Source organism: Lysinibacillus sp. NPDC059133, assembly GCF_042755925.1.
GTDB lineage: Bacteria > Bacillota > Bacilli > Bacillales_A > Planococcaceae > Lysinibacillus.
Genome location: NZ_JBHZDH010000024.1, coordinates 1 through 57,671, shown reverse-complemented (window position 1 = coordinate 57,671; position 57,671 = coordinate 1). Strand labels below are relative to the sequence as shown.

Below are 57,671 nucleotides of genomic sequence, written 5' to 3'. Positions count from 1 at the left end.
TCCTCCTCAACAATTTTCAGACGACGTTTTAAATTATTTGTTTCTTGAAAAATAGAGATGGATAGCTCCTCTACATCTTGTTCGACTTTTTTCGCGTTATTTTTGAAAAAGAACGACGCAATAATTAGAAGAATTCCCACAATCATAAGTATGATGGATAAATCCACTAGTTTCACCTCATTAAGTATGTAATTATAAGGTATTTTACCATATGCAAACTTAATATGAAATGACGGTAGATTTTTTTTCAGTTTATGTTATAATAGGTTAGTCGTATAAATCATGCTCAAAATATAAATTCTTGATATAGAGTGGGAGGGTTAATAATGCGCGTAAACATTACTTTAGCTTGCACAGATTGCGGCGAACGTAACTACATTTCTAAAAAGAACAAGCGTAACAATCCAGAGCGTCTTGAACTTAAAAAATATTGCTCTCGCGAGAAGAAATACACTCTTCACCGTGAAACTAAGTAATCGCTCATTAAGCCAAAACCACTTGTGGTTTTGGCTTTCTACATTTTATCTTCATTCAGCAAATGTTTTCTGTAGCGAAAGCAAAGCGTCAGCTACAGAAGACTGCCACCTCTGAAGGTGGAGAGATGAATGAGGATGAGGTTTCTTTCAATGAGTAACCAAACGCCAACTGAAATAGAGGAACTCAGTCTAAGAACGCCACGTCCTGTGGCAACGACTGAGTGACCAACATCGTTTTGGCCTAAAGCCTCCGGCGGATGTCACGGATTTTGAAAGGAATGAATATAAGGATGTTAGCCTAAAACCTTCGCATCCTGCGAAAACGGCTAACTGACCTGCATCGGTAAAAACGCCACGTCCTGTGGCATTACCGAAATGACCGACATCGTGTCGGCCCTCGTGCAGGCCTGAGCACAATTCAAAATCCGGACGCATTGTTTATCTGCGCGAAAGCGAAGCGTCAGCGGCAATTACGCCAGGCGAAATTGATTAGGGGATAGCTTAACATGGATAAAACAACTTTACGGAACGAGGTAAAGGAAGCGCTTGCCGAAATGAGCGAAGTAGTTTACCACGATCAATCATTTGCTGTATTAAAAAAAGTGCTACAGGAACCATATATAATAGAAGCAACTACAATCGGCGTTACTATTTCCAATAAGCCAGAAATCGACACAATTCAATTAATAGAAGAACTGTGGCAACTTGGTAAAAAAGTGGCTGTACCTAAATGTAATGCAAAAACAAGAGAAATGTCATTTTACGCCATTGAAACGTTTGACCAGCTTGAAACTGTTTATATGCATTTGCGTGAGCCAATTCCAGAAAAGTGTGAGTTTGTTGACGCAAATGAAATGGATGTCATCCTTGTTCCAGGAGTTGTCTTTGATCAGTTCGGCTATCGAATTGGCTACGGCGGTGGTTATTACGATCGCTATGTATTACACTATAAGAAGGGTAAACTCATGTCTCTGTTATTTAACGAGCAGCTATATGAACATGTCCCTAGAGAAGCGCACGATTGCCCAGTAGATATCATTGTGACACCGACAAAACGTCTTGACTGTGTAACACAACGAGGAGCGAACTAAAATGGACAAAATGTTAGATATTTATCAATTACTAAAAACATATGGCACATATATTTACACACGTGATCCGATTGGTGATTTGATGTTAATGGAGGATGAAATTCGCGAGTTGTATAAAGCGAATGTACTAGATATTAAAGATTACCAAATGGCATTGTTACTAATTCGACAAGAAACAACAAAACTTCGCATGAAAGAAAATAGCCAGTAATGTTTTAAAAATAATTCATATGGGGTATTGTAAAAATAATGTAACATGTATGTAATATTATTAAAAGCAGTGGTTTTCCACTGTTTTTATGATTTGTGAAACTTTTTACAAGTAAAAACGTATATATTATTGTCCAGCACGAACAAGGAGAACAATTTTCCGAAAATATATCTATTGATTATCTGTAAAAAAAGGATTAAGATATATTTTGTTTCAGTAACAAATTGTTAAAATTATTATTTTTTTGTAAAAGTAAGGAGGATGTTAGGAATGAAATCAATAAAGTGGCCTAAACATTCATTTATGATACTAGCAATTGTAGCAACTTGGATAAAAACGGTCATTGTTTATCACACTAGCTTTGAGATGAAAATTGAAAATGCAATGCAACAATTTATTTTGTTTATTAATCCTTTAAGCTTCGTGCTATTTGCATATGGTATATCATTATTCTTTAAATCGCCAAAAGTTAAAAGTCGTTATATAATTACGATTAGTGTTGTTTTATCAATTGTCTTATATGGAAATGTGGCGTTCTATCGTTTCTACAACGACTTTATTACGCTACCGGTATTATTCCAAACAAGTAACTTTGGTGATTTAGGAACTTCAGTAGCAGCGATTGTAAGCCCTTGGGATTTATTATATTTTGTCGACGTACTTATTCTAATTTTAGCGAATAAATATTTACCTAAAATGAAAAATGAAGTTAAAGTCAACGTGGAGTTCCGTCGCGCGTACTTCGTATTAGCGATTGCTATGTCGTTCTTAAACTTAGGATTATCTGAAACAGAGCGTCCACAATTGTTAACACGTAGCTTTGACCGTGAATTACTTGTGAAAAACATTGGTACGTATAACTACCATTTGTATGATATTTATATTCAGTCAAAATCTTCTGCTCAACGTGCATTAGCGGATGGCAGTGAATTAGTAGAAGTGAACAACTATATTCGTTCTAATCAAGCAGCAATCAACCCTCAAATGTTTGGTAAATACAAGGATCGTAATTTGATTCTTGTTTCGATGGAGTCTTTACAAAACTTTGTGATTAATAATCAAATGGATGGTCATGAAATTACACCATTCTTAAACTCTTTAACAAAAGATAAAGATACGTATTATTTCAGTAACTTCTATCACCAAACTGGATTAGGGAAAACTTCTGACTCAGAGTTTATTACAGAAAACTCATTGTTCGGCTTAGGTCGAGGTGCGGTATTCTTCACGCACGGTGGAAATACGTATAACTCAATGGCTGAGCGCCTTGGAGATAATGGCTACTTTACAAATGTCATGCACCCGAATAATAAATCATTCTGGAATCGTGACATGATGTATCAATCATTACACATTAATAAATTCTATGACATAGACTCATATAAGATTGGCGAAGGGCAAGCTGTTAACTGGGGTATGAAAGATGTCCCATTCCTAGAGCAATCCGCAGCCTTAATGAAAGATATGCCACAGCCATTCTATTCTCGACTAATTACTTTAACGAACCACTATCCATTCACATTGGACCCAGAAGATGTAATGATTCCTGAATATACGTCAAACTCAGGTACATTAAATCGTTATTTCCAAACAGTTCGTTATATGGATGAAGCTCTTAAAGACTTCTTCCAAGGTTTAAAAGATCAAGGTGTATATGATAACTCTATTATTGTAATGTATGGTGACCATTACGGTATTTCAGAAAACCATAACAAAGCGATGGCTCAATATTTAGGAAAAGAAAGCATTACACCATTTGATAATGCACTGTTACAAGAAGTACCATTATTCATCCATATCCCTGGATCAGGTGACGGTAAAGAAATGACAGAGGTTTCTGGACAAATGGATTTACGTCCAACGATTTTACACCTTCTTGGTGTTGAAACTTCAAAAGATATGCAACTTGGTGCAGACCTATTCTCACCAGAGCATGAAGATTTCATTGTGTTCCGTGACGGTCGTTTTGTAACAGATAAATATGTATATGCTGGTGAAGCTTGCTATGACAAAGCAACTGGTGAAGAAATTGATGGTGAGCCATGTCAGCCATACGCTGATCGGGCTACGAAAGAACTAGAAAATTCTGATACCATCATTAACGGTGATTTACTCCGCTTCTATGACCAAAAGACAGGGAATTTGAAGCAAGGGGCAGTTAAGTAAACAAAAAGAGAGATCTCATGTTTAATGAGATCTCTTTTTTGTTGTACAATCAATTATGCCCCGGCATAATTGTAGCTGTCGCTTTGCTTTCGGTACATAAAACACACTTGAACCTGTCGCTCCGCTTCCGGTACATAAAACACTTGCTGAAAGAAGTTAAACGTTTACTAGCCTGTTTAGCAGAAGTGACGAGCTATTTACCACATATTACAAAAGAGTATAGAAACTTCTTTTAAACTTTAATAAGGGGCGTATAGGAAGTCAAATAAACAGCTTAGAGTAAGTGTTAGACTGCTCGAAAGGTCAAAAAGAACAGTTCAAATAGGAAATAAATATAAAAAAGAGAGAAAAAAGAGCAGTCTCGTGATGGAGACAGCTCTTTTTTGTCTGAATTTTAGTGTAATGTTGGAGGGTATCCGCTATGAATTACAGTCATAATTACGAACCAACCGAATACTACCGCACTTAATAAGTTGAAAACAACGCTTAAAAGGTTCTTTTCTTTAAGTGCTTGGAATGTACCAACTACAGCTAAAATTGCTACTAGACCAAAAATAACCATTAATAAGTTCATTAAAAATTGACACTCCTTTCGACATCAGAAAATGAATGTCGTCAACAATATTCCTCCTTAATTGTAAACGTTCTACCTGTTTTTGTCGAGAACTAAAATAGCTTAAACTATGAACATTTATCGTCAAATGGTGGTAAAGGCTGTATAATTGTAATTGAGGTGATAGCAATGATGAACGTACGAAGTTATTCACTTGGACCTGTCCAAACGAATTGTTATATCGTATCGAATAAAAATAAGGAATGCATAATTTTTGATCCAGGAGAAGAAGCGGATCGAATTATAAAGGCAATACGTAGTAACGGCCTAAAACCATTGGCCATTTTCTTAACACATGCGCATTTCGATCATATCGGTGCCGTAGATGCTGTCCGCGAAGCTTTTAATGTACCATTATGGATTCATGAAAAAGAAGTAAGCTGGTTAGGAGATCCAACAAAAAATGGCTCTAGTAAATATGCAGCATTACCAGATTATATAGTCGGCACACCGGCTGAAGAAAATATAATTAAAAAAGAACAATTATTTGAAATAAGCGATTTTGGTTTTAAAGCTATTTTTACGGCAGGACATTCACCGGGTAGTATTTCATATATATTTGAAAATGATGGCTTCGCTATTGTTGGAGATACACTCTTTGAGCAAGGTGTAGGTCGTACAGATTTACTAGGAGGCTCAACAAAAATATTACTTGCATCTATTCATGATAAGTTATTGTCATTACCTGAAGATACTATTATCTACCCTGGTCATGGTAATTATACAACAGTCGGTGCAGAAATGGAGACAAATCCTTTCTTGAATGGTTTTTAAGGTGCTCTTCATCATAGTGTGTGGGTTGATTTCCGTTCCGGCTGGGCGCTTTGTAGCTGCCGCTTTGCTTTCGCTACAGAAAACATTTGTTGCTGTCGCTTCGCTTTCGCACAGATAAAACATTTGTTGCTGTCGCTTCGCTTTCGCACAGATAAAACATTTGTTGCTGTCGCTTCGCTTTTCGCACAGAGCAAAGCAAGGAGTCGTCCAGCCTCGACTCCAATCAACTTACAGAGCTTCGTGTTGGATTAAAACCTAAATTAACTTCATAAAATACAAAAATCCCCCTTGCAATTTGTTGGATAGATAAAATAAACCAAAATCTAACCATGTAATTGCAAAGGGGGATTTTACTATGCCTTGATAAATGATGTGAATAAATTCACATAAAAAAAGCATGTCTCACATTTGGTGAGACACGCGTTTTTTGTATTAATGACCGACACCAGGTACGTGAATGAATGTTGTATAGTACGTGAAGCCAGCAAAGAATACAGTTAAATATGCTCCGAAAATGTACATGTACATACGTTCTGAAAGGTTCAAGAAGCCTAATAATAAGAATAAACCTGTATTACCTACGAATAATAGCGATACTTCGTTCATACCACCAAGGTAGAACATGACTGCAAAAATACCTGTCCAGAATGCCATAACTTTATACATATTATCCATGAAGATTTCCCCTCCTTTTGCCCACGACACAATAATCTCTTACTCATTATAAATGATATGAAAGGTATCTGTAAACTGGAACTTCCTCTTCTTTGTGACAAACAATTGGATTTTAAAAGTTAGTTATCGATTTCTGTCACGTTTATTTCATATTTACATAAATCGCAATTATGTATCATGCTATCAATTTGTACAAAATCATTGCTCGAAAATAACGCATCTACCTGACCTTTTAAATAAGATTCATGTAAAGAACAAACAATTTCTGAATGAGTAGAAAGCTGCTCCTGGAATGGACAATTAAAAATGGAGAACGTCACTCTTTTAACGTGCTCTGTTTGTTGTACTTGCGGGATATAGCCAATTAATGCTGCATTGTCAGTTAATAGCTGAAGCTTTCGTTCGAATGAAAGGGTATTAATTAATTGTAACTCAGCATTGACATAATTCTTCATTTGCTGATAACCGTCTTGGTAACTTATGTCCTGGCATCTTTCCAGTGCAGATGGTCCGAACTCTTGAATTAATTGGATTGACCATTTTAATAGTCGATCCTCATCACGTCTCGGGAACGTTAATGAAACACCTTTATCTGAGGCCTTATAAATACGACCAGGTCTGCCACCTTTCCCAGTTTTAGCAAAATCAGCTGTGATGATATTGATTTCTGATAGCTTTGTTAAGTGTAGACGTGCAACGTTTGGATGTATGCCGAATTTATCAGCGATGTTTTGAACCGTTACAGTTTTCTTCTCTTGCAGGATGTACTCATAAATAGAGTATCTAGTTTCATCGGCTAATGTACTAGTAATTTTTAATGGATGGATCATTTGCTTCACCTCTATGTAATATTTGAATGTTATTTCTTTTACCAAGTGTTAGGAAAAAAACCATGTTGTTTCTATTATATTGTATTATTGAAAAAGATACAGTTCCTTTAGGCATAAATATTAACTTTTTCATAAGATACTGTTCATTTTTAGTGGAAATTTGCACGTTAATCATATTTTTATAGCAATAAACATGTTTGATAGGAAAATTTATAGCAAATTTTTATTTTAAGAAAAGGGCTTTTCTCGTGACTGCTTCCTTTCTTTACTAGGAAATAACGAATAGAGCAGATATATTCGAATGAACTAGAAGAGGGATTATAATATACAGAATTTTGAAATAAATAAGCAACTTTTACTATTTTTCTAAGTCTTGAATAGGATATTGTAATATATTTGAATTAAGGGGGAGATGAGTATAGATATGAATATTAAAGATGAAAACAATGATTATATTCCAGAAGCTGCAAGATGTACGCTAGCTTTTGTACTCGCTACTTTATTAATTTTGGGGATTTTTGCTTTTAAAGCCGGAAAATATCGGGTTTGGTTTTCAGTGATGGTTGATAATTGAAATAGTTTTTATTTAGAGTCTACAAGGTCCTTTAATTAGGTGCCTTGTATTTTTTTGTGTAAAAATCCGGTAATTCAACATTCTTATACTCTCCATATCCATCATTGTCGATAGAGATAAATCGTCATGTCATTTTATTTGCGGTCACTGTACAGACTAATCGATTAAGTGTATTAATTATTGCAATGAATGAAACGAGCGAGCGGTAAGCAGGTTTTACATGTATTGGAATGTTAATAATCATTTGATTGAGTTATATCTATTGATAAAACTAACAATTGCATTACTACTTTACTCCTTAAACTTAAAAATAGTTAGCTCAACTCCTCTCGTTAAATAAAATAGTTGCAATGTATTTTGCAATGTGTAAAATGTGTATAAAGTATATATATATTGTGTTGTATTGAGAGGTTTAACTTCTTTCAGCGGTTGTCTAAACACACCCGCTGAAATAGAGGAACTAAGTCTAAGAACGTCACGTCCTGTGGCATTACCGAAATGACCGACATCGTGTCGGCCCTCGTGTTGTTGGCACTGCGCTTGCGCACAAAAAACATTTGTTGCTGCCGCTACGTTAGCACTGCGCTTTCGCACAAAAAACATTTGCTGGCCTAAGTACAAAGCCGATTCCGGACGCAATTATGCCGAGGCATAATTGATTATTATTTTCTCAATCAACAAATGAAGAAGAGGGATTAACATGCAAATCATTATTTCGAATAGTTCAAAGGAACCGATCTATGAACAAATTACAAATCAAATTAAGTCATTGATTTTAACAGGTGACCTCTTGGAAGGGACAGCATTACCCTCTATGCGCCAATTAGCAAAGGATTTACAGATTAGTGTGATCACAACTAAGCGTGCTTATGAAGAATTAGAGAAGGTAGGTTTTATTTATTCCATTGTAGGTAAGGGCTCTTTTGTTGCGGAGCAAAATTTAGAGGTAATCAAAGAGAAAAAGCTAAAAGTCATTGAGGAGCAGTTGAGCGCAGTCATCAAAAATAGCAGAGAAATAGGAATGTCACTCAATGAATTACAAGAATTATTGAGCATTTTAAATGAGGAGTGAAGCAATGGAAAATGTTATTGAAATGAATCAATTTCATAAATCACTTTTTTCAAGAGCTTAGACTGCTCCTTTGAAGAAAATTTACGTTTTTAAAAATTATGCTGCTTGAGTTTGTACTTGTAATAAAGCATTTAGACGATCCACTGCTAATTTGCAGGCATTATAAATAAACGTCACCAGGTTGAAATGAAGTTTCGCTTTTCTTCCTGTTTTGTGACGGACGTTGTTTAACTGAAAATACTGCTTTAAGTATGCATTTACACGTTCAACGGCTGTGCGCTCTTTATACAGTTGTTTCCAAAGTTCAGAGTCACGTGCTGGATACGTGAATTTTCGTATATCCGTGTCACATTTGATTTTGAAAACCTCCTGACAGAGGGAATCATTACGTAATGGACAGGTTGCACATTCCTTTGGTCTTGTGAATTTTAGTGTGCGGTACTTTTCATCGAAGCTGTCGTAACGGTAGCTATGTTCACGTACACATGTCGGTCTGAAATTCTCATCAAATTCAAGATATTCGCCTTCATTACGGACATTATAGGGAATGACTGCACGCATTTGATACTTATGTAGCTGACGGTAAATTGGTTCATAATCATACCCTGCATCAAATATAGCGGTCGTGAAATGTTCAGGAAATTGGTTCTCTACTTTCTTTAAAAGAGGAATCGCGGCTTTACTATCTGACAAATTGGCAGATGTCATGAGGCGTCCAACGATATATTGCCCCTTTGTTGTCACGGCGAGATGACCTTTAAAGCCAAACCAAAACGTATTTTTGCCGTCACTGTTCTTTTTGATGCCCCAATTCGGTTCGATGGGCACATCTTGCCACAGTGTCTCTAGTGGTGTATCAAGTTGATGCCTAATTTCCTTTTCATAAGTCGACTGATTGGCTTCGATTTCTGCTTGTTTCGTAAGCCAATCCTCGCGTTCTTCTTTCGATTTTCGTCCGCGTTTTTTGGGCGGTGCAGGCTCTTTTTTCTCAGAAGGCTTCGCTGCATCGCGTGATTCGAAATGTGTGGCATCGATTGCGAGGTGCTCATCACAAAGAAAGCCTTCAATAAAAGCTGTTTCAATCAATGTATCTTGCATGTAATCGAGGACATCTGATTGACTAATCACATCGATCATACGCGAATAAGACGCTTCAGAAGGCACAACATCTGAAACAAGAAAACCACAATCTAAGCGGAATAAAGGATCATTGACCAAGCGTTTGATTAAATCCTTGATCGTTGGAATACGCTCGACAATACGAATAATCAGTGATTGGATCATCGCACCATAGTTTAGTTCACGTGGGGCACCACGTAATGTTCTTTTTAAAAATAACTGAAAAATAGGTTGTACGTCAAAAGTGGCAAAAATCGTATCAAAACGACGGGAACTTTCCATTTCCAACAATTCTTGGATGTCAAATAGGCTCATTTGTTTTACAATAGTCATAGGGCATTCACCTCATTCAGTATGTTAGTTTCGTCGCTACCATTATACCGAATTTGGGGAGGTGCCCGTTTTTTATTGTTTCAGAACCCCTGATGCTAAAGGGATTAGAATTATGAAATTAACTCAAATAAGTAATATAAGCAAAAAATTTAAAGGTTTTTCTATTGAAAATCTTGACTTACAGGTGAAGAAAGGGTACATAACAGGATTTGTCGGGGCAAATGGTGCCGGAAAATCGACAACAATAAAAATGATAATGAATTTATTGAAGCCAGATACTGGGAAAGTTAAAGTTTTTGGGTTGGACTACAAAATACATGAAAAAGTAATTAAAGAGCGTATTGGGTTTGTATATGATGGAAATGTATTTTTTGAAGGGTTGAACTTAAAGTAAGGCTAATTGTTGGTCCAGCCTATAGAAGCTGGGATGATGCACTGTTTTATCAATATGTAGAAAAATTCAATTTACCATTAAATAGGCATCCCCCCTCTTCTTTTTCCGTCAAGTGAATTTCATATAAATACGTAATGAGGTAAGGGTAATTCAATTTGAAAACTAAAAAAAGTTTTTATAAGAAAAAAAAACGATGGATGATTCCAGTTTATATTATTGTCATTCCTATATTGCTTATATTTATAATTGGTCAGTTTACACCTGTACTTAATACCTTTATAATCAAGCAGCTTTTTGAAGCTGATTCTTTTGCATCCCCTAAGGATATTGAAACAATAAAAAGGCAAGTCCATGTTGAAAAAGATATTATTTACGATAAACATGGAGTTGAGAATAGTCTTTTAGATATTTATTATCCGAAAAATATTAAGGGAGAACTCCCTGTTATCATGTGGATACATGGCGGTGCATTTGTATCAGGTAGTAAGGAACAAACGCAAGAATATGGAATGGCATTAGCCAATGAAGGATATGTTGTAGCAAATATAAACTATGCTATTGCACCGGGACAAAAATATCCGGGGCCAATCATACAAACTAACCAAGCTCTTAAATATATACAGGACAATGTTTCGAAATATGGCGGCAATATGAATCATTTATTTATTGGCGGTGATTCAGCAGGGGCTCAAATTGCCAGTCAAACTATTGCGATAATAACTAATGAAGCTCTAGCAAAATCAATGGATATTCAACCTACTGTTGATAAAAAACAGTTAAAAGGTGCTCTTTTATTCTGTGGAGTTTATAACATGGATAAAATAGGTGCTCAGTCATCTCCAATAATAAAAAAAGGTATCCAGTCAGTATTTTGGGCATATACAGGAAAAAAAGATTTCAAGTCCTTCTCTAGACTAGATGAGATGTCTACAGTTAAACATGTAACACCTAATTACCCACCTACCTTTTTGACAGTTGGAGATACAGATCCACTAGCCCCACAATCAACAGAGCTTATAGATGTTCTCAAAATGAATGGTGTAGAAGTAGAAAGTGTTTTATTTGACGGAACAAATACTGACCTAGGTCATGAGTATCAATTTGATTTTACTACTACACACGCTGAACAAACACTAGGGAAAACGATTGCCTTCTTGAAAAAACATAGTGGGAAATAGACCAATAAACATAGTATTTCTATCCCCGAATAAAAGTTCACTTACCAATTATTTCTTATTTTTAATAATTTGAATCAATATCCTAACCTAAAACCGATTTCCATATAGGTAATCGGTTTTTTCTTTTTAGAAAATAACTTTTCCTTAAAACCTTATTTTTTAAATCATCTACTGAACTTTCCCTTAAAATTTTTTAAAAGACCCTTTTATTTATAATTCTCTTCATTTTTGCCAAACTAAATAAAATATGTATTGATATTTAAGGTGGAGAGAAATGAATAGGACAATTAAGGGCTTTTTTATATTAACCGTAACACTCCCTCTTCTATCTGGATGTTGGGATGAGATAGAACCCCAAAGAATGTACTATGTTAATGGGGTCGGGGTGGATTTTAAAGACAATCAATATGAAGTTTATCTACAATTAATTAACTTTAAAGACATAGCAAAATCTGAAACACCTTATGCTCGTGAAGCACCTGCAGAGATTGGATATGCTAAAGGGGAAACTATGGAAGAAGCTATTTATGAATTATATCGCTCCATTGATCAAGAAGTATTTTGGGGACATATGACCTATCTGATATTTACAGAAGAGGCTTTAAAACACGAGGAAGTTATTTCAGTTTTCGATACTTTTTCGCGATTTAGAGAAACAAGATATCAGATAAATGTTCACTTTACTCAAGACTCTCTAGAAGAAATTCTTTTGATAACACCTATTTTAAATAAACCATTAATTGATTCTAAATTAAGTCATCCATTAAACATCCGGAAATTAGAAGTATTTACAGAACCCGTTAGCTTAAGGAATCTTGTTATTGGTTTAAATGAACCTAGTCATGAAGTTAGTTTACCTTTGGTTTCGATTGATGAAAATTGGGAGACAACAAAAGAGCACCCTTCAAAAGAGACTACAATTAAGGGGATAGGAATACTTTCAAAAGATGGATTTAGGGGGGTAATTAAAGGTGATACCGCAAGAGGTGTTAACTGGATGCAGAATAAAAAGAATAGAGGAGACTTAACCTTTAAATTAGACAGTAATAAAAGTTTAACAGTAGATATTGAAAAAAAATATTTTGATGTTAAACCAATTATTAAAGGCAATCAAGTACAGTTTAAGGTTGATATTAAAGTCGATGTTATACTTAATGGTTTCAAAAGTAAGGCAACAGAAAATGAAATACGTAAGGAAGTTATTAAGAAAGTTAAAGAGGAAATAAAGGCAACCTACGAAGCAGGATTGAAGTTAGACGTTGATATTTATCGTTTATCCGAATACCTTTATCGAAACAACGTAAAAGCATGGAAAGCATTGGAGAATAACGGGAAAATCCCCTTGACTAAAGAATCAATTAAAAAAATAAATGTTCAAGTTGATAAAATAAAATCAGGTAGAAAAACATTTGAAACAACAATTAAAGAATAAATACAAAATGACCAGGCTCACAAAAAAATGTGATTACCTAGTCATTTGTATATAAGACTATCACTTATTTATAGTTGATAACCCTTTTTGGTTAAATTTTCGTACTTATCCAATACATCTGAGATAAACGTTCAACTGTTATGGTTAAAAAGTTGCTTATTTCTAATTTAATCCCATCTCCCGTTAGATAGGACAGACCCTCTTCCTCTTCATACGGATGATATGCCAAAATGTTTCCATCAACCTTTTGAATGGGGGAACTTTCGATCTTCCTCTTCTGGTGGTGTTGACCACAAAATATGCAATTCAATGTCCGAATTTTCATCCTGTAAGTTTCTTGAAATCGATCCTGCCAGGATTATAGCTTCAATTTTCGGGTTTTGCAAATAGACTTCTGCCATATCTTTTGGGGGCAGGTTTTAGTATGGTTTTGGAGACAGTCGGAATAGGATTAATAGGTTTCATTAAAGACGTAATTTAGTTTGAACATTGACTTTTTAGTATATTCTTTCAATTAATACCTTTGGTGTACCCAACGCCTACAAAGGAATCTTTTTAAAAAGACATTTAACAATAACTTTGAAATCACAAGATTATTTTGATGGAAAATCCCTCTATTTACGTTTTGCATCTTACACCGAAAGCTGTTGACATTGCCACTTGACGTATAAATTACATTTATTGATTTTTCAGTTAACACTTTCTTTTTATTCTTTACTTGTTCAAAATTCATGAAATTTTTTTGTGAGTTACTTTTTAAATGTCCTTTATGTAAAAAGACAATAAAGTTATTTAAAAACCTAAAAAACATGTATAACCCCGTTCTAATTTTAGGACGGGGTTAAAATATAGTAGTTTAATTTTCAATATAAGATACTTCACTAATAACAATAAAGTCGTTTTAAATCTAAGGTTTATTCAAAAATAGTGCTTGATTGTTGAAAATCAAGCGCTATTCTATTTAAGGTTCTTGAAGCTAGGCAGTCCTTTTTGAGTTATAGTCACCCATTTGCTTAACAAATCTTGATAAAGCTTAAAGAATACCACCAGGAGAGCAGTGAATTTTCTACATCAATTTTGAAATAAACATTGTTGCAATGCCAAAGTAAATAAGTAAGGATAGTATATCATTTAGTGTTGTAATTAATGGACCCGAGGCCACTGCCGGATCGATGTTGAATTTATATAATATTAGTGGGATAATGGTCCCGGCTAAAGTCCCAATAATTAGAGTCACAACTAATGAACTACCAACAACTAAACCTAAAATCGGATTTCCCTGCCAAATATAGGCTATAATCGAGATTAATATTCCACAGGTAATGCCAATAATCAATCCAACTTTAAGTTCCCTAATAATAAGTTTAAAAACTACTCTTTTATTTGTATCTGTAGTGATTAGACCTCTTACAACAACAGCTAACGATTGAGTGCCTGTATTTCCAGTCATCCCAGCAATCATCGGCATAAAGAAGGCAAGTGCAACAACTTTGGATAATGTTTCCTCAAAACCACTAATAATGGTCCCTGAAACTAATCCGATAAATAAAAGTAAAATAAGCCAGGGAAGTCGGCGATATGCAGCCACGAGTGCCTTCGTGTCAAAATCAATGGCTTTACCAGATGCCGAAAGTTTTTCAATATCTTCATTTGCTTCCTTGATCACAACGTCAATAATATCGTCAACTGTTACAATTCCTACTAATTCATTATTTTTTTCTACAACAGGAATTGATAAAAAATCATAACGTTCTATTGCACGAGCAACTTCTTCCTGATCCGTTTCAGCAGAAACGGAGATTACTCTGCTATACATAATATCCTGAATTTTTTCAAATTCATTACTTATGATTAAATCCCGATAGGATACAACACCTACTAATTTTTTATCATTATCAATTACATATAAATAGTTAATCGTTTCTGAGAACTCTGCAAAAATTTTGAGTTTATCAATTGATTCTCGAATAGTAAAGTGTTGAGGAATCCACACAAAACGGTTTGTCATTATTCGTCCTGCAGTTTCAGGGGGGTAGTTCATGATATTTTGAACAATTTTTGATTCTTCTTGTTTCATACCTGAAAGAAGTTCTTCAATTTTATCAGGAGATAGGTTTTCTAATAATGAAGCTAAATCATCATTATCCATTAAATTCATTACCTGTCCTGATTTTTCAATCCCTAATTTATTAAGAACTTTTAATTGGAGTACCTTTTCAAGCTCTTGAATGAGTTCAGCGATTTGTACAGAAGTAAGAAACAATAAGAAACGTGTATGATGTTTTTCTGGTAACCCCTCAAAAATCCGTGCAATATCATAAGGTTGGAGTTCCTTTAATATTGCTTGAAATTCTTTCTGTTTCCCTTCTTTTAATGACTTGAAAATTTGAAGAGTTATTTGGTTTTCTGTCATGTTTTTAATCATTTTAACCACTCCTTAATTGAGAAACAAAAACAAAATTCCTCTCAACGATAAAGCAATAGTTAAGAAAGATAATTTAAAATTCCTCATAAATATTCTTTGTATTTAGTTCATTTTTATAACATTTCGAGTTTGGTTCTGAATAGTCATCCATTTTCCTCACCTCACAGAAAAATAAAACACCTTCATAACGAATGAAGGTGTTTACACGGTACTATAAACCTACATTGATTGCACTACAAATAAATGTAGCAAATGTGCTCCTCCATTCGTAGAGCTTTAGCACTGTGTGGCATAGGACAAAGCCAGCTACATTAAAAACCACCTTATGTCGATGGTTTCTGTTGACCCATTGGCGTCTTTCGACATTTTTGGGCAGTAGCATATCTCCTACACAGGAGCCTCACCTAACGAGGATGTTTTGTTTGAAATTTCACTCTATAAGAATATCTTTGAAAAGTCAATGTTTTTATAAATGATTTAATATTTTTACACATTAGTATCTCTGTCTTAAGTAGCTATTGAATTGGATTCATTTTTTTATGACTTTGTCTCCTATTTAAATATATACCGTCTGCTAAACACGAAAAGATTCTGTATATCACAGGATTTTTTTAGCTATCAGATGTTAGAATTGCTGATTTCTGTAACTCTGATTAAATGAAAAATAAATCAATAAGTTCCTTTGTTGGCTTACATTACACAAAAGGAACTCTTAAATCACTTACTTATTCAAACTCTTTAGAAAGTTTCAAATGAATTAAAGTGAAAATTTCTTTTTGTACTTTATTCAGATCATGTGACAAAGGAATTGTATTAACGCAAATTAAAGGAGCGGATATATCTTTTAACCCTGAAATATTCGTGATAATTAAGTCATAATTTTTGGAAACCTCTCTGAAAGTACTTAGATTTAATTCCTCAATTATAAATGGCTTAATTAAATGTCCAAATTGATATACCATTATATTTTGTATGAACTCAGTGTGTTCTATGTCTGCATCACAAAATATTCCTACATGAAGTATCGGAACTTTACTTTTTAATGCACTCAATAAGTGTCCCCAATTTATAATCAATATGTATAACGTTTCCGTAAAAAAATTCGAAGTCCATTTAAATTCCTTATGAAATTGAAATTTCGTTAGCTCCTCTTTTAAAAACAATACAAAGTATGAAAATTCATGAGAAAAACGTTCTGAAAATAAACGTCTTTTATCATTTAAAATAAAACTTCGACCATAATTCATGGTTTGCAAATTATATAATTCCAAAATTATCTTTTCTTTTTCTTTATTTTGAATGGGTATATTTAATTTGGTTGCGAGACAATGCAAAAAAGAGTCGATTTTAGGGACAATTATCCATGCTTTATTTATTTTTTGTTGAATCATTCTTTCTAATGTTTCGTAGTTGAAGGCATATTGATTATTAAGTAAAGCAGAAAAGAGCTGTTGAACAGTTTCTTTGTTAAATTCAAGATTAAAAGTGTCTTTAAACCATTCACAAAACAATGTGTTATCAAAAATGCTTAGATCTAAATGATTTGGAAAATGTTCTGGAACAATTTTCTTGTGATGATTCTTTAATCGAATCACATTTACCATTGTCCAATTTTTAATTCTAATTAAGTCTGGGAAATTAGGTTGAATATGATTTGCTTGCATTACATGGAGGAATAATTTATCCAATACTTTGATTTGTGTGTCTTCAAATGGGGTATAAGTTACACCATACTTCTCATAAAAAAAATGAACCATAATAGATCTAATATTTTGTTCGTTCCCAATTATTTTACAAGGGTTTGTTACGATTTGTATTTCATACTTATTTAAAAAAGTATTCAATTTAGCAATAATCCGTCTCATAGTGGAAGAGCTTAGAAATAACTCATTTGCTATGGTTTCAATGTCGTATTTCTCTTCAAAAAATATGCGTTCGAGGAACAAAAATTCTGGACTTAAAGATAATACCTTTTGATAAATAAAATCTGCAGAATAATGATTTGGATAGGTAAGCATAACACCATTTTGAGATGTTTGAATTTGAAAGGGTTTAAATTCTGTATTTATTAACTTAATGTCATCACGTAGAACTCTTTCAGAGCAATTGAGTGCTTGAGCTATCACACTCAAAGTAATCCATCCATCCCTTTCATATAATTTCTCTAAAAATTGTAGTTGTCTGAGTAAGTTTTTATTCAAAAGTAAGCGCACTATTGTATTCCTTCCTTAGTTAACAAAATTCATTTGGTACATTTCAAATTATTCCGATTGTGAGGTATTTTTTGAAATGAAATATTGGTTTGGGTTTGATAACATTTTTTTATATTTAAATAGTTAAAGGAGATGAATATCTTGATGAATATCTTGATAAAAGATCTTTTAAGGTTACAGGATACATATACAAAGGAACATAGTGAAAGGGTGGCTGTATATGCCACGATTTTAGCTAAAGAAACAAAACGATATGATCAAGATGCCCTTAACAAACTTTTTAATTCATGTTTACTACATGATATAGGTAAAATAGGGATTCCAAATGAAATATTAAATAAAACAACCTATCCTCTCACTCAAAAAGAATATGATGTGATAAAGACGCACCCTCAAATAGGCGTAGATTTATTAAAAATGTTTCCTTCCATCGATGTCGACTTTTCTATTATTCGTTCACACCATGAAAAGTGGAATGGTAGTGGGTATCCTGATGGTTTAAAAAGAAGCGAGATACCTTTAAGTGCAAGAATTGTCTCTATTGCAGATGCATTTGATTCAATGACTTCTACGAGGTCGTATCGAAAAGCAATAGATCCAAAAGAAGCATATAATCGAATTATTGAAAGGAAGGGAAATCAATTCGATCCCGAATTAGTAAAAACCTTCCGAAAAATATATTCTTCGTGGGTTAAAATCATGAATTTTTATATATATTTAAATGTTATGAAACAAGCTAATCTATAAAATAGTTTTTGAAAAATTAAAATTTGTTGAACCCTTAACATGCCAAACTTATATTTAGTAACAAAATCTACTTAATATGGATAATAATCCAAAGGTAGAATATACGAATAACCGAGTAGAAATGGTATTTTTTTATATAAAGGGAGTCTTTTTCGGAATTTCCAATATTCGGAATGTTGAAAATTCTACGATTCCATTCAATATCAATACACCTGTGTATAAAAAGATATCATTATTTATTGAAAATACAAGAAACTTTTTAACAATTTTCTTTTCAAATAATGAAAAGATCTTTATAACAATTGTAATTAAAAGATTCAGTTATAGAGATAAATATCCTCCTGAGAAAAAACTACCTTTAATCAGCGAGAAGAAATATTTGCATATAAAGTCATTAAAGAATTTAAAAATATTTTAGATGATATATTAGAATCCACTTATTTATTCCCTAATTTTGCATTACAAAAAGACCATTTATCTTCAACACTTCTATTTTTATACTTAAACCCTAAGAAGCAGCTCTTAATAAGTACATAGAAAAAACATCGGATAGTTATGTACCTAGTAACAAAACAATAAACATTGTTTTACAAATTAAAGCGACTCTAATCAAGTATGGTGAGGAAACTAGTATTCCAAAAGGTAATGTTGGAAATGGGGATGTAGGGAAGGTTTGAGGGGCAGCATTCTTTTTTAGTCTAAAAAGAACAAAAAACACATTTAAAAACTAATGAAGACAAAAGGAGAACTGTTTTGAAAAAAATATTTAGAAGCTTTAGGGGGAAGCTGTACACATTATTTGCTTTTACCTTACTAATTCCTGTTATAACTGTAGGGAGTTTATCGTATCTTTCAGCAAAAGATTCGATAAAAAACGAAATACTCTTTAGTGCGAATGAAAGTGTTAAAATTTTAAATACACTAATTGATGATAAGTTACGTGAAAAAATAAACGACATGACTGTTTTTAGCGAGGATCTGGACTCTTCTAAGTATGAACAGCAGGAAAAAGAAATATTAACAAATTTTCATCAATATTTGGAGAGGAATCCAGATGTATTAAGCATTTATATCGGTACAAATGAGGGAACAATGATCTCAAAACCAGAAGTACATATTGCGGATTATAATCCTTTGGAAAGAGATTGGTATAAAGAGGCTGTAGCTTTAAAGGGTGAAACTCTAATAACGAATCCTTATATGGATGCAGAAACCGGGGATATGGTCGTGACAATTGCTCGACAGGTAAAAGATCAATCTGGAGTAATGGCACTTGATATAAAATTGACAGACCTTCAAAAAATCGCAAATTCAATCAAAATAGGAAAAAATGGTTATTCTTCTATTTTTGGTGACAATAATTTGGTCATCTCACATCCTACATTAGAAGCAGGTAAGGAATTAAACGAGAGCTTCCTCGATCAAATGTACGACAGTGAATCTGGCACATATGATTATGTCTTCGACGGGGATGACCGTATTTTGTTCTTTACAACGGAGGAGTTGACAAATTGGAAAATTACTGGAACAATTTTCGCGAAGGAAATTAATCAATCAGCATCATCCATTTTATATAAAACGTTGCTTGTACTAATCGTTGCGATTGTAATCAGTTCGATTGTTTTCTTTTTTGTCATGAAGGCCATTATAAAACCGATTAGATTACTAAAGGATAGTGCAGTAACTATTAGTAAAGGTGATTTAACAGAAAAAGTGAAAGTTACTTCTCATGACGAGATTGGACAGCTAGGACAAGCCTTTAACGATATGCAAGACAGTTTAAGAATACTTATTCAAAAAATTGAACAAAATGCCGAAGAGGTAGCCTCGTCGGCAGAAGAGCTAACAGCCAATGCTAATCAAACGAGCATTGCTACAGAAAAAGTGGCCATTTCAATTCAAGATGTTGCGTCGAGCGCAGACACGCAAACGACAAGTGCGAATAAGAATGCAGAATCGTTACAAGAGCTTTCTAAGGCCATTCTTCATATTGCGGAGATCTCATCTACTGTGACCGATCTTTCACAGCATGCAACGCTACAAGCAAATGAAGGTGGACAGGCAGTCCAGGATACAAAAAATCAAATGCAGTCTATTCATGTATCGGTGACCGATTCAAACACGAAAATTCAATCATTACATGAACGCTCTCAGCAAATTACGTCCATTTTAGATGTGATTACAAGCATTGCAGATCAAACGAACTTACTTGCTCTCAATGCAGCGATTGAGGCAGCAAGAGCAGGGGAGCATGGAAAAGGATTTGCAGTTGTTGCTGATGAAGTAAGAAAGCTAGCGGAGCAGTCGCAGGAATCTGCAAAGCAAATTTTTGAACTAATCAATGGTATTCAATTAGAAACAGAACAATCTGTAAACATCATGGCAAAAGTTACAGAGGATGTTCAAAATGGACTACATGTATCGGATGAAGCCATCGCGAAATTCCAAGTGATTAAAACAAGCATGGATAAAATAACTCCTAAAATGGGAGAGGTATCTTCTGCATCTGAACAGATGTCAGCAAGTGTACAAGAGGTGACAGCTATTACGGAGGATTTGGCATTTTCAGCTAAAGGTAATGCATCTGCTTCAGAAGACGTTGCAGCGTCTACAGAGGAACAATTAGCTTCGATGGAAGAGATTAATGCTTCTGCACAAGCTCTTGCGCATATGGCAGACGTATTAAAACAGATCATTAGCCAATTTAAATATTAACAGAATCAGATATAACATTCTTTTTTACATTTTCTACTGTTTTGCATATAAATAAAAGTACCCTATAAGATAAACTTTTTAGTGTCTATCTTATAGGGTACTTTTAACTATAGGATAGACTTTTTTCAAAGTGTCTATCTTATAGGGTACAGTTTAAGTCCGAGAGGGCTCTTTTTATTTTGTTTTGTCCAAAGAAATCCTACATGATAAACTATACTTGTAACGTATCAAGAGAAATGGGGGACGACCGCCAATGAGTGCTTTAGTTAATCTGAGATCATTGAGAGATGATATGAGATCAAAAGGGGAAAATTTTGATATTTTTGATTTTAGCTATAATGGAAAAAGTTATTTTGTAATAGTGAAAGTTTTTGATCAAAAAGATAAACCAAAACACGCGCTTGTTAAATTAGTCTTTTTACGCGTTGAAGATGTAGCAGATAAATTTGAGGCGTGGGCAAATGTAAATGGGCTTGATAGAAAATCTAAAGACATTAGAAATTATTTCCACATCCCTTACCATGAAGGCGGTGTAAGTGATGCCCTTCAACGTTTATATAAAGCACTTGGCAGCAACATTCCGACTATTTTTAACAAAAAAAGAAAAGATGATAGTGATAAAAATGCCGCATTATCAAATTATGTTATATCTAGTGATCCAACAGATCCAAATAAAAAATATTGTTTTGGGGTAATGAAGACTGGTGGACGTAGTCCATTCAATGATGAAAAAACTCAATTATTAAGAAAAAATCTTTATATTGCATTAGGAGACATAAAAGAACTTAGTTTCCTTTACTCAACTGATCCAAGTAAAGAGAAAGATGATCCAACGATAATCCAAAATTACTATAGATAATGGTGGACAATTACATAGTAACTAAAATCGAGACAAACAGTGAGCAAAATAAAAGAGGCCAAAATGGTCTCTTTTTTGTGATTCAAGCTCCCTAGTCTCCGTTGCTTTTAAGGAATACTTGACGACAATCGCTGACAAACACATAACGATAAACAATACCATTAGCATTTCAATCAATGATACCAAATTTCTTGATAGTATCATTCTTGGTTATTCCTAAAATTTTCCATTAAAATTTTTTACACAAATTTTAGATATCCAATATATACAAACTTATAGTATGCATCAAAGGGAGCATATCTCGATGAAGTTTGAGAGTTCATCAAAGAGATACATTATTAAAAAGAATATTTTTACAGAATTATATGAACGCCCTTTTCCGAAAGGGATTGAGTTTATGTCTGTATCGAGTTCAATTTACACGATTATGTACAACTATAATGGAAACGTCATGATGCCAGGGACTGTTTATTTTAAAACGCCTCAAGGTATTAAAAGGTTGTGATTACATTAGGACGAGGGAGATCGAGGGTTGAATGAATCTGGTTATTCATTTGTAGAAACGATTTTATCAGTAGTCATTGTCATGTTAGTATGCACGACATTAATACCGATTAGCTATATCTATGCTATTTTATGGGGAATTACCACGGCTATTTATCAGCGAAAAATATTCTAAATGTTTAGTAATGAAACGCTAAAGAATCTAATAAGGGATTGTAAAACTTTTATGAAAATTAAAGATATTATCGAAAAAAAGATACTATTTTATTAATGAGCCTTAAAGAAAAATATTTTTTATCAATGATAAATGGTGAAAAAAAGTATGAATATAGAAAAAAAGTACAGAAAAGAAAAAACTAAAGCCTTTTTATCTTTCTAAAACCAGATAAAGTATTTGTGCTTTTATTGAGTTAGGTGAACCAATTTTCGGAAGTTCAGCATATATTTCAGATATCGCGGATAAATACGTACAACGAATGGCCAACTATCTGAGACTTTTTTCGGATAGTTGGCTATTTTGCGCATGTAGCTTCGTTTCTAACCTGTTTTGATATTTTTTTAAGTTTATGTTCTTATTTAGTGGAAATTAGCAAGCTATCCACATTTTTATCGCAAAAAAAAAAAGTTTGGCAGGAAATTTTATAGCAAATTTTTAATTTAAGAAAAGGGCTTTTCTTGCGACAGGTTCCTATCTATACTAGGAACTAACGAATAGAGCGGTCATATTCGAATAAACCAGAAGAGGGGTGCGAATATGCAGAATTTTGAAACGGTTGTTGAACGAAAATGTGAGCAACTTTTACTAAAAGCCTATCATTTCGGTGCATCAGATTTATTATTAGTTCCAGAAAGCGTGCGATATCGTATTTATTTTCGCAAATATGATAAGCTCCTCCAAGCAGGTGAGTTACCAAACGATCTTGCGGAACGAATGATTTCCTTTTATAAATTTTCAGCGGCATTAGATATTAGCGAGCGGCGAAAACCCCAAAGCGGCTCCTTCCAAAAAGCTATGGAACAAGATCAATATGCCTTTCGTGTCTCGACACTTCCCTCCGTATTTTTAAAAGAAAGCCTAATTATCCGTCTACTTCTACAAAATCATGCATTCCCACTTACTTCCTTATCTTATTCTAAATATGCTGCGAACATGTTGATGGAACTAGTGAAACATCAACAGGGACTTTTATGTTTCACAGGTGCAACAGGCTCTGGTAAGTCCACATCCTTGTATTCTCTTATCCATTTTTGTTCGACAGAGCTAAATCGTCATGTCATTTCTTTAGAAGACCCTGTAGAAAATAACCAGGCTAATCTTTTGCAGATTCAAGTAAACGAACGAGCTGGCGTTACATATGCTGCAGGTTTAAAGGCTATTTTACGCCACTCACCTGACGTTATTATGATTGGGGAAATACGTGATAAAGAGACTGCAAAAATCGCAATTGAGGCTTCTTTAACAGGTCATTTAGTGGTCTCGACCATTCATGCCAAGGATTCGGTAAACTGCCTTTATCGATTTCTTGACTTGGGTGTATCAATAGAAGAACTTCGTCAAACTGTGGTAGGCATTGTTGCTCAAACACTATTCCAATCACCAAAAATACAGGAAGAACGCCGTGCTTTGTTTGAAATATTAAGTGATGTCCATCTTCAAATGGCCATCAAAGCAATTATGCAAAAAACTAGCTATGAGCTACCACATAATTTAACACTTGCAGGTCAAAAAGAAGTAATAGAGAGTCAGCACTATGCGAATACGAAAGTTTATTGAAAGCATTTTGTTGGCTTACAATAAGGCAACAAAATGGCGAGTAAGGGAGCAAGCTCATTTTTTTAGTCGATTAAGTGTGTTAATGCAGGAAGGTTATTTATTCCCGCAGGCTATTTCTATACTATTACCTCATCATATTGAAGCGCATGAAGACATACAAAAGTTAATCAATGCAAAGCTGAGACAAGGAGTCGGTGTTTCAGGAGTGTTTGAAGCATTACAACTTCCAAAACAGCATTTATTAGCCATTACAGTTGCAGAAAACAATGGACATATGATTGAGACGTTAAAAGGCGTGGCAAAGCAAATGACTTTGAGTGAAACGATGAAGAAAAAATTAATGAAGCTGCTCTTGTATCCAGTAGTACTCATTCTATTTTTGTTGCTGTTGTTTTTAGTATTTCGCACCGTATTTTTTCCTAATATAGAAAAAATGGTGACAAGTCGAACTGCCGGGGCAGAGGAGACAAGCATTGCTTTGTCAAAGGCATTATTGCATCTTCCCGATGCTTTAATGTTCGCAGGCATAGTGATGTTTTGTAGCATTTTGATTTTTTACCTTTATCTCAAACGACGTCCAATTGCTCGCCAGCTAAATATTATCTTAAAAACTCCTTTGATTCGGTTTTATATACGAATGTCTTTGACGAGACAATTTGCTGCTTATTTAGGTAGTCTGCTACAAAGTGGGTTTTCTTTACAGGCAAGTCTACAAATTTTGGAGGAGCAGCAACTTCAACCGTTTCTACAATATCTAGCGCGATGTATAAAAGATCGTGTTGTTTTTGGTGATACGCTAACACAAGCTGTTAAGTTGATGACAGTTTGGCAGAAGGATTTCTCGACATTTGTTGAACATGGAGAGCAAAGTGGTTATTTAGGAAAAGAGCTAGTACTGTACAGCGAATTATTGACGGAAAAGCAAGAGCAACTACTGCATAAAATCCTTGCTTTTGTGCAGCCTACCTTCTTTATCATTATTGCGATGTGCATAGTTGCTGCATATGTAAGTTTATTATGGCCAATATATCACATGATTGAACTAGTATAGGAGGATAATAATGAAACGTATAAAGCAGCAAGCGGGTTTTACATTGATAGAAATGTTAATTGTTCTTCTGATTATTTCCATATTAATATTAATTACAATCCCCAATGTTACAAAACATTTTGCTACTGTCGATGAGAAGGGCTGTAAAGCCTATGTGTCCATGGTGCAAGGGCAGGTAGAGGCGTATCGAGTAGATTTTATGGCTTATCCAACAATTCAAGATTTGGTAGAGAAAGGCTATTTGAAGAAGAATGAAACGACCTGCCCTAATAAAGAAGAGATTATGATAACTAAGGATGGGGAGGTACGATTGGCGAAAACTTCTACCGATACTGGTTCTAGTAACTGATGGATGTTATTAAAAGTGAGCGTGGCTATACGTTTGTTGAAATGTTAATGGTATTGTTTATCGTGATGTGTTTGTCAGCGATTGTCGTCAAGTATTCGTTAAAAGCAGCGGAGACTAGGGAGCTTGAGCAATTTTTTACGCAAATTCAATTAGATATCCAATATATCCAAACTTATAGTATGCATCAAAGGGAATATATATCGATGAAGTTTGAGAGTTCATCAAAGAGATACATTATTAAAAAGGATATTTTTACAGAATTATATGAACGCCCTTTTCCGAAAGGGGTTGAGTTTATGCCTGCATCGAGTTCAATTTACACGATTATATACAACTATAATGGAAACGTCATGACGCCAGGGACTGTTTATTTTAAAACGCCTCAAGGCAATAAAAAGGTTGTGATTACATTAGGACGAGGGAGATCGAGGGTTGAATGAATCTGGTTATTCATTTGTGGAAACAATATTATCAGTAGTCATTGTCATGTTATTATGCACGACATTAATACCAATTAGCTATACGATGAAAACGACTCTTTATAACAAGAAGTTGGAAGTTATTGCAGCTGAAACGGCCTATGAAGGCTTAAAGCAATATCGCTATCTACAGCAAACGGAAGGCACTAAAACAATTGAAAATATAGAATTTCAGTGGTCTTTGAATGGACAAGGGATATGCGTAAGCTTTCAAAATACCCGAGAATTACGTAAAAAATGTATACAACTGACAGGTGAAGTCGATGAATGAGCGAGGCTATACATTATTAGAAGCGTTATTTCAATTAGTTGTTTTTGTGTTTATTGCCCATCTTGTTGTGTTCATCATGCTTTGGTTTGCAGAAATGAAAATAACGGTGTTATCTGATGAGCAATCAAAGTGGGAGCTTTTTGTTTATGATTTGAATATGTATGTAAATGATGTTTCATCATTTACGATTCGGAAAGATCAAAAGAGAATAACCTTCCAGGCAGCAGATACTATTCATCATATTGATTGTTATAGCAATATTATTCGTGATCAAGTAAATGGTGGTCATGTACCAATGCTAATTGGTATTAATAAATGCCAGTTCCAATATGAAAAAGATATGTTAACAGTAGCTGTTGAACTTCCAAGTGGTATCAAAAAGGAGCGAACTTTCTATGTTCCAGTTATTGAAAAATGACAGAGGGGCTATTTTTTTAATCGCAATTGCATTATTATTTTTTGTAACTACTTTTGTTCTTACGTATTGTACGTCTTATGAGATTCAGTTTCGAACATACGATGGCCTAGAAAAGCTGAATGTTCGAGCTACGGTAAATTTATTAGGACAAATTTTGTCAGACAGTGTAGAATCGTAGTTATAAGAAGGTGATTCGAATGCGAAAAATATATTTAGTGGGCTTTATGGGCTGCGGGAAAAGTGCGTTAGGAAGGCGTTTAAGTTATTTGTTAAAGATGCCATATTATGATATGGATCATGAGATTGTTAGGCAGCAGGGTATGACAATTCCACAGATATTTGAAAAATATGGAGAAGCACGTTTTCGAGAAATAGAAACAGAATTTTTGAAAAATTTCCGAGACGAAGCTTGTATTATTTCAACTGGTGGTGGAGTTGCAATCAATGCTGAAAATCGAAAAATAATGAGGCGCAGTGGACTCGTGTTTTTTTTAGATGCGACATTCGAAGATATTTACAAACGAATACAGCATGATCCGAACAGACCGATTGTACAGAGCTCGACGAAAGAGGAGTTAGAGCAGCTGTATCATTACAGAAGAAAGTTCTATCGTGAAGTAGGGCATATACAAGTGTTAACAGAGGGGAGAACAATCCGTCAAATTCTTGAGTATTTAGCATTCCAAGTCAAAAGGCTAAAAGGCGAACTATGATACATTAGATTTATTAAAATGTTCGTGTTTTAATATAAATTAAAAAATGATTGCCTTTTCAATGCAATTAATGTTAGGATATAGACAAATAAGTTACTTAATGTTCATTGAATACTAAATAGTACCAAGTTGAAACTTGGGCGGATGACTGTACGGGGAGAGCACGTGTAGACGTCACCGAAGGAGCAAGTAACAAAAAGTTATGAATCTCTCAGGTAAAAGGACTCGTATAAGACGCAACTCTGGAGAGAGCTGTAGTACAACAGCCACCAAAGGGGAAAGCCGGCTGATTGGCATTGTAGGTATGCGAGCCAGTCTGGTGTAACTTTCAGGTGCAAGGACAGAGAATCCCGAAAAGGGGTTCGTCTGTCTTTTTTTATGTCTAAATGTTTTACCTAATGTTGTTAGTTCCTCTTTTTGATGAACAAACAGGGAAAGCATGACTGTACAAATAAAAAAACAGACGAACTACTATCAGTAAAAATGTAACGAACAATAAGGGAGCAAAAACAATGACGAACGAATTACAACGTACACCTCTATTTGAAGAATATGCAACACATGGCGGAAAAACAATTGACTTCGGTGGATGGGAATTACCAGTGCAATTCTCTTCTATTAAAGAAGAGCATGATGCAGTACGTAATCGTGCTGGCTTATTTGATGTATCACATATGGGGGAGATTTTAGTAACTGGACCTAATTCACTAGAGTTTTTACAAAATCTTTTGACAAATGATATTTCCAAAATTGCAGTAGGTCAAGCGCAATATAATGCAATGTGCTATGAAGATGGTGGTGTTGTCGATGATTTATTAACGTATAAATTAGCAGACAATCATTATTTACTATGCGTGAACGCGTCAAATATTGAAAAAGATTATGAGTGGATGATGGAAAATCAACATCAATATGATGTGACGATCGACAACCAATCAGAGGCTTATGCACAAATTGCCCTTCAAGGTCCATTAGCAGAAGAAGTTCTTCAAACATTAACAGATACTGATTTACAAACGATTAAATATTTCCGTTTCCAAGCAGATGTTGAAGTTGCTGGTCATAAAGCGTTAGTATCTCGTAGCGGTTACACAGGAGAAGATGGTTTTGAACTATACGGCTCTCCAGAAGATATTAAAGCATTATGGAGTAAAATCTTAGAGGCTGGAAAAGACAAAGGTGTAGTTCCTGCAGGTTTAGGCTGCCGAGATACACTTCGTTTTGAAGCAGGTCTTCCATTATACGGGCAAGAGCTATCAGCGACAATTTCACCTCTTGAGGCTGGTATTGGTTTTGCTGTGAAGTTAAATAAAGAGGATTTTAATGGTCATGATGCATTAGTGGCACAAAAAGAAAATGGGCTGTCACGTAAAATTGTTGGCATTGAAATGATTGATAAAGGAATTCCTCGTCATGGCTATAAAGTGTTGAAGGATGGTCAGGAAATCGGTGAAGTGACAACAGGTACACAGCTTCCTTCTTCTAAACGTAATGTTGGTCACGCATTAATTGACAGCCAATTCGCAACTATCGGAACTGAATTGGAAATCGAAATCCGTGGTAAGCACTTAAAGGTAGTAACAGTTGAAACACCGTTTTACAAACGTTCAAAATAATATTTGAAAAGAGGGACCTACATTTATGAAACATCGTTATTTACCTATGACGGAGCAAGATAAACAAGAAATGTTAGACGTAATCGGTGTATCCTCAGTTGATGAGTTATTTGGGGATATTCCAGAAAAAGTACGTTTTAAAGGCCTATATGATATTAAAGAAGCGAAATCTGAATCAGCTTTATTAAAAGAATTAACGGCAATGGCTGCGAAAAATAAAGATACAAATGCTAACGTATCGTTTTTAGGTGCAGGCGTATACAACCACTATAAACCGGTTATCGTGGACCATGTTATTTCTCGTTCAGAGTTTTACACAGCGTATACTCCATACCAACCAGAAATTTCACAAGGGGAATTACAAGCAATTTTTGAATTCCAAACGATGATTGCAGAGCTTACAGGTATGGATCTTGCAAACTCTTCTATGTACGATGGAGGAACAGCATTAGCTGAAGCGGGTATGCTTGCAGCTGGACATACACGTCGTAAGAAAATTTTAGTATCTGAAACGGTTCATCCTGAGTATCGTGATGTCGTTGCTACATATGCATATGGTCAATCCATTGAAATTGTTACTGTTCCACAAAAAGATGGTGTGACAGATGTAGAAGCTTTAAAGGAATTAATGGATGACAATACGGCAGCTGTTATTGCACAATATCCAAACTTCTTTGGTCAAATAGAGGACTTACAAGTAATCGGTGATATTGCGCATGAGGCAAAAAGTTTATTTGTTGTCTCTTCAAACCCACTTGCACTAGGGATTTTAACACCACCTGGTAAGCTAGGGGCTGATATTTGTGTAGGGGATGCACAGGTCTTCGGTATTTCTGAAGCATTCGGTGGTCCACACTGTGGCTTCTTTGCCGTAACAACGAAGCTCATGCGTAAAGTTCCAGGCCGTCTTGTTGGTGAAACAGTAGATGGTGAAGGTCGTCGTGGTTATGTTTTAACATTACAAGCACGTGAACAACATATCCGTCGTGATAAAGCAACGTCTAATATTTGTTCGAACCAAGCACTTCTTGCACTTGCTGCTTCTGTAGCAATGACTGCTCTAGGTAAACAGGGCGTTCGTGAAATGGCAACGCAAAATATCGCGAAAACTCGCTATGCTAAAAATGCCTTTGAAGCGGCGGGCTTCACAGTAGCATTCCAAGGTGCTCACTTTAACGAAATCGTTGTGAAGACAAATAAATGTGTGAAAGAAATTAATAAAAGCTTAATTGATAAAGGGATCATCGGTGGATATCCTTTAGGTCAAACATATGACTCTCTTAAAAATCATGTGCTAATCGCAGTAACAGAATTACGCACGAAGGAAGAAATTGATGCACTTGTTGCGGAAATGGGGGCTCTTAATGCATAACGAAAATCAATCACTCATTTTTGAAATTTCCAAAGAAGGTCGCGTAGGCTACAACTTAGAAGCACTTGATGTACCAGAGGTTGATCTTGTAGATTTACTACCTGCAAACTTAGTACGCGCGGAATCAGCGGAGTTACCAGAGGTATCTGAGCTTGATATTATGCGTCATTATACAGCACTTTCTCGTCGAAACCACGGTGTAGACTCTGGCTTCTACCCTCTTGGTTCTTGTACGATGAAATATAATCCTAAAATTAACGAGGCTGTTGCACGAATTTCTGGTTTTGCCAATGTTCACCCATTACAGGATGAATCAACAGTTCAAGGCGCTATGGAGCTTCTTTACGATCTACAAACTTCATTAGTTGAAATTACAGGTATGGATGAAGTGACATTACAACCAGCGGCAGGTGCTCATGGTGAATGGACAGCATTAATGATGATTCGTGCCTTCCATGAAGCAAACGGTGAAGGCCATCGTAATAAAGTTATCGTTCCTGACTCTGCTCACGGTACAAACCCAGCATCGGCAACTGTTGCAGGCTTTGAAACTATCACTGTTAAATCAGATGATAATGGTTTAGTAGATATTGAAGATTTGCGCAAAGTAGTTGGTTCTGATACAGCTGCATTAATGCTAACAAATCCAAATACACTTGGTCTATTTGAAGAAAACATTATCGAAATGGCAGAGCTTATTCACTCTGTTGGCGGTAAAGTATACTATGACGGTGCAAACTTAAACGCAGTTATGAGTAAAGCACGTCCTGGTGATATGGGCTTTGACTGCGTACACTTAAATTTACACAAAACATTTACAGGTCCTCACGGTGGCGGTGGCCCGGGTTCAGGTCCAGTAGGAGTAAAAGCAGATTTAATACCATTCCTTCCAAAACCAGTTTTAGTAAGAACAGAAGAAGGAACATATCACTTCGATTACGAGCGTCCACAATCAATCGGACGTGTTAAACCTTACTATGGTAACTTTGGTATCAACGTACGTGCATACACTTATATCCGTACAATGGGTCCAGATGGCTTAAAAGCTGTAACAGAATACGCTGTACTAAACGCAAACTATATGATGCGTCGCCTAGAGTCATTCTACGATCTACCATATAACCGTCATTGTAAGCATGAATTTGTATTATCAGGTCGTCGTCAAAAGAAACTTGGCGTTCGTACTTTAGACATTGCAAAACGTCTGTTAGACTTTGGCTACCATCCACCAACAACTTACTTCCCATTAAATGTGGAAGAGGCATTAATGATTGAGCCAACAGAAACAGAATCTAAAGAAACATTAGATGCATTCTGCGATGTGATGATTCAAATTGCAAAAGAAACAGAAGAAAACCCATCAATCGTACAAGAAGCACCACATACAACAGTCGTAACTCGTCTAGACGAAACACGTGCTGCTCGTACACCTGTGCTTCGCTATCAAAAAGCATAATTCACTGTATAAGGCGTCCAATGAGTATTTTCGTACTTGTTGGACGCTTTTTTTATTCTTTTTTTGAAAGACATTAGCAATGTGACGGAAAGAAAACAGAGCAACGGAAGGAAGAGCCGAAGCGACGGAAAGAGAGGTCCAAGCGACGGAAAGAAAGTCGAAAGCGACGGAAGGAAGAGCCAAGGTGACGGAAAGAAGGCAGAGCGACGGAAGGAAGAGCAGAAGCGACGGAAGGAAAGTCGAAAGCGACGGAAGGAAGAGCCAAGGTGACGGAAAGAAAACAGAGCGACGGAAGGAAGAACCGAAGCGACGGAAGGAAAGGTCCAGGCGACGGAAAGAAAGTCGAAAGCGACGGAAGGAAAGTCGAAAGCGACGGAAGGAAAGTCGAAAGCGACGGAAGGAAGAGCCAAGGTGACGGAAAGAAAAAAGAGCGACGGAAGGAAGAGCCGAAGCGACGGAAGGAAAGGTCCAAGCGACGGAAGGAAGAGCCAAGGTGACGGAAAGAAGGCAGGGCGACGGAAGGAAGAGCCGAAGCGACGGAAAGAAAACAAAAAGATGGATAGGACCAGCAAAATGTCAGGAAAAATAAGCAAACCCACCCCACATTGTGCCTATCCCCACCATTCCATGTAGAACTACTATAAGATAACTATTTAATATAAGGGTGTATATTGATATACTTACATTAATTTGTATTTTAGTTAAAAAGATTACATATTTCGCATTGAATATGTAACAAATTGTTCGTAGTTTATGTGTTGAAAGGGATGATAGATCAAAAATGCAAACGACTCAAGTTGAATTGAGCTTACCGGCAAACAGTGTTTTGAACAATACATATAAAATAATAGAAGTACTTGCAACTAGTAAGTTGTCCTTTGTTTATATGGCGGAGAATATCAATGATGGAAATCAGCTAATTATTAAGGAGTTCTTTCCCAATGACATTGCTTTGCGGGATTTAGATAATAAAACAGTTATTAATCGTTTGCCTTCAACAAAGCAGAAATTCGAGGATTTAAAAGCTATTTTTCTAAATGAAGCATTCATTTTACAGCAAATAAATCATCACAATATCGTCAAATATATTGACCATTTTGAGGAAAATGAATCGATTTATATCATTATGGAGTATTATGAAGGAACTTTATTAGATCAATATTTAAAAGATTATCCTATTAATAATAGAGACCATTTGTACACAGGAGTATTCCTCCCTCTAATTGATGCTTTAAGCTATTTACATAAAAAAGGCATACTCCATCGTGACATTAAACCAAATAATATTATGATAGATTCTAAAGGTAATCCATATCTACTAGATTTTGGTTCCGCAATTTATTATAAAACTGCTGAAGATTATCAAATATTTACGAGTCCAGGATATTCCCCTCTTGAGCAATATTCGAATATATCTGAGCAAGGTGTATACACAGATATTTATAGTTTGGCTGCAACATTTTATTACTCTTTAACAGATATTATCCCAATGGATAGCTCACAACGCATAATCGAAGACAAAATTGAAAATGTGAGAAAATATAATGAGAAAGTGAGTATTATTCTATCTAGAACTATTATGTGGGGTCTGGCAGTGCATGCAAAAAAACGATGTTCTTCACTTAAATTTATGGAACTGGCTGTTGGTTTCGAAAATATTGTCAATAGGATAAAGGATTATTTTGATTCTTTTGATACTAAATGACTACTTTTTTTATAAAATTGATTCTATAGTATCGTTTTTTAGTTTAAAACATATTTTTGAATAACAGCTTATGGACTACCGGTTTTCACTCCATAAGCTGTTTTTTTAGTAAAAATAAAGGATAAATACATTTATTTCTATAAAAATATCATAAACTTTACTATGTTTATTTTTTACCAATACCCCAGTTAAATACATTTACTTTACAAAATATCCTAATGTAAATATTGACAATAAAATCAGATGTTGTATAGTTACTCTGTGATACATAATGTCATCAGTGAAGTAAGCATGTGAAAATATAGGTTCACTAGTAATTCTAGTATGAGTAACTGATGTACATAATTACATACAAACTCATATGAAAAAAGCTGCTGATTTTTCGCTTCGAATTACCATTTTGTTACTTATAAGTTTCGGATTAGGTGTTTTTGTACATTGCCACCATTGCTACTCACTAAATGATTATGCTTACTCGAAATTCGTTACAAAAAGGAGGGATGGCTGTATAACTATACGGCCGACTGAATGGAGATTATTAGTCAAACAAACAGAACCATGCTCTTTGAGGAAATAAATCCGGAAAAAATGGATTTAATTACGCTTGTTGGAGATGTAAAAGGGATTGACAGTCTTAGTGATGAAAAAATCAAAGAAATCAATGAAAATCTTCTTGTCAAAAGCTTCGACGAGTTTTTAGATAAGTTTTCTCCAACGGTTTATTCATTCTACAATGCTGCTAACCAAAAGGTTATGTATACATTAAAGAAACCAGAAGGAATTCAAGATGACTGTATTTCTGAAATAGCAATTGATCAAAATAATGATTTTTTAAAGATGTTATTTACCCTCATTGATACGAAAAGAAGTCAGGGCATTGCAAATGTTGATTTTAAGTTTGAAAATTTGCTCGATATGATCTCTCCTAAAAAGGTTATGGACGACATTCGACAAGTCCGAAAAGAAATCCATTACCTATACGGTGAATATGACAAATTAGATGAAGGCGATCCAAAAAAATTGGATACAGGGGACAAGCTAAACCTGATGTTTGAAGTGGCAAGTAGAAATTACAACAATGTCATGGCGATGCTTCCTTTAGCAATTGAAGATATTAAAACGAGACTATTGTTAGGTGCTAATCAGGATGAAGATGAATCCGAAAAATTACAAATTGGGACGCTTTCAATTGGTGACAATGGTGAATTAAAAATCATTGAGGCACCACAAAATAATAGCTCTGAACTGATGGTTATTGAAGAAAATAGTAACTATGGTTTAAGCACAGTTTTTGAAGAGGACTATGAGGCGATTACAGAATCACCATCCTCTTATGTCAAAGATTTAGTCGTAAGAACCTTCTCTCCATTGCCAGCCGTGAGAGCTGAATTTGATGTAGAGACAGAGGTACAAAACTACAATACATACTTAGAATTCTATAAGGATGCTAAGGATGAATTTGTAAAAACAGTGAAGCCATTAGTTGAAAAACTATTAGGCGTAAAAATGTACTTTGATCAGTATGCAACTAAAAACAAAGGTATGCAGCCCTCGTTACTTGTAACGAACACAAAGTTAGATATGCTCGTTAAAAGTAATAATCTACCACGATTACGCACGTATTTAAATACTGTTAACTCCAAAAATGACTTTACAGATACGGTATGGTACGGAATTGTCCCTGCACTAGAACTAGAAGCTTCCGGAAAAATGAAAGTAAGCAGAGCTAGATTTAAAGGGAACGATAAAGTTGCGAAGCAAGATGGCAATACAATGGAATCGTTATCCATCCTTCTTGATACTGTGAAAGATTATAAAATACAAATTTTCTTCAACTTCATGGCAGAAGAAGAAACGACATTCAATGGAATTGCTACTGCAGGTATTGATCGCCTGATCGATAAATGCTCAGTGCTTATTAGAAAAGATTATAGTGAGTTTGCTATACCGTGTTTACCGAACTTCACTATTATTCCTAAAGATAAATCAGGTGTAATCATTGATACAAGAATGCAGACAACAGAAAATGGAGCGCGATTATCTAAAGAAAAAGAGGATATTTTAAAGCTTTGGATAGAGGGCGTTTATGTTGGTGCTAGCTATGTAGCGGCAGGTATTGTCTCTGCTTATCAATGTCCAGAATATTTGAAAGACTCTTTCAGAAACGTTCAGAGAAATTATCCTGGTGTACGCTTCGATATTGAAGCTGGTGATAACTCACTAAGAGCCGTTACAACAATGGCAAAAGAAATCTCAGGATTTACTAATAACATTAAAGATGCCATTAACAGCAGAAGCTTTGGCTTTGTATTCTCTTCAGAAAATGCACAGCTTCAAGATAAAGACATTAAACGCATTACAGTGTATAAAGCTAGAAGTCTAGCGATGGAGGAAGATGGATTCGATTCAATCTACAAAACTCAAGTTAGTACGTATATTGAAAGAATTTTACGATTCCAATCTGGTGACTTTAAACACGAAAATATCGTTCGATTCTTTAGTAATAATCCAAGTAGTCAAAAAAGTAAATGGATTAATGATAAAGGCTATGTAAACTCCGTTATTCACGATGGAGATGACATCGGCTACATTATCGATGAAAAAACAAGCACATGTCAGATTGACCTAGTGTTTAACGGTAATGTGAAGAATCTTGAAGTCATGATTACAAAGGCAAGCAGTGCTGTTAAGGCCTAACAAGTTTACACATACACTCAAAAACTTTTTAAGTCGTATGTATAAGATTTATTCATAAATCTTTTAACATAAATAGAATTTTCCATAAATTGCAAGGTGAAAACATTACATATTCCTCCATGCTAATGCATCATATATTTGCATTAGCATGGAGGAATGCATACAACTAGTTATTCATTTCACCTAAAGCGGTTTTTTGAGACGATTCAACAAATATTAGGAGGTACTAAAAATGGGTTTTGTATTAAAAGTAGAAGGATCAGAAGCAATTGAACTAGGGTTAGACAGCATTATGGCTGTTGAGTATGAAACAGATACTCCAGATGACTCTAACGCACGTTCTACAGATGTAGGAGCAACTTTAAAAATAAGAGGTAAAATCCTTACTGCAACTGATGGTGACAATTCTGATGATACGATGAAATTAGGATTATGGTCATTAGTACCAGCTGAAAAGGCTGACTGTTACCGTAAAGTAACTTTAGAGGTTGTTTCAGCTGATCAAGTAGTAAGAAAAATTCATTTCCCAAATGCTTTCGTCGTTGACTATTCAGAAAAGTATGGTGACACAGAAGGTATTGGTGAATTCTACTTATTCATTAAGCAAAAGAAAGACAAAACAGACTTGGCGAAAATCGAAGGCGGCTACGCTGTCTAAGATTTCTGCTTGATAGCTACTCCATATTATCTAAGGGACTTTCATAGTTCCTTAGATAATTTTGAATAATCCTAATAATGGGGATGAAAAATATGAAAACACACTATGCAACTTTAGGTGTCAGTAGAGATGCGACGCAAGAACAAATAAAACTCGCTTACCGAAAACTATCAAAAAAGCATCATCCAGATGTGAGCGGTGGAAGCAAAGAATCTGAAAAGATTTTTTTAGTCGTGACAGAGGCATATAAAGTACTGAAGGATCAAACTTCAAGAGAGGCATATGATGCTCGACTAGATGGGGCTGGTCAAGGTTGGAGTGCTGGAAACACAAATGAAAAACAGTCTGCCCGCCAACAGTCTACTGAAAAAAAGCCAGACTTTAATATGGACAATTTAGAAAAGAACTTTGAGCATTTTTTTGGTTTTAATCCTAAAACAAAGGAAATGTCATCAACCCTTAATAAGAATGCAAAGAAAAATCCACTAGATACAACTGATTTATTTGAACGTTTTTTTAACAAGTAAAACGAAGCCATAGCTAGTATGAAGGAGTGTGATACCATGTATGACCAAAATTCAATGGATGCATACACTGAAAACCCAAAGAAACAAATGATTATAAAAATAATCGATATTATTATTGTCACAATCGCCTTCTTTTTCATTCTATACGTATTTGTCATGAATCAGGATGTTATTTTGAAAACAATTATTGGACTAATGTTGGTCATACTAGCAATTATTTATGGCTCTATAAAGTATGAAGCAAGAGATACAAATTACAATGTGACAAATAAAAAAATTCGAAAATTAGTCCTCCTCAATGATCGAGGAGTTGAAATAGATGAATGGGAGATAGGTGACCAAACGTCATTACTTATTGGGAAAAGTTCAGCTGACAATAAGGCAGATATCGACTTAAGCGGTACAGAATATGAATCGCTTATTAACTATGAGCATGCCGTATTAAATAATGTTTCTGGAGTATGGTACATAGAGGATATTGATTCGGTAAATGGTGTTGGACTAAAAAAAGCTCATAAGCGCGTTAAAAACAGAATAAAACACGAAAACCCTTACCCAATAGGTAATGGAGACACGATATACATAGCAAATACACGAATTTTAGTGAAATAGAGACAAGTAAATTCGTAAACATAGACGGGGGATAGCGAAAATGAGTTTGATTAGATGCACAAATGGTCACATGTTTAGTTCCAGAAGACATAGAAATGTATGTCCGTATTGCAACGTAATGGTGGAACAGGAGCAAAGACCAAGTAGTCAGCAAACAGCTGTAGCAGAGCTAGATGATAAAACGATGCCATACCTTGGAGAAATGGATGGAATTGATCCAGTTACGGGATGGCTCGTTTGTATTGAAGGGCCTCAAATGGGCCGAGACTATCGAATTTTATCGGAAAAAAACTTTATTGGTAGAGCTGAGGATATGCACATTCGTATTGTTGGAGATAATTCGATTTCTCAGCGCAACCATGCAGTCATTGTTTATGATCCTAAAAAAAGAAACTTTTATCTACTTCCAGGAGATGCATCAGGCTTAGCCTATCTTAATAATGAAGCGATTTATACGCCAACGGAGCTTGCAGCGTATGATGTGATTCAGTTAGGCAGAAGTATGTTTCTTTTTATTCCCTTATGTGGTGTTCACTTTGAATGGGAAAACAACAACAGTGAGGAATGATGACGAATGGATCAGAAACTACTGCCATACATAATTGCGCTTATTTTTATCGTTGTACTCATTGCATTATTAATCATTAGAAACATGCTTGCGCCACAAAATGAAAAAAACAAAGTAGCAATCGGAAATGGACAAACGATTGGCAGACGTGATGAGCAGGATGATTATTTCTCTACAGCTGAAACGAAAGATGGAACAATTGCTGTCCTAGCAGATGGCATTAGTGGCTTAGCAAACGGTAGAATGGCAAGTACGGTTGCTGTCAATACATTTATTGAAGAATTTAAAAAGCTTAGCGGTCTAAATACTTTAGAAAAATTTTTTAAGGAGGCCGCTTTTGCAAGTAATCATATGATTGTTGAAAATTTAAATGGCTCGAACGGTGGTACTACATTAGTGGCAGCCGTTATTGATGATAACGGATTTCTTCACTGGGGAGCCGTTGGAGATAGTGTCATTACCATTTTTCGAAATGGAGAATTTAAGGCCATTAATCAAAAGCATATTTTTGAATCAGTGTTAACTGAGCGATATATATCTGGTGAAATATCTCAGCTTGAGGTGCAGGAAAATCCTTTGAAAAAGAGACTTATCAATTATTTAGGGTATGAAGGCTTTAAAAATATGGATATAGGAAAAAGTCCGATTCAGCTAAATAGAGGGGATAAAGTATGTCTATTTAGTGATGGCGTCTATGATACTTTAACAGAGGTTGAAATGGAGAAAATTCTCTCTCAGCAAGCTACTCCCTATGATATTGCTCAAGACATGATAAAAGCCGTTGAACAAAAACGCTTAAAAAATCAAGATAATGCAACCATCGTTATATTAGAAAAAACATGGTAATCATGTGTCTTTCAATGAGTCAGTAAATAAGGAGGAGTAATCATGAGAAAGGAAAATAGCAACTTTAAAACAAGCTTTTTATCCGAAGCGGGCTCATTTTTGCAAAATAAAGATTACTTTGCCTATACAGAGCTGGACGATGTAGCCTGCTGGGTAGCTGTAAAAGGGTTAGATTCCGATCAGGAAATAAGTAGTGCAGAGCTTGCTGTAAAGGCAATTTTAGAAAAATTTATGGAAAAGCCATCCATGTCCAGACGGAGAATTAAACATTATTTAAAATATGCACAAGATATTCTTCAAGCTCAAAGCTTAAGGGTGAGATTGAAGGCTAGTATTGTCATTGTCGTCTCAGATTACTCAAAGATGATTGTTGCCGTTGCAGGAAATTCGAGATTGTATCATTTCCGTAATGGGACTTTAACGTTTAAAAGCACGGATCAAAGCTTAGCGCATGAGCTAGTGAATGATAGGAATCGTTCGCTCGATATTAGCCAGCACGAGGAAAGAACTAATTTACTCAACTATCTGGGCAAACCAAAAGAGTTTCAGCCGTTTGTTTCAAAGAAAATGAAGTTAATGGATGACGATGTACTAGTGCTTTGTACAGCCGGCTTTTGGGAGGATGTCAATGAAATTGAAATGGCAGATGCGTTGGAAGATGCAAAAGAGCCTGAGAAATACATTGATGTATTAGAAGAGGTACTGTTAAGCAGGCAAAAGAAAGTTGTCAATAATTACACAGTTGCAGCCATATTTGCTAACAAGGTTTACCAGGAAACAAATAAGAAAAAAATGAAATACATCAAAATGATTGCTGCTGCATTAATGCTAGCTTTGGTCGTAGGTGGAGGCACGATTTTTTATCAGGCAAAGCAAGCCAAAAAAATGGCTGAATTAACCATCGAGATGAAAGATCATGAAAAGAGCGGAAACCAGTATTTTCAAGATGGAACTTATGATAAGGCACTGCTGGAATATAGTGAAGGCAGAAATGCGGCCAAAAAATTGAAGGATCCAATACATAGAAATTTACTAGCTAAAAAATTAAGAGTTACCGATCTGATTATCAGTGGAGATAAATCAGCGGAAGAAGGTAAATTTAACGATGCCCTTGAGTCATATGAAAAGGCTAAAAAAGAAGGAAAGCTTATTAAAGACTTTGGGAAAGCAGTAGTTGAACAAAGAATCGCTAATATGGATACCATTGTACAAATTGCTGAAGCTGTGAAAGATGGAGATTTTCGATTTGAGGCAGAGGATTACAATGGGGCACTTGAAACGTATCAAAAGGCCAGAAAAAAAGCCCTGACCATTGCCTATACTGGCGAACCTGAAATAAAGACAAAAATAGAAGAAACAGAGGCTAAAATTGTCGAATTGAAAAAGGCCCAGAAGGAATTAAAGGCTGAAGGCTTAGAAAAAAGCGGAGATCAGAGCTATGCACGCCAAGAGTTCGGGAAAGCGATTGAATATTATACACTTGCACAGGAAATTTATCAGGAGACAGAGCTGCTGTCCAAGGTTTTAGGTCTTGAGCGAAAGGTTATGAACGCCAATGATAAATTAAATCCGCCTCCTCAAGCACAAGCTGCCGATACAGCGCCACCTGATCAGGCAGCACCGCCTACGAATGAAGGGACAGCTGCTAGTGAGCCATCTGATGCTGAAGTGATGAAAGAGGGAAAATAATTTGATAAAAGAGCTCATGATTGAACGGTTACGCAAAATAGAGGATTTAGAGCAACGTCAACTGCTAAAGGATATTGTAAGTGGAGTTTTTGTAAATTTAATCGATTATCAGGATGACATGAACAAAAGGCTTGAGGAGCGTATATTCAATGAAATAGATGATGCTGAGAATAGGTTTGATATTTATGTGACGTTAAGTTCTAAGGAGGATGTTGACCCTATTCATGAATGCTTATTCCCGATGCGACCAGCTGACTTAGAAAGTAAATCAATCCAAATAAAAAAACTGCTTGAATCACTTAAATACAATGAACCTGCAGTGCTGTTCACCTTATTTTTAGCATGTGATTCCATACAAATTCAACAGTTGCTTGCTGAGCAGAGACTCTTTAATGGAAGGCTAGTAACAACAGAAGGACAAGTAGAGATTAAAGTCAGCCTTACACAAAATACGGACTATTTGCAAGAGATAAACAAGCTGTATCCGCTTTTCCAAATAAATGGTTTACCATGGAAAACCATTAATCATCCATTCGTCTATAAATTTTTTAATGTCAATTTGGTAGATTGCTCACCTTTAAATGAGGATGCTGAAATTACTGAAATAATCATTGATTTAGAAGAGTATGAGGACAAAAAACGCCTAAATATGGTTCCGCTATGGAATATTGAACGCCATGAGGTCAAAAATGTCGGGTTTCCCGTCCCTGCTATCGATAAGGTGAATTTTGAACATGTCCTTTCCGTACGTAAAATCGGAAACGAGCATGGCTATCTTGTTGAGGCCGAAGAGGATAATGTTCGTTACGTTAAACGCTCAGACAATGAATTAACAATTGTTTCACCCCAGGATAAGTCAGGGGTTTGGCAGGTAATAAAAATTGCCAAGATGGAAGATGCGAAGATCGGGAAATTAAATTATGAACTTGTATCAAATCGAAGAATTGAACATTTTATACACAAATTCGCTAACAAGTATACGGCTACTGTTAAAACGAAGGGTGAAATTACTCGTATGATTAACTCTTTTGAGGCAGCTACTCGATTTGAGCTTGTAGATGTCGAAATAGTGGACTCCTTCTCAGGAACAAGTTTTACGCATTCCGCAAACACTTTCTTAACGGAAATGATAGGAGAAAATAATCATAAAAAAACAATGCTATTAAAGTTTAAGGCGAATGAGGAGAGAAACTTTATCGCAAACGATATTTTAAGCTTCCTCGTATCAGAAGTGCAACGACATTTCTTCGAATATGAATGTGTAGGTGTTTGGCTATGAACTATATTTGGGATTTGCTCATTAAAGCTGAGGATGAAGGACTTTCTAAAAAGGATATTTATTTTCATCTTGCCGAAGCCTATTCACCTTATATGGAACTAAGTCCGCAACTATTAAATGCACAGTATGTTGACCAGCACGTTGAAGTAAATCCGTATTATCGCTATTACGGAATTTTTAATGGTCTTTTCCATCCTGATCATACTTCAGACATAGAGTTTAGGAATTATCTTTTAGATACCGGATTGCATTTTTTAGCTGAAATTGATCGTATGCAGGGCATGAATAAGAGAGAGTTCTATATTCGCTTTATCTTAAGGGAGATCGAGGCCGATGTATTTGGTAAATTGGTGCGTGACAATATTCATGCCTTTACGAAAAAGGAGCAAGAAATAGTTGCGCTCAACATGCTAAGACTGTACCGGACAGGTGAAGAAATTTACTTATTAAAAGATACGCTGAAAAGGCTCTTTAAAAATTGCATGATTTATATGAAATCGGAGGACCAGGATGAGCTGCTTTTATACATCCGTCAAAAGCAGACAGAACAGAATGAGCGAAAGGTACAGCTTGTACAAGAAATTTTTCTGCCAATAGGCTTTCATATGGAGGTTTATTGGCAATATCATTTTGGCATTATTGATGCAGAGGAAACGATGAAGCTAGATCGAATAGCTCTTTACTAAATAGGGGAAGAGGAGGGATTCCAATGACAACTAAATATTCATATAAGCTGTATGCCAATAAGCGTAATACAGAAAAGAAATATATGACCTATACACGAGTAGAACTAATGGAAATGACAACCTTCCAGCTTAGAAATATTTGCTATAAGGAAAAGCTTGTGACTGGGCTTATTAATACACTGACAAGAGACGAGTTAATTGACAAGATTTTAAGATACCGTGGCTCTGAAGAAAACCCTCTTATTAGAGAAAAAAAGGATGGGGGCTTTGAACGAGTAGAAGCGGCCATGCAAGAGTATTTAAAAACGCAGATGTCTGACAATGGTGACATTAAAATTCCTGCCAAAATGAGCTTATATAGCGGGATGAAGATTGATAAACCAGATCAGTATTTCGTGGAAACAGGCGGTTTTCTTGTTGAATCCAATGTACTGCTAGTAAATGAGCAGCTGGAACTTTGTGGAATTCTTAATATCCTTAAAGATGACGAAGTCCCAAATCAATATTATTTCGCTGCTGATCAAGCAATAGGTATTCGGAAGACAAACAATAAAAACTACAGCTTTATTTTTTTAAGAAAGCAAGATTCCGAGTATATCTGTAAGACGTATTATCAGGAGACCCCACTTCCGCCAACAAATCTTCATTATTATAAGGTTCCAATACCAGATTTAGAGATGAAACAGCTGGAAACAACGAATGCCATTCTTGCGATTGACTTTGGTACAACCAATACAACGGCTGGTGTGTATTTAGAGAGCGATTATGTGTCCTCTCCTTGCAGTCATGATTTATTAAATAACAGAATTCAGCTAAATAGCATCAATTTTGTGCAATTTCCAGACCCACTTCATCAAAACGAATGGATAGAAGTTGTGCCGACGGTCATGACTGTCGCAGATTGCTCAAATGCAGACCAAGTAAACTATCACTACGGCTATGAAGCGTTAAAAATGATGAAAAAAAATAGCTATACATCATTGGCTACGAAATTCCAAGGTATTAAGCGATGGGTTAGTAATTATGCCAAGTTGGAAGAGGTGATGGATGCTAACGGAAATACTGCACTTATTCCACGTAGCCAAATTTTAAGAGAGTTTATGCTTTATATTATTCGAATGGCGGAGCATCAATTTAAATGTCGCTTCAAGCATTTACATATCTCCAGTCCCGTTAAGCTGAAAACACAATTTTTAGATATGTTTCGTGCGATTTTACCCGAATACCAAATCGAAACTGAGCATGCTCTCGATGAAGGGATGTCGGTTCTTTATAATACAATCGCCAATCAAATAGAGAATGATAGTTTTCTCGATGGCAAGGAATACAAAGCGCTCGTAATCGATTGTGGAGGAGGAACAACAGACCTTTCTTCTTGTAAGTTTCGAATAGAGGACGGACATATTTCTTACAAAATTGATATTCATACTACATATGAAAATGGAGATACGAATTTTGGTGGCAACAATATTACCTATCGCATTTTCCAATTTATGAAAATCGTTTTTGCCAACTATTATAGTCGAGGAAAAAATGATTATGATATCGATGCATTAATAGATATCCCAGGTAAGGATATTTATCGATATGTAGACGATCATGGCGTAGAAGCGGTGTATGAGCAATTCGAAAAAGCCTTTGTAGATGCCGAATATATTATCCCCACACGCTTTAAGGAATATGAAAATCGAACACGTGATGAGTACCTCCGTGTTCGCAATAATTATTATTTCTTATGGGAAATGGCAGAAGAGATGAAGAAGGAATTTTTCCGCAAAACAGGAATATTAAGAAGTCGTTTTTATGCGGATGCCGATATGCAGCACGATAGTGATTTAAATGTCACAGCAGTGGATCGCTGGTGCCTGTCGTTGGTAGAAAATAATCAATTTAAGGAAGTTTATGACTTTCCAAATGTCTTTTTCAACATTAAAGAAATCAATCATCTCATAAAGGCGGATATTTATGATATCGTGCGAGAGTTTTTAGAGGAATTTTATGAGAGTGGCATACTGAGTGACTATTCTATCATTAAATTGACGGGACAATCCTGTAAAATAGACGCATTTCGCGAGGCTTTAAAGGAATTTGTACCAGGACGCAGTATTGAATTTAGACAAAAGGCTGAAAATGTCGGTAAAGTTCCAGAGTTAAAGCTAGCTTGTTTAAGGGGAGCACTTCGTTATTTAAATGCCAAGAAAATTGGCATGATTGAAACAGAAGTGACGAACCATGCGCCAGTCGTCCCTTATGCTGTCAGTGCCTTTACGCATAATCGTCAAGAAAAATTACTGATTAGTAGCTTAGAAAGATTGAATCAAATTCACGGTACGATTTCTCGCCCATGGGGTGTAAAAGAGGTGGAGTTTTTCCTCACTGGCAGCGACGATCACACAGCGTATAAATACACTTATTTTAATCGTCAGGAGGATTATGCACCTGTTCTTTATGACAATATCGCATCGCACTATCAAGATAAAATTCCGCAGGACGAGACGGATTCCATCACGAATGGGGAAGTGAAGTTCTTTGTCTTTGCAGGCGAAGATCATTGGGGCTTCCATGTAGTTCCAGTAGCAAGGAAAGATGAGCAGCTGTTTATCGGAAGCAAAGAATTCTTTGCCTTTGAAACCGATTTGTCTGAGCTGGATTTCTTTGATGGATTGAAGTAACACCTTCGACGGATGGAAAGAAGTTCTTAAGTGATCGGGTAAGCCCGGAAAGTGATCAGGTATCCCTGAGAAGTGATCGGGTAAGCCCGGAAAGTAATCAGGTATCCCTGAGAAGTGATCGGGTAAGCCCCGAAAGTGATCAGGTATCCCTGAAAAATGATCGGGTAAGCCCGAAAGTGATCAGGTATCCCTGAAAAGTGATCGAGTAAGCCCGGAAAGTGATCAGGTATCTCTGAGAAATGATCGGGTAAGCCCGGAAAGTGATCAGGTATCCCTGAAAAGTGATCGGGTAAGCCCCGAAAGTGATCAGGTATCTCTGAAAAGTGATCGGGTAAGCCCGGAAAGTGATCAGGTATCTCTGAGAAATGATCGGATAAGCCCCGAAAGTGATCAGGTTTCCAGAGGATGTTTGCCTAAATTCATCGCATCCATGCGATAACGGCTAGCTGACCTGCAACGGTAAAAACGCCATGTCTTGTGGCATTACCGAAATGACCGACATCGTGTCGGCCCTCATGCAGGCCTAAGCACAAAGGCGATTTCGGACGGATTGTTTATCTGCGCGAAAGCGGCAAATGTTTTCAGTAGCGAAAGCAAAGCGACAGCTACAATTATGCCGAGGCATAATTGATCAGTGAAAAACAAGAAAAGAGGTGGGTGACAGCTTGTTTGCCAATCAATATCCACATTTTCAAAAGGGCCGCATTTTAAAGCGAGAAATGCTGGAAAATTTGCGAGATTACCCAAGAGAATTTTTAGATTTATATTTCCAAGATTATTCTAATGGCATTATTGCGGGGGCAAATATCATTGTAGCAGAAACAAGCCTCGTCATTACAAAAGGCATTATCAAGCATAACGGAAAGCTCTATACGCTACCTAGTAGCTACGAACTTCCTTATGAGGCAACAGGAAGTGAAACAATTCTAAAAGTACGATTTGCTGAAGAAGTGAATGAATTAGATTTTAGGAATCTCACAACAGAGATTGTTCTAGATGATTCGATAGAGCTTGCAAACAATGAGCTAGAGTTAGCACGCTTTAAATTAAAATCGGGTGCCAAATTGCGTTCAGAGTATACTGATTTTCTTGATTTTGCTACTGAGTACAATACGGTTAATTATCTTCACAGTCAGTATGCAGGTTTTCAAAAAAGCACATACCATCCAATCATTTTGCACTATTTTGCACGAGAGCTGTTAAAAAATCGCCCAGCGAATCCGTATGATATAGCTTTTGCATTAGAGTGCATAAATCAGGAGCGCGTTCAACGAGATGCAATCGATTTCTATATTTGCAATCGGCTAGAGCTTGATTACCAAACATTTTCTAATAGTCAAATTCATAAATACTTGAACCGTATTTTATTGGAATCAAAACGCGGTGGTCGTATGACAGGCCACAGTCAAGGGCGACCAAAGCGCATGATTGTTGACTAGCTGATGGTCTGCTGATGAAAAAACGTTCAAGAAATGGAAGGTGAAAAGGTTGAAATTTTTAGATGAACAAATTATCGCTCTTAGAAATGAAATGCGAGAGCAGGAACAACATGAATTAGCTCAAAAGGAAGCAGCTTTAAAAGCGGAGCAGGCGCCGCCAGAAGAGCCTTTACAGGAAGAGCAGACCGAGCTAGAAGCAATTGACCTTTACAAGGACTTTGTCAATATAGATGAGCAGGAAGTGCCGGTTATTGATCAGCATGTCCTGGAAGGGAAAATTTCGTTCCGAATGCCGAAGATATTTTCAATCATGCCAGCTAAGTTAGCCTCATTAAAATATCCGTCAGAACGAAGACCGAACATTATTTATACGGATGAATCATCTACTATCAATCTAGCTTTCAATAAGACATCACATTCGCTACCTGATGAGAGGGTAGCTGAGTTTCAGGCGGATATGATTGACGTTCTTGAGCAATCACAGCCTGCAGCAGAATGGTTTGATACGGATGTTATTAAAATAGACGACAAAACAGTTGGCTTTATTGAGGTTATTACACCTGCTATTGATGGTGAGATTTTTAATTTAATGTTCTTTGTATCGATAGATGGAAAAGCGCTTATCGGTACGTTCAATTGTATGGAGGAGGATACCGAGACTTGGCGTCCAATCGCAAGAGCGATGATGGAAACGATGCAATTTGCACCTAACGGAAGGATAGGAGGAGTATGACGATGAGTGAAGTAGTAACTGCCTATCATAATCTTCAAATATTACCATTTAAGCTAGTGAGCATTCAAGAGCTTACGCTCACAAAGAAAATGAATGAGCACGCGACTTTACACTTCACGGGTATCGTACCAGAGGAAGTTCGAGATCAGTATGTCGAAATGACAGAGGTCCATTCAGCGATTGAAGTGAATCAGCTCGATCATTTAGGTGCACCTACCCCGTTATTTAAGGGGGTTATATTAGGTGTCAAGGTACATACAATTCGGGGAATTTACTACATCGAAGTCGAAGCTGCTTCCAATACCTACTTCCTCGATATTAAGAAGAAAAATTGCTCCTATCAGGATAAAGGGATGACCTATTCATCTCTATTCAAAACAATGAGTCCTTTTTACCCTGGTCTCGATGTGATCGATGAGGCTACAAAAGGAGCGAAATTAGGCAAGTTTACCCTACAGTACCGAGAAACCGATTGGGAATTTTTAAAACGACTTGCCTCCCGCTTTAACACTGGACTAGTTCCTGCAGCTACTTTTGATAAGCCAAAGTTCCATTTCGGTGTCCCTGCTGGTCATGCAAAAGGAAAGCTAGAAGACTTTCATTATACGACGAGAAAAAAACTAGCAGACTATCTCCTCTATACAGAGAATGGCAATGGTGGTATGGGAGAACATGACTTTATGTACTATGAAGTGGAAACCGATAAGGTACTTGCCATAGGCGACCACGTAACCTTTCATAAACACATACTCTATGTTAGTGAAGCCTATACGTCGATGAAGGATGGCTTACTAAAGCATCGTTATACACTTTCAACGAAGAAAGGTATGAACAAGAGTGAAACCTTTAACGAAGAAATTTCGGGTGTATCCATCGAAGGTAAGGTGTTGGAAGTTGCCAAGGATCATATTAAGGTCCATCTAAATATTGATGAAAAACAGGATAAAGGCAAAGCGCATTGGTTCCTTTATTCAACGGTATATACAGCTGAGGGGCATAGTGGTTGGTATTGTATGCCTGAAATTAACGACTTTGTTCATGTATATTTCCCTTCGTATCGTGAAGAAGAGGGAATTGCCAGCAGCTCGATTCGAAAAAATTCAGATAGCACCGCAACCAATAAACTAGATGATCCTTCGACGAAATATTACAGAACAGCCTTTGGCAAAGAAATTAAGATGAGTCCAACGGAAATTGTCATTACAGCACAGGATAACGATATTTTTATCCGTTTAAATGAAGCGAGCGGTATTGAAATTTTTAGTAAAAAGGATATTAAGCTTATTTCCGAGGCAGATATTTCAGTCAATGCAAGCAAGAAAATTCTTATGTCTGCGGAGGAAGAAATTTCACTAAAATGCAAGGAAAGTAAAATAACGATGGATGGCAGTGTGCAAATTTTCGGGAAAGAAGTAAAGGCCAATTAATAGCCCTATAGATGGGTTTCTTAATTAAGAGAAAGAAGGAGACACATATGCAAGCAGAGGGAGTTTTACAGCATTTTTATGAAACAGAAGTAGAGAAAAGACGGTTGAAATATCTCTTGGCGTTAGAGGATTTTTTCCAAGCCTCAAAAGAAGAGCTTGCAGAGGAATTTAGAAAATCCTTTCAAATCATTTGTCGTCAGCTACAGCAGCAACAATCCCTTCAACAGAAAGGACCAATTGGACATATTACGTTCTCCATACTGCGTACAGAGCTACTGGAGGGGCGTCATCACTATCTAGTGGAGGGGACAGATGAGGAATGGTTCTTTGATCTGCGTCCTATTTTAACTACTTATGATGCAAGTTGGGCTTTAAGCTTTTTAGAGCAATTCGCTGAGGAATTATATTTATACAGCAAAACATTCATGGGAGCCATTACCCAAGCGGATATTGAGCAAATTAAGCTAAAGGAAGCGACTCATTTTCATCAATATGTTATTAGCCTTGCTAGATATGCATTGCCAGACATTATTAGATGTCCCGAATATTTAGCACTTGATCGTGAAGTTGCTGTAGAAATTCGTATAGGTGAATTTCTGGATGTCAATGAAGTTGTCTATAGCGAGGATTTCTCCTCGAAGGATATCGAAGAAATTAAGGCTTGGCTGGCTCAAAAATTAGAGGATGAATATGCATATGAAGTATTTAGCAACTTAAATCTATCTGGTGGCAACTATGAAGACTTAGATATTCAATATGCCTTTTTCCAGAAAACGAAATTAGCACAGAGTCAAATGCGAAATTGCTTACTCATTGGAGCTAACTTAAGGGATAGTCAGCTAATGGACGCTGATTTGAGTTTTAGTACAATCCATGAGGCAGATTTTAGCAATAGTCAATTACAAGGTGCTAAGTTCCAACAAGCTCAGGGAGCAAGCGGGCTAACTGATCGACAGCAGTGGGAAATGCCAGGCTACCACCCAGTGCGCTTTACTGGCGCTAATTTAGAGGGGGCTGATTTTGAGCTTGCTAATTTACGAGGTGCTTGCTTTATCGGGGCTAACGTCAAGAATGCCCGTTTTGAAGGCGCCAATTTAGAAAAAGCCGTGTTCTCGAAGGAAGCACGGGAGCATCTGAAGCTAGATCCATTCCAAACAGCCAGTGTCATTTGGAAATAGATGTCGTGAAAAAGGAGATTAAAAGATGAACTATTTTATTCTATCTCAGGATGAGCGTATCTCGAATGCTGTAGAACCAGTTGGACTATCAAAAATTATTAAAAAAGAACTATTAACAATGGAAAGAATGGAGGAGCTAGATGAGCTCGAGCGTCAATTTCCTATTTTAGATAAAAGTGAAAATGTCTATATCGATTTTATCGAAAAGCCCATTGCTCTTTTAGCTGATCCAGTGAAGCAGCTAGTGGAAAAATATGAGCCGCGCTTACCATTTAAAGCAGTTGTTCTCGTAGATATGCCGAAATTAAAACAGACGTTATATTGGCTCTCCATTCCGCCAAAAGTGGCCTGTCTTTCAGCACAAACCGAATTCAATCTAGACGGAACGTTGAAAAAGCTCGTTATTGATGAGACTTTAGCCGCACCATACACCTTCTTTCAAATTGAAGGTATTAAAGAGGATTATATTATTGTCAATATTGAGCTAGCAGAAAGTATATTGCGCCGAGCATTTCGAGGTATTCGATTACGCAAAGTGCAAACGGAAGGCAAATGGAACGAGATTCTTCATGCATAGATAACTAGCAATACATAGAGTAGGAGAGCATTAACATGAAAAAAAGATGGGCAACGGCTGCTTTCGCAGCATTAGTACTAGCGGGCTGTGGATCAGAGGAAGCTGAAAAAAATGAGAAAAAAGAGCCAGTAGTTGAACAGGGTAGTGCAGTTAAAGTAGATATGAGCAAAGAGAATTTGGCTAAAAGCTTTAAAGTAGGCACATTCAAGGCAGATGTCATGGCAATCGGTCTTCCAAAAGATATAAACGAGAAAGTGGAAAAAATTACAACAGCGATGCAAGCTTCTCTCGCAAAAAATAAAGAATGGTATTTAGAAACAATAGCCGGGCTAGCTAAAGGTGAGCAGCTTCCCTATGATGAAAAATTAGGCATTACAGAAGATGAATATAAGTTTTTCCTAGAGCTTGATCAGCATATGAAGCTTGGAAAAATTGGTGAAAGCGACATTACCATTACAAAAGCGAATGAGCAGTTAACGATACAAAATCCAACAGCTACAATCGTTAAGAATTTTAAAATTAGCGCAGATGGAAAAACACTGCATAGCGAATTAGGTGACCTAACATATGAAAATAAGATTGAAGCGTCTGACGAGCAAAAAATTACAGGCAGGTGGAACGGTCTTACTTATCGTATGGGAGGAGAAGATACAATGCAGGTTTTACAAATTTCAATTGGTCAGCTAGAGGAAAGTAAGAAAAAAATTATCTACACAAAGTCGTTTGGGGAAAGTCAAGAAATGCAAGAGGAAATACTAATTTTCTAAAGTCATAAAGTTTTAAATCAATATCTAGGCATTCACGCATCGCGATAAAGGATTCCAAAAAGCGAATTAGTAAAGGATTATTTTCGCTTTTGAGTGTACAAAGTGAAGCAGCGTGAAGGCACTTTTCTTATAGAAAGGGTGGTTTTCGATGGCAGATGAAATGCAGACAAAAGGCGATGAGCAGCGCAGTTATGTAGTTGCTGGTGCCAAATTATCGTGCTCGCAGGGCGATCAGACAAGCATATTAAAGATGCCTGTAAGCCATGGCGTTTATACAAAAGACAAGGCAAAGATGAACACGATGGATTATAAGCCCTATGTCAATATTCAGCCCTTTGGTTTATGTCAAACATTATCTAATCCTACGGTGGCAGCTGCAACAGCGGCTAATAACGGTGTCTTGAAACCGATGCCGTGTACACCAGTAGTCACGATGCCATGGATTAACGGAAAGTCTGATCAGTTGATTGAGAATTCTCCCGCGCTTATCAATCAATCTACTAATATGTGCATATATTGCGGGACGATAAAGGTAGAAGATGATGGTCAAGAATAAGCCATCATCCACTGAGGAAAGAAGGGTATTCATGTGAACACGTATGAGGAAGTGATTGGATACGGAGAGCTTGAACTCGTATCCCCCTATGAAGTTCAGACGTTGCATGATCTCAGCTTGACCCAAACTATGAATGACCATGCAAGGTTATCAATTACGGGATTCATCCCAGAGGAGAAGAAAGATCGCTGTATGCAGATTGCCAGCAGTTCAGATCGGATAGAGCTCTATCAAAAACGCAATGGACAGCGTGTGCGACCGCTTTTTAAGGGACAAGTATCCGAAGTGGCCGTTCGTATGGTGAGAGGTGTGTACCAAATTGAGCTAGAAGCGGTGTCATCTACGTTTACCTTGGATTGTAAACGCAATGCTCGCTCCTTCCAGCACGACAAGATGACGTATAATGCCATGCTCAAGCAAGTACTCGCTAACTATTCGGGTGCAGATGTTATTGACACTGCGTCAAAGGCTACTCCTCTAAAGCAATTTATATTACAATATAGGGAGACTGACTGGCAATTTCTAAAGCGCATGGCCTCGCATTTTCGAACAGTGCTCGTACCAGCAGTAGATGCCGATAAACCTAAGCTATGGTTTGGTCTGCCAGAAGGTCGATTAGAAAATTTGCCAGATGCTAGCTATACAATCGCCAAGGATCGTTCTAAGTATCTACATACAAAACATAATGACATCGAGCGACCAATAGAGGAGCGGGATACAGTATCCTATGTAATCGAGTCCAAAAAAACATTAGCACTCGGTGACCGTGTCCAACTCCAAAACAAGAAGCTAGTTGTGGCCAAATCCATAGCACGCATGCAACAAGGTGTCCTTACATATGAGTATCATTTACTGTCCGAGGCAGGTATTCGTCAAGATAGACTAAACATTCCTTCCTTGTCAGGAACAGCGATAGAGGGTAAGGTATTAGAGGTCAAAAAGGATCAAGTACGCCTGCACCTATCCATTGATGAGGCACAAAAAAAGGAAGAAGCCACATGGTTCTCACTTGCTACGCCATATACTGCAGAAGGACATAGCGGCTTTTACAGCCCACCAGAGGAAGGCGATAGTGTTCACCTTGCCTTCCCGACACATCGGGAGGAAGCGGCGGTTGTACGCCACAGTATACGAAAGGGCGGCGACTCCAACCCAAAAACAGCCGATCCCAAAACGTCCTACTGGGGTACGCCAAAAGGCAAGGACATCAAGCTAGACCCACAATCTGTCGCATTTACTGCACAGGAAGGCGCTGTTTTCCTAAAGTTGGATCAGGGAAGCGGGATAGAAGTACATAGTAAGCATCCGCTTACACTAACAGCCAATGATACGATCACCTTTGCAGGTAAAAGCATCTCCATGAGCGCAACAGAATCAATGCGCTTGACATGTGGCTCCAGCAGTCTCGTTTTTGATGGAATCACCGATATTCAGGGACAGGTTGTGACAATGGAAGGCTCGAACAAAGCACCTGTAACCGTGTCTAATACATCGGGAGAAGGCGCTGATCTTGAATCCGCACTAGACGTCATGGGCATGATCCCTATTGGTGGGGGTGATGCTTAATGGCGAAGAAGGGTAAAGGATTCTTCGGAGCACTAGGTAGTGCTTTAGGCAGTATCCCTGTTGTAGGGAAAGTTAAAAAAGCGGCTAAAAAGAAAATTAAAAAGGCCAAAAAGAAATTAAAGAAAGCCTTAAAAAAAGCGAAGAAAAAGCTCAAGAAAAAGTTAGGCAAGGTCTTGACAAAAGCCAGGAAGCTAAAAAATAATTTATCCAAGAGCAAACTGGTCAAGAGGTTTAAAAAGGCTGTAAAAAAAGCAGTTAAAAAGGCCAAGAAATATGTAAAAAAAGTTGTAAAGACAGTTAAAAAGGCAGCGAAAACAGCTGTTAAGGCAGTTAAAAAGGCAGCAAAAACAACTGCTAATGTGGCTAAAAGCGCAGCAAAAACAACTGCTAATGTGGCTAAAAGCGCAGCAAAAACAACTGCTAATGTAGCTAAAAGCGCAGCAAAAACAACTGTTAATGTGGCTAAAAGCGCAGCAAAAACAACTGTTAATGTGGCTAAAAGTGCGACAAAGAAAGCAGCAGTAGCTGTTAAATCGGTAAGCATCAGCCAAGCAATATCAACCGCAGCTGATTTCATTCCAGGCGTTGGCAATGCAAAAGCTGCTTTTGAAACGGCCTTTGGATTTGATCCATTTACACTGGACAAATTGAGTGCGATGGATCGAGGGATATCAGCGGCAGGTATCTTGGGTGGTGGATATGCCAAAGCAGCTGGAAAAGGTGGGAAGGCTACATTAAATCTCTTCTCCAACAGCAAAAATGCGACGAATGTAACCGAATCAGCTGCTAAATCATCGAAAAATGCGGCATCAGCTAAAGGTGATATTCCTAAGGGTACGGGTGAAGATGGTGCCAAAAAGATCATTGCTAGAAATGGATCTGTTACTATTAAAGGCGAAGGACAAATCACAGAAGTTATAGATAATAGACCTTATTTAGATCCTAAAAGTAGACCATCCTTTAGGAAGAATGTGCCAGAAAAAACTTTTGAGAATGCAAAAGGTCCAGATGGATTGGTGCGAGATCCACTCTATCCTGAAAAAGTAATTGAGTGGGAACCAGGTCAGCCTAGAAGAGATGTTTGGGATATGGGGCATCTTCCAGAACACAAATATTCTGAGATGCATAAGAGATATTTAAACGAAGAGTTAACACCAAAAGAGCTTCGTGATTGGTATAATAAAACTGATAACTATCGTCCAGAATTACCTAGTACTAATAGGAGTCATAAAATAGAATAATTAAGAGGGGTGCTGACAATAAAAATTGATTTAATTGCAAAATTAAAAAATACAAGTGAATTTATGAAAGTATACAAAGAGGAAGATGAAAAAAAAGTATTTGATGGGAAAAGTTTGATATTCTTTTCGTTATCAAATACTGACTTACCTTCACGCTATGAAATTAGTAATTTCTTATTAGATAAAAATATTGATGTATTATGTAAAAATAGTGAAGATGAGACTGTGTTGCATGTTTTACTAGGGCAACGAAAAAATGACATTGAAGAAACTTGCAGATTATGTAAAAGACTTATAGAAAAGGGTGTTAATATTAATGAGAAAAATGGAAACGGTCAAGTTGCATTAATTTATATAATTCGATTAAATAAATCAGATGAAGAATTAGAAAAGTTATATAATTTGTGGTTTTCTCAACCAAACTTAGATTTAACCTCTAAAGATAGTACAGGAATTACAGCTATTGAATACGCTAGAAAATTCCCATACAGATCAAGTTTAATTGAAAGGATGGAAAAATATGAATCAAAAAGAACCTATTGAATTTATTAAAAAAGCTGGGGCTTGTATTGTTTCAAAAAATATAATAAATGAAACAGCAAGATTGAAATGGATATTGAGAGAGAAATCTGTGGATGTAGTGGATAATGGTTGGAGATTTTTTTCAGAAATTGATGATGATGATTACATTAATAATCCAGATAATTTAGTAGTATGTGATTTTAATACTGTAGCAAATATTGAACCGGCCATTCTAGGAATATATGAACTACCAATAGGTAGTGACTTACAATTAGTTTCTGAAAATGGAAAAATAAGATTTTTTGATAATTTAACTGGTAAAGAAGTTTGATGATCATTTATTAGTTTTTATTTCAACTAAACTCTTAGTTTGATGTGGGAATAAGAAAATCTATAGACAATAAGGTAAAATGGCTAGAGAAGATGTAAAATTACTAAATTTTCCAAAAGAACGTGCATTGACCTAATAAAATGAGACAAATAAAAACACCTTTCATTGAATAATGATATGCTCCATTAGGTAGACAGATTAAAAATAAAAATCTGTCTACTAGAGTTTTTATCTAATGGATCGCTGTGGCAAGAACATTTATTGGGATATGAACTTCAGAGCACTCTGAGGAGATTGAATTAATGAAGTCATAATGATATTGATTAACACTGCATCATATAACGAAATCATTATGAACAGTTCAGGTTTCTAAGGATATTTGAAAGAAACGTGTATTGAATTTGTTGGTGAAAATCCGGAACATATAGACCAAGTGCATTTACTCATGGACAAGATAAAGGTTGTTTTTAATTTGTGAAAATTTCACACTGAGTTGGGTAAACCTATCAATCTACTAAAGATACATGAAAAATAGGTAGGTTTACAAAATGACAACAAGATAGGACGATACAGCTAATAAGCCAAGCATTAATTACTTCAAACTTTTCATATACTTTCAAAAGCTCATTCTCGCTTAAATCACAAGGAGGAATGGGCTTTTTATGCCTCCTCGGTAAGACCGTAATCAAAAAACGCATATAAATTACCAGGGGTATTATCAAGAAATCGTTTTGTACTAGAAGAATTTACAGAAGGCTTTAAAGGAACCTGATCTGTAATAGTTATTCAGCTACGGTAATCTACCTGATATACGTTCGCCAATTGTTGGGCGCATGTGTGACGTTATTGGCTGAAGGCTGATAGCAAAAATGGGCAAATTAGCGTGGATTACTGTCATCAACTGTTTCACCTAGAACTTCTATTCATGCATCTTTCACCAGATGTATTTCGCAAGCTAAATTTGAGCCATTTGTTAATTAAAATGTGAGCCACTAAAATTTACTCTTTTCCATCCATCCATTCTTTCGTTTCTAAAATGCGATATGAGCCACCTATCATGTTGATAATGTACGCACGATGTGTGAGTCGATCTGTTAAAGCCGAAGTTAAAACTGGATCATGAAACACTTCTTCCCACCGATCGAATGATAAATTACTCGTAATGATTGTCGCAGCTCGACCAGCACGCAATGACAAGTGCGTGAAGAGTAGCTCGGCTCCTTCTTTATCAAATGAAATGTAACCTAGTTCATCGATAATGACTAAATCATACTTCTCGAATTTCATTTCAAATGAACGTAACGTTCTTGCAGAACGACTCTCCTTCAATTGGTTCACTAGTGAAGCGACACTTGTGAAATACACTTTATAGCCTGCTAAACAAGCTTCAACCCCTAATCCAATCGCAATATGCGTCTTACCTGTGCCAGGTGATCCAATTAGTAACACATTTTGCTTATCTTGAATGAAATGCAGTTCTTTTAAATGAGGAAGA

The 57,671-nt window shown here is 36.2% G+C and carries 56 protein-coding genes, 2 pseudogenes and 2 riboswitches (1 of these 60 running past the window's edge); of the genes and pseudogenes, 49 read left to right on the top strand and 9 right to left on the bottom strand.

Annotation, left to right across the window (positions count from 1 at the left end; all coding sequences use genetic code 11):
• On the bottom strand, positions 1-167 hold the 5' portion of the coding sequence (locus ACFXN8_RS14200; protein ID WP_386845933.1) for a hypothetical protein. It extends 277 nt beyond the left edge of the window; the window shows 167 of its 444 coding nt (coding positions 1-167); it begins with the start codon at positions 165-167; its stop codon lies beyond the left edge, outside the window.
• A 159-nt stretch (positions 168-326) separates the two neighbouring features.
• Between ACFXN8_RS14200 and rpmG the strand changes: the two genes are divergently transcribed.
• The 4 genes from rpmG (at position 327) to ACFXN8_RS14180 (ending at position 3,944) form a co-directional block, all read left to right on the top strand.
• On the top strand, positions 327-476 hold the full coding sequence (gene rpmG / locus ACFXN8_RS14195) for a 50S ribosomal protein L33 (protein WP_008408521.1): 150 nt from the start codon (positions 327-329) through the stop codon (positions 474-476).
• Positions 477-982: 506 nt separating this feature from the next.
• On the top strand, positions 983-1,567 hold the full coding sequence (locus ACFXN8_RS14190) for a 5-formyltetrahydrofolate cyclo-ligase (protein WP_386845931.1): 585 nt from the start codon (positions 983-985) through the stop codon (positions 1,565-1,567).
• A gap of 1 nt (position 1,568) precedes the next feature.
• Positions 1,569-1,778, top strand: coding sequence for a YqgQ family protein (locus ACFXN8_RS14185; protein WP_376074516.1), 210 nt, complete (start codon positions 1,569-1,571; stop codon positions 1,776-1,778).
• A gap of 270 nt (positions 1,779-2,048) precedes the next feature.
• Entirely contained in the window at positions 2,049-3,944 is a 1,896-nt protein-coding gene (locus tag ACFXN8_RS14180) for an LTA synthase family protein (RefSeq protein ID WP_386845928.1), read from the top strand.
• Positions 3,945-4,338: 394 nt separating this feature from the next.
• On the opposite strand, the gene ACFXN8_RS14175 is transcribed toward ACFXN8_RS14180, so the two are convergent.
• Positions 4,339-4,518, bottom strand: coding sequence for a DUF2759 domain-containing protein (locus ACFXN8_RS14175; RefSeq protein ID WP_323651506.1), 180 nt, complete (start codon positions 4,516-4,518; stop codon positions 4,339-4,341).
• Positions 4,519-4,686: 168 nt separating this feature from the next.
• Here ACFXN8_RS14175 and ACFXN8_RS14170 point away from each other — a divergent pair, with 168 nt between their 5' ends.
• Complete coding sequence (locus ACFXN8_RS14170) at positions 4,687-5,331, top strand: MBL fold metallo-hydrolase (RefSeq protein WP_386845926.1); 645 nt, start codon at positions 4,687-4,689, stop codon at positions 5,329-5,331.
• A 432-nt stretch (positions 5,332-5,763) separates the two neighbouring features.
• Here ACFXN8_RS14170 and ACFXN8_RS14165 read toward each other — a convergent pair whose 3' ends face one another.
• Both ACFXN8_RS14165 and ACFXN8_RS14160 read right to left on the bottom strand, forming a co-directional pair.
• A complete protein-coding gene (locus ACFXN8_RS14165; protein WP_376074512.1) occupies positions 5,764-6,006 on the bottom strand; it encodes a DUF2626 family protein in 243 nt (80 codons plus the stop codon).
• 119 nt (positions 6,007-6,125) lie between these two features.
• A complete protein-coding gene (locus tag ACFXN8_RS14160) occupies positions 6,126-6,836 on the bottom strand; it encodes a helix-turn-helix transcriptional regulator (protein ID WP_386845925.1) in 711 nt (236 codons plus the stop codon).
• Positions 6,837-7,260: 424 nt separating this feature from the next.
• Between ACFXN8_RS14160 and ACFXN8_RS14155 the strand changes: the two genes are divergently transcribed.
• Both ACFXN8_RS14155 and ACFXN8_RS14150 read left to right on the top strand, forming a co-directional pair.
• Complete coding sequence (locus ACFXN8_RS14155) at positions 7,261-7,410, top strand: hypothetical protein (protein ID WP_386845923.1); 150 nt, start codon at positions 7,261-7,263, stop codon at positions 7,408-7,410.
• Positions 7,411-8,110: 700 nt separating this feature from the next.
• The gene (locus tag ACFXN8_RS14150; protein ID WP_386845921.1) at positions 8,111-8,482 is read left to right on the top strand and encodes a GntR family transcriptional regulator; all 372 of its coding nucleotides are present in this window, start codon (positions 8,111-8,113) and stop codon (positions 8,480-8,482) included.
• Positions 8,483-8,578: 96 nt separating this feature from the next.
• Here the strand turns inward: ACFXN8_RS14150 and ACFXN8_RS14145 are convergent, their stop codons facing one another.
• Positions 8,579-9,934, bottom strand: coding sequence for a transposase (locus ACFXN8_RS14145; protein WP_386845919.1), 1,356 nt, complete (start codon positions 9,932-9,934; stop codon positions 8,579-8,581).
• A 112-nt stretch (positions 9,935-10,046) separates the two neighbouring features.
• Between ACFXN8_RS14145 and ACFXN8_RS14140 the strand changes: the two are divergent.
• The 3 genes and pseudogenes from ACFXN8_RS14140 to ACFXN8_RS14130 all read left to right on the top strand — a co-directional run.
• A pseudogene (locus ACFXN8_RS14140) lies at positions 10,047-10,414 on the top strand (ATP-binding cassette domain-containing protein); the annotation flags it as partial.
• A 69-nt stretch (positions 10,415-10,483) separates the two neighbouring features.
• Positions 10,484-11,506 carry an alpha/beta hydrolase gene (locus ACFXN8_RS14135; protein ID WP_386845917.1) on the top strand — a complete coding sequence of 341 codons (1,023 nt, stop codon included), beginning with the start codon at positions 10,484-10,486 and terminating at the stop codon, positions 11,504-11,506.
• 274 nt (positions 11,507-11,780) lie between these two features.
• On the top strand, positions 11,781-12,938 hold the full coding sequence (locus tag ACFXN8_RS14130; protein ID WP_386845915.1) for a Ger(x)C family spore germination protein: 1,158 nt from the start codon (positions 11,781-11,783) through the stop codon (positions 12,936-12,938).
• 98 nt (positions 12,939-13,036) lie between these two features.
• Here ACFXN8_RS14130 and ACFXN8_RS14125 read toward each other — a convergent pair.
• The 3 genes and pseudogenes from ACFXN8_RS14125 to ACFXN8_RS14115 form a co-directional block, all read right to left on the bottom strand.
• Positions 13,037-13,339, bottom strand: a pseudogene (locus tag ACFXN8_RS14125) (nucleotidyltransferase domain-containing protein); the annotation flags it as partial.
• 665 nt (positions 13,340-14,004) lie between these two features.
• Positions 14,005-15,363 carry a magnesium transporter gene (gene mgtE / locus ACFXN8_RS14120; RefSeq protein ID WP_386845913.1) on the bottom strand — a complete coding sequence of 453 codons (1,359 nt, stop codon included), beginning with the start codon at positions 15,361-15,363 and terminating at the stop codon, positions 14,005-14,007.
• 253 nt (positions 15,364-15,616) lie between these two features.
• A riboswitch (M-box (ykoK) riboswitch) is annotated at positions 15,617-15,782 on the bottom strand.
• 306 nt (positions 15,783-16,088) lie between these two features.
• The gene (locus tag ACFXN8_RS14115; RefSeq protein WP_386845911.1) at positions 16,089-17,576 is read right to left on the bottom strand and encodes an AcpB/EbpR/MafR family transcriptional regulator; all 1,488 of its coding nucleotides are present in this window, start codon (positions 17,574-17,576) and stop codon (positions 16,089-16,091) included.
• Positions 17,577-17,720: 144 nt separating this feature from the next.
• Here ACFXN8_RS14115 and ACFXN8_RS14110 point away from each other — a divergent pair, with 144 nt between their 5' ends.
• From ACFXN8_RS14110 to ACFXN8_RS13920, 39 genes are all read left to right on the top strand, one after another.
• Positions 17,721-18,323: an HD-GYP domain-containing protein gene (locus ACFXN8_RS14110; protein ID WP_386845944.1), complete on the top strand. Its 603-nt coding sequence runs from the start codon at positions 17,721-17,723 to the stop codon at positions 18,321-18,323.
• Positions 18,324-19,076: 753 nt separating this feature from the next.
• Positions 19,077-21,038 (top strand): HAMP domain-containing methyl-accepting chemotaxis protein, encoded by a 1,962-nt coding sequence (locus ACFXN8_RS14105; RefSeq protein ID WP_386845909.1) that lies wholly within the window; start codon positions 19,077-19,079, stop codon positions 21,036-21,038.
• A gap of 253 nt (positions 21,039-21,291) precedes the next feature.
• Positions 21,292-21,897: a DUF6037 family protein gene (locus ACFXN8_RS14100; RefSeq protein WP_376075856.1), complete on the top strand. Its 606-nt coding sequence runs from the start codon at positions 21,292-21,294 to the stop codon at positions 21,895-21,897.
• 304 nt (positions 21,898-22,201) lie between these two features.
• The gene (locus ACFXN8_RS14095) at positions 22,202-22,402 is read left to right on the top strand and encodes a hypothetical protein (protein WP_386845907.1); all 201 of its coding nucleotides are present in this window, start codon (positions 22,202-22,204) and stop codon (positions 22,400-22,402) included.
• 27 nt (positions 22,403-22,429) lie between these two features.
• On the top strand, positions 22,430-22,576 hold the full coding sequence (locus ACFXN8_RS14090) for a hypothetical protein (RefSeq protein ID WP_376075853.1): 147 nt from the start codon (positions 22,430-22,432) through the stop codon (positions 22,574-22,576).
• A gap of 579 nt (positions 22,577-23,155) precedes the next feature.
• Complete coding sequence (gene comGA, locus ACFXN8_RS14085) at positions 23,156-24,175, top strand: competence type IV pilus ATPase ComGA (RefSeq protein ID WP_386845905.1); 1,020 nt, start codon at positions 23,156-23,158, stop codon at positions 24,173-24,175.
• Positions 24,153-25,226 (top strand): competence type IV pilus assembly protein ComGB, encoded by a 1,074-nt coding sequence (gene comGB / locus ACFXN8_RS14080; RefSeq protein ID WP_386845903.1) that lies wholly within the window; start codon positions 24,153-24,155, stop codon positions 25,224-25,226. The genes comGA and comGB overlap by 23 nt, the downstream gene beginning before the upstream one ends.
• A gap of 10 nt (positions 25,227-25,236) precedes the next feature.
• A complete protein-coding gene (comGC, locus tag ACFXN8_RS14075; RefSeq protein WP_376075847.1) occupies positions 25,237-25,575 on the top strand; it encodes a competence type IV pilus major pilin ComGC in 339 nt (112 codons plus the stop codon).
• Entirely contained in the window at positions 25,575-26,015 is a 441-nt protein-coding gene (comGD, locus tag ACFXN8_RS14070) for a competence type IV pilus minor pilin ComGD (protein WP_386845901.1), read from the top strand. The genes comGC and comGD overlap by 1 nt, the downstream gene beginning before the upstream one ends.
• The gene (locus tag ACFXN8_RS14065; RefSeq protein WP_376075843.1) at positions 26,008-26,325 is read left to right on the top strand and encodes a hypothetical protein; all 318 of its coding nucleotides are present in this window, start codon (positions 26,008-26,010) and stop codon (positions 26,323-26,325) included. Before comGD ends, ACFXN8_RS14065 begins: the two co-directional genes overlap by 8 nt.
• Positions 26,318-26,743, top strand: coding sequence for a competence type IV pilus minor pilin ComGF (gene comGF / locus ACFXN8_RS14060; protein ID WP_376075842.1), 426 nt, complete (start codon positions 26,318-26,320; stop codon positions 26,741-26,743). Before ACFXN8_RS14065 ends, comGF begins: the two co-directional genes overlap by 8 nt.
• Positions 26,721-26,921, top strand: a complete 201-nt coding sequence (locus tag ACFXN8_RS14055; protein ID WP_376075840.1) for a hypothetical protein — start codon at positions 26,721-26,723, stop codon at positions 26,919-26,921. The genes comGF and ACFXN8_RS14055 overlap by 23 nt, the downstream gene beginning before the upstream one ends.
• Positions 26,922-26,940: 19 nt before the next feature.
• On the top strand, positions 26,941-27,456 hold the full coding sequence (locus tag ACFXN8_RS14050; RefSeq protein ID WP_376075839.1) for a shikimate kinase: 516 nt from the start codon (positions 26,941-26,943) through the stop codon (positions 27,454-27,456).
• Between the two features lie 144 nt (positions 27,457-27,600).
• Positions 27,601-27,693, top strand: a riboswitch (glycine riboswitch).
• A 275-nt stretch (positions 27,694-27,968) separates the two neighbouring features.
• Positions 27,969-29,072, top strand: coding sequence for a glycine cleavage system aminomethyltransferase GcvT (gcvT, locus tag ACFXN8_RS14045; protein WP_386845898.1), 1,104 nt, complete (start codon positions 27,969-27,971; stop codon positions 29,070-29,072).
• Positions 29,073-29,097: 25 nt separating this feature from the next.
• Entirely contained in the window at positions 29,098-30,444 is a 1,347-nt protein-coding gene (gene gcvPA, locus ACFXN8_RS14040; protein ID WP_386845896.1) for an aminomethyl-transferring glycine dehydrogenase subunit GcvPA, read from the top strand.
• Positions 30,437-31,900, top strand: coding sequence for an aminomethyl-transferring glycine dehydrogenase subunit GcvPB (gene gcvPB / locus ACFXN8_RS14035; protein ID WP_386845894.1), 1,464 nt, complete (start codon positions 30,437-30,439; stop codon positions 31,898-31,900). The genes gcvPA and gcvPB overlap by 8 nt, the downstream gene beginning before the upstream one ends.
• A gap of 266 nt (positions 31,901-32,166) precedes the next feature.
• A complete protein-coding gene (locus ACFXN8_RS14030; RefSeq protein WP_386845892.1) occupies positions 32,167-32,397 on the top strand; it encodes a hypothetical protein in 231 nt (76 codons plus the stop codon).
• Between the two features lie 284 nt (positions 32,398-32,681).
• A complete protein-coding gene (locus ACFXN8_RS14025; protein ID WP_386845890.1) occupies positions 32,682-33,605 on the top strand; it encodes a serine/threonine-protein kinase in 924 nt (307 codons plus the stop codon).
• A gap of 528 nt (positions 33,606-34,133) precedes the next feature.
• Complete coding sequence (locus ACFXN8_RS14020) at positions 34,134-36,302, top strand: transcriptional regulator (RefSeq protein WP_376075825.1); 2,169 nt, start codon at positions 34,134-34,136, stop codon at positions 36,300-36,302.
• Positions 36,303-36,534: 232 nt separating this feature from the next.
• Entirely contained in the window at positions 36,535-36,960 is a 426-nt protein-coding gene (locus ACFXN8_RS14015; protein WP_376075824.1) for a membrane-associated protease 1, read from the top strand.
• Positions 36,961-37,052: 92 nt separating this feature from the next.
• Positions 37,053-37,487 carry a J domain-containing protein gene (locus ACFXN8_RS14010; protein WP_386845887.1) on the top strand — a complete coding sequence of 145 codons (435 nt, stop codon included), beginning with the start codon at positions 37,053-37,055 and terminating at the stop codon, positions 37,485-37,487.
• A 36-nt stretch (positions 37,488-37,523) separates the two neighbouring features.
• Complete coding sequence (locus ACFXN8_RS14005) at positions 37,524-38,099, top strand: FHA domain-containing protein (protein ID WP_386845885.1); 576 nt, start codon at positions 37,524-37,526, stop codon at positions 38,097-38,099.
• Between the two features lie 40 nt (positions 38,100-38,139).
• Complete coding sequence (locus ACFXN8_RS14000; protein ID WP_376075819.1) at positions 38,140-38,667, top strand: FHA domain-containing protein; 528 nt, start codon at positions 38,140-38,142, stop codon at positions 38,665-38,667.
• 6 nt (positions 38,668-38,673) lie between these two features.
• Positions 38,674-39,513 (top strand): PP2C family protein-serine/threonine phosphatase, encoded by an 840-nt coding sequence (locus tag ACFXN8_RS13995; RefSeq protein ID WP_376075817.1) that lies wholly within the window; start codon positions 38,674-38,676, stop codon positions 39,511-39,513.
• Positions 39,514-39,555: 42 nt separating this feature from the next.
• Positions 39,556-41,202: a PP2C family protein-serine/threonine phosphatase gene (locus ACFXN8_RS13990; RefSeq protein ID WP_386845882.1), complete on the top strand. Its 1,647-nt coding sequence runs from the start codon at positions 39,556-39,558 to the stop codon at positions 41,200-41,202.
• A gap of 1 nt (position 41,203) precedes the next feature.
• The gene (locus ACFXN8_RS13985) at positions 41,204-42,481 is read left to right on the top strand and encodes a normocyte-binding protein (RefSeq protein WP_376075814.1); all 1,278 of its coding nucleotides are present in this window, start codon (positions 41,204-41,206) and stop codon (positions 42,479-42,481) included.
• Positions 42,472-43,167, top strand: a complete 696-nt coding sequence (locus ACFXN8_RS13980; protein ID WP_386845880.1) for an iron-dependent peroxidase — start codon at positions 42,472-42,474, stop codon at positions 43,165-43,167. The genes ACFXN8_RS13985 and ACFXN8_RS13980 overlap by 10 nt, the downstream gene beginning before the upstream one ends.
• Positions 43,168-43,190: 23 nt before the next feature.
• Complete coding sequence (locus ACFXN8_RS13975) at positions 43,191-45,839, top strand: molecular chaperone (RefSeq protein ID WP_386845879.1); 2,649 nt, start codon at positions 43,191-43,193, stop codon at positions 45,837-45,839.
• 665 nt (positions 45,840-46,504) lie between these two features.
• Positions 46,505-47,278: a DNA and RNA helicase gene (locus ACFXN8_RS13970; protein ID WP_386845877.1), complete on the top strand. Its 774-nt coding sequence runs from the start codon at positions 46,505-46,507 to the stop codon at positions 47,276-47,278.
• 40 nt (positions 47,279-47,318) lie between these two features.
• On the top strand, positions 47,319-48,011 hold the full coding sequence (locus tag ACFXN8_RS13965; protein WP_386845875.1) for a hypothetical protein: 693 nt from the start codon (positions 47,319-47,321) through the stop codon (positions 48,009-48,011).
• 2 nt (positions 48,012-48,013) lie between these two features.
• Positions 48,014-49,438 carry a hypothetical protein gene (locus tag ACFXN8_RS13960; RefSeq protein ID WP_386845873.1) on the top strand — a complete coding sequence of 475 codons (1,425 nt, stop codon included), beginning with the start codon at positions 48,014-48,016 and terminating at the stop codon, positions 49,436-49,438.
• Positions 49,439-49,485: 47 nt separating this feature from the next.
• Positions 49,486-50,616: a pentapeptide repeat-containing protein gene (locus ACFXN8_RS13955; protein ID WP_386845871.1), complete on the top strand. Its 1,131-nt coding sequence runs from the start codon at positions 49,486-49,488 to the stop codon at positions 50,614-50,616.
• Between the two features lie 25 nt (positions 50,617-50,641).
• Complete coding sequence (locus tag ACFXN8_RS13950) at positions 50,642-51,193, top strand: serine protease (RefSeq protein WP_386845869.1); 552 nt, start codon at positions 50,642-50,644, stop codon at positions 51,191-51,193.
• Positions 51,194-51,228: 35 nt separating this feature from the next.
• The gene (locus ACFXN8_RS13945; RefSeq protein ID WP_386845867.1) at positions 51,229-51,960 is read left to right on the top strand and encodes a hypothetical protein; all 732 of its coding nucleotides are present in this window, start codon (positions 51,229-51,231) and stop codon (positions 51,958-51,960) included.
• 148 nt (positions 51,961-52,108) lie between these two features.
• On the top strand, positions 52,109-52,516 hold the full coding sequence (locus ACFXN8_RS13940; protein WP_337989495.1) for a DUF4280 domain-containing protein: 408 nt from the start codon (positions 52,109-52,111) through the stop codon (positions 52,514-52,516).
• Between the two features lie 33 nt (positions 52,517-52,549).
• The gene (locus ACFXN8_RS13935) at positions 52,550-54,082 is read left to right on the top strand and encodes a contractile injection system protein, VgrG/Pvc8 family (protein ID WP_386845864.1); all 1,533 of its coding nucleotides are present in this window, start codon (positions 52,550-52,552) and stop codon (positions 54,080-54,082) included.
• Positions 54,082-55,323, top strand: a complete 1,242-nt coding sequence (locus ACFXN8_RS13930; RefSeq protein ID WP_386845862.1) for a GH-E family nuclease — start codon at positions 54,082-54,084, stop codon at positions 55,321-55,323. The genes ACFXN8_RS13935 and ACFXN8_RS13930 overlap by 1 nt, the downstream gene beginning before the upstream one ends.
• A 9-nt stretch (positions 55,324-55,332) precedes the next feature.
• Positions 55,333-55,866 carry an ankyrin repeat domain-containing protein gene (locus tag ACFXN8_RS13925; protein WP_386845860.1) on the top strand — a complete coding sequence of 178 codons (534 nt, stop codon included), beginning with the start codon at positions 55,333-55,335 and terminating at the stop codon, positions 55,864-55,866.
• Positions 55,844-56,176, top strand: coding sequence for a DUF2185 domain-containing protein (locus ACFXN8_RS13920; protein WP_386845858.1), 333 nt, complete (start codon positions 55,844-55,846; stop codon positions 56,174-56,176). The genes ACFXN8_RS13925 and ACFXN8_RS13920 overlap by 23 nt, the downstream gene beginning before the upstream one ends.
• A gap of 999 nt (positions 56,177-57,175) precedes the next feature.
• On the opposite strand, the gene ACFXN8_RS13915 is transcribed toward ACFXN8_RS13920, so the two are convergent.
• A partial coding sequence (locus ACFXN8_RS13915; RefSeq protein WP_386845856.1) for an ATP-binding protein occupies positions 57,176-57,671 on the bottom strand: 496 nt, incomplete at its 5' end.

Bases quoted from the DNA above. Each gene is read 5' to 3' on its own strand.
- rpmG (WP_008408521.1), top strand. From the start codon at position 327: ATGCGCGTAAACATTACTTTAGCTTGCACAGATTGCGGCGAACGTAAC.
- ACFXN8_RS14190 (WP_386845931.1), top strand. From the start codon at position 983: ATGGATAAAACAACTTTACGGAACGAGGTAAAGGAAGCGCTTGCCGAA.
- ACFXN8_RS14185 (WP_376074516.1), top strand. From the start codon at position 1,569: ATGGACAAAATGTTAGATATTTATCAATTACTAAAAACATATGGCACA.
- ACFXN8_RS14180 (WP_386845928.1), top strand. From the start codon at position 2,049: ATGAAATCAATAAAGTGGCCTAAACATTCATTTATGATACTAGCAATT.
- ACFXN8_RS14175 (WP_323651506.1), bottom strand. From the start codon at position 4,518: ATGAACTTATTAATGGTTATTTTTGGTCTAGTAGCAATTTTAGCTGTA.
- ACFXN8_RS14170 (WP_386845926.1), top strand. From the start codon at position 4,687: ATGATGAACGTACGAAGTTATTCACTTGGACCTGTCCAAACGAATTGT.
- ACFXN8_RS14165 (WP_376074512.1), bottom strand. From the start codon at position 6,006: ATGGATAATATGTATAAAGTTATGGCATTCTGGACAGGTATTTTTGCA.
- ACFXN8_RS14160 (WP_386845925.1), bottom strand. From the start codon at position 6,836: ATGATCCATCCATTAAAAATTACTAGTACATTAGCCGATGAAACTAGA.
- ACFXN8_RS14155 (WP_386845923.1), top strand. From the start codon at position 7,261: ATGAATATTAAAGATGAAAACAATGATTATATTCCAGAAGCTGCAAGA.
- ACFXN8_RS14150 (WP_386845921.1), top strand. From the start codon at position 8,111: ATGCAAATCATTATTTCGAATAGTTCAAAGGAACCGATCTATGAACAA.
- ACFXN8_RS14145 (WP_386845919.1), bottom strand. From the start codon at position 9,934: ATGACTATTGTAAAACAAATGAGCCTATTTGACATCCAAGAATTGTTG.
- ACFXN8_RS14130 (WP_386845915.1), top strand. From the start codon at position 11,781: ATGAATAGGACAATTAAGGGCTTTTTTATATTAACCGTAACACTCCCT.
- mgtE (WP_386845913.1), bottom strand. From the start codon at position 15,363: ATGATTAAAAACATGACAGAAAACCAAATAACTCTTCAAATTTTCAAG.
- ACFXN8_RS14110 (WP_386845944.1), top strand. From the start codon at position 17,721: ATGAATATCTTGATAAAAGATCTTTTAAGGTTACAGGATACATATACA.
- ACFXN8_RS14100 (WP_376075856.1), top strand. From the start codon at position 21,292: ATGAGTGCTTTAGTTAATCTGAGATCATTGAGAGATGATATGAGATCA.
- ACFXN8_RS14095 (WP_386845907.1), top strand. From the start codon at position 22,202: ATGAAGTTTGAGAGTTCATCAAAGAGATACATTATTAAAAAGAATATT.
- comGA (WP_386845905.1), top strand. From the start codon at position 23,156: ATGCAGAATTTTGAAACGGTTGTTGAACGAAAATGTGAGCAACTTTTA.
- comGB (WP_386845903.1), top strand. From the start codon at position 24,153: ATGCGAATACGAAAGTTTATTGAAAGCATTTTGTTGGCTTACAATAAG.
- comGC (WP_376075847.1), top strand. From the start codon at position 25,237: ATGAAACGTATAAAGCAGCAAGCGGGTTTTACATTGATAGAAATGTTA.
- comGD (WP_386845901.1), top strand. From the start codon at position 25,575: ATGGATGTTATTAAAAGTGAGCGTGGCTATACGTTTGTTGAAATGTTA.
- comGF (WP_376075842.1), top strand. From the start codon at position 26,318: ATGAATGAGCGAGGCTATACATTATTAGAAGCGTTATTTCAATTAGTT.
- ACFXN8_RS14055 (WP_376075840.1), top strand. From the start codon at position 26,721: ATGTTCCAGTTATTGAAAAATGACAGAGGGGCTATTTTTTTAATCGCA.
- ACFXN8_RS14050 (WP_376075839.1), top strand. From the start codon at position 26,941: ATGCGAAAAATATATTTAGTGGGCTTTATGGGCTGCGGGAAAAGTGCG.
- gcvT (WP_386845898.1), top strand. From the start codon at position 27,969: ATGACGAACGAATTACAACGTACACCTCTATTTGAAGAATATGCAACA.
- gcvPA (WP_386845896.1), top strand. From the start codon at position 29,098: ATGAAACATCGTTATTTACCTATGACGGAGCAAGATAAACAAGAAATG.
- gcvPB (WP_386845894.1), top strand. From the start codon at position 30,437: ATGCATAACGAAAATCAATCACTCATTTTTGAAATTTCCAAAGAAGGT.
- ACFXN8_RS14025 (WP_386845890.1), top strand. From the start codon at position 32,682: ATGCAAACGACTCAAGTTGAATTGAGCTTACCGGCAAACAGTGTTTTG.
- ACFXN8_RS14020 (WP_376075825.1), top strand. From the start codon at position 34,134: ATGGAGATTATTAGTCAAACAAACAGAACCATGCTCTTTGAGGAAATA.
- ACFXN8_RS14015 (WP_376075824.1), top strand. From the start codon at position 36,535: ATGGGTTTTGTATTAAAAGTAGAAGGATCAGAAGCAATTGAACTAGGG.
- ACFXN8_RS14010 (WP_386845887.1), top strand. From the start codon at position 37,053: ATGAAAACACACTATGCAACTTTAGGTGTCAGTAGAGATGCGACGCAA.
- ACFXN8_RS14005 (WP_386845885.1), top strand. From the start codon at position 37,524: ATGTATGACCAAAATTCAATGGATGCATACACTGAAAACCCAAAGAAA.
- ACFXN8_RS14000 (WP_376075819.1), top strand. From the start codon at position 38,140: ATGAGTTTGATTAGATGCACAAATGGTCACATGTTTAGTTCCAGAAGA.
- ACFXN8_RS13995 (WP_376075817.1), top strand. From the start codon at position 38,674: ATGGATCAGAAACTACTGCCATACATAATTGCGCTTATTTTTATCGTT.
- ACFXN8_RS13990 (WP_386845882.1), top strand. From the start codon at position 39,556: ATGAGAAAGGAAAATAGCAACTTTAAAACAAGCTTTTTATCCGAAGCG.
- ACFXN8_RS13975 (WP_386845879.1), top strand. From the start codon at position 43,191: ATGACAACTAAATATTCATATAAGCTGTATGCCAATAAGCGTAATACA.
- ACFXN8_RS13960 (WP_386845873.1), top strand. From the start codon at position 48,014: ATGAGTGAAGTAGTAACTGCCTATCATAATCTTCAAATATTACCATTT.
- ACFXN8_RS13955 (WP_386845871.1), top strand. From the start codon at position 49,486: ATGCAAGCAGAGGGAGTTTTACAGCATTTTTATGAAACAGAAGTAGAG.
- ACFXN8_RS13950 (WP_386845869.1), top strand. From the start codon at position 50,642: ATGAACTATTTTATTCTATCTCAGGATGAGCGTATCTCGAATGCTGTA.
- ACFXN8_RS13945 (WP_386845867.1), top strand. From the start codon at position 51,229: ATGAAAAAAAGATGGGCAACGGCTGCTTTCGCAGCATTAGTACTAGCG.
- ACFXN8_RS13940 (WP_337989495.1), top strand. From the start codon at position 52,109: ATGGCAGATGAAATGCAGACAAAAGGCGATGAGCAGCGCAGTTATGTA.
- ACFXN8_RS13930 (WP_386845862.1), top strand. From the start codon at position 54,082: ATGGCGAAGAAGGGTAAAGGATTCTTCGGAGCACTAGGTAGTGCTTTA.
- ACFXN8_RS13920 (WP_386845858.1), top strand. From the start codon at position 55,844: ATGAATCAAAAAGAACCTATTGAATTTATTAAAAAAGCTGGGGCTTGT.